This is a genomic window from Paracoccus marinus, from assembly GCF_007018965.1.
Taxonomy (GTDB): Bacteria; Pseudomonadota; Alphaproteobacteria; order Rhodobacterales; family Rhodobacteraceae; genus Paracoccus; species Paracoccus marinus.
Window position 1 is genome coordinate 167,864 of sequence record NZ_VJYZ01000005.1, and the last position, 55,005, is coordinate 222,868.

The window sequence follows — 55,005 nt, forward strand, 5'->3', positions numbered from 1 at the left end:
CGCGCAGGATGCCTTCAAGCTTCGCCTCGACGCCGACCTTGCCCAGCTGGAACTCGGGCAGCATCAGGACGGGGTCGGGGTTCTCGATCTTGGACAGGTCATAATCCGACACCGGGCCGACATAGCCCAGCACATGGGCGAAGTCGCCGCCGCGCGGATAGCCGCGCGACAGGCCGGATTCGGGCGTGACGCCCGGCAGCGCGGGCGCGTTGACGGCGATCGAAGCGAACTCGTCCCAGCTCAGCCGGTCCGCGACGCTGACGGGGGTGATCGCGCTGCGGCGGTCGATTTCGGCCATCAGCGCGGCGACCGAGCTGTCGGTCATGGGGATCAGGTGGCGCAGGCGCGCCATCACGGTGCTGACATCGCCCGCTTCCTCGCGGGTGATGGTCACGCGGTAATTCTGCTCGTTTCCGGCCAGCAGCACGCCGTGGCGGTCGTGGATCAGCCCGCGCGCGGGCGGCAACAGCCGCAGCTTGATCGAGTTTCCGTCGCTCAGCAGCCGGAACTCGTCCGCGCGGTCCAGCTGCATTGACTTGAGCCGCCAGCCCAGCGTGCCCACGACGGCGGCCTGGATCGCGCCCAGCATCAGCCCCCGCCGGCTGACCGACCGGGCGCTTTCGACGACATCCTTGGGTGATTTCCGCATCTATCGCCGTCCCGGACCCGTTCAGAACCTTGAATCCTGCAACTCGCCCGGCCGGGCCGGGCGCAGGCCCAGAAGCCAGCGCGCCGCGACCATGACCAGCGGGTAGGCGGCGACGGTTGCGATGACGTGCAGCAGCGCCTGTCCAAGCGGCGGGCGCGGCGCGGCCGCGTCGGTCACGAAGAACGCCGCCTGCACCAGCCTGTCGGCCATCATCATCCCCAGCACCAGCATTCCGACCCTGAGCCATTCAAGCAGAAACGGCTGCTCGCGCCAACGCTGTTCGCGCAGCCGCGCGGCCTCGGACCCCACCACCACCACGGCGGCCCAAAGCCCCGGCGGCCTGAGCATCAGCAGCCCCTCGATCAGGAACACGGCGGCGATCACCAGCACCGGCACCTGCTCGGGGCGGCGCAGGACCCATGCGATGGTCAGGCACAGCAGCACGTCCGGTCCCGGCATCGCGACCCGGCCCGGCGACAGCGGCAGCAGCCGCACGAACAGGATCGCAAAGGCCACGACGACATAGACGGTCATCCCGGTCATCTGCCGGCGGCGGGCGGGGTCGATCATCGCGGCCTCAATCCGTCGCGGCGGGCGCGCGGTCCGCGTTCGGGGCAGGAGCCTCGGGAACCGGGACGGCGGGAGCGGGCAGGTCAACGGCCAGCGCGGGCCGGGGCGGCATCGGCGGGCCGATGAAGTCGTCGGGCGGCGGCGGGATCAGCGTGCCCGCATCCGACAGCTGTTCGGCGGGATGACTTCGCAGCACGCGCAGGAACTCGAGCCGGCCGTAGTCGGCGGCCATCCGCACCCGCATCCGCCCGTCCGACGCCAGCACCGCCTGCCCGACGACCAGCCCGGACGGGAACACGCCCCCGTCGCCGGACGAGATCACCCGGTCGCCCGGCCGCACATCGTCCGCGCTTTCGATGAAGTCGAGGACCGGCAGCGCGGTGTTGTCGCCCGCCAGAAGCGCGTGCTGGCCCGAGGGCTGGACCGTGACCGGCAGGCGCGAACTGGGGTCGGTCAGCAGCATGACGCGGCTGGTGGTCGGGCCCACGCCCGCGATCCGCCCGACGAGTCCAAGCCCGTCCATCGTGGCCCAGCCGTCCAATACTCCGTCGCGCGCGCCGACGTTCAGAAGCACCGACTGCCGGAACGCGCTGCCGCTGTCGGTCATCACCACGCCCGACACGCTGGTCAGCGCCGGGTCGATCCGCACGTTGTTCTGCGCCAGCAGCTTGGCGTTTTCCTGTTCCAGCTGGACCGCGGCTTCTTTCCAGGCCGACATGCGCTGCAATTCGCGCCGCAATTCCTGGTTCTGCTCGTAGATGCGGGCGTAGGACTGGAAGCCGCCGATCATCTGGCTGACCTTGGTCACCGGCCGCATCGCCCAGCCGAAGCCCGGCACGGTGCGGTCGATGAACATCGCCCGCATGCGTTCGGCCCGCGGCCCGTCGATGCGCCAGAACAGGAACAGCGCGAACAGGGTGAGGATCAGGACGGCGATCAGGACCCGGCGCGCCGGGGCCACGAAATCATAGCCCTTGCGCGCCATGAGACCGGCCTCAGCTGTCGTAGTCGATCACGTGGCGCAGCTGCTTTTCATATTCCAGCGCCTTGCCGGTCCCAAGCGCCACGCAGTTCATCGGCTGGTCCGCGATCGAGATCGAAAGCCCGGTCTGCTCGCGCAGCGCAAGGTCCATCTCGCCCAGCATCGCGCCGCCGCCCGACAGCATGACGCCACGGTCGACGATGTCGGCGGCAAGGTCCGGGGGCGTCGCTTCCAGCGCGATCATCACCGCCTCGCAGATCTGCTGCACCGGCTCGACCAGCGCCTCGGCGACCATGGCCTGGGTGATCTCGATTTCCTTCGGCACGCCGTTCAGAAGGTCGCGGCCGCGCACCAGCATCGTGGCGCCCCGCCCGTCGTCGGGCATCCGCGCGGTGCCGATCGACATCTTCACCTTCTCGGCAGTCTGTTCGCCGATCAGCAGGTTGTGGTGGCGGCGCAGGTAGCTGACGATCGCGTCGTCCATCCGGTCACCGCCGATCCGCACGCTGCGGGCATAGACCACGTCGCCGAGCGACAGCACCGCGACCTCGGTCGTGCCGCCGCCGATATCGACGACCATGCTGCCGGTGGGTTCGGTGATCGGCATCCCCGACCCGATCGCGGCGGCGATCGGCTCGGCGATCAGCGCGGCCTTGCGGGCCCCGGCCGACAGGACCGACTGCCGGATCGCCCGCTTTTCGACCGGGGTCGCGCCGTGCGGCACGCACACGATGACCTTGGGCTTGGAAAAGGTCGTGCGCCTGAACACCTTGCGGATGAAATGCTTGATCATCTCTTCGGCGCTGTCGAAATCCGCGATGACGCCGTCGCGCATGGGCCGGATCGCCTCGATCGAGCCGGGGGTGCGGCCCAGCATCAGCTTGGCGTCCTCGCCCACGGCCAGCACCTGCTTCTTGCCGTCCTTGACGTGGTAGGCGACCACCGACGGCTCGTTCAGGATGATGCCCTTGCCCTTGACATAGATCAGCGTGTTCGCCGTGCCGAGGTCGATCGCGATGTCCGTTGCGAACAGCCCGCCAAATGCCATGTCAAACCCTCTCGCGCCCGTAGCTCGTTTTGTTCTGGTTATGGCCTGCGGCGTTCACCGTCAGGCGCCGCCCCCTATAGGCGTTGCGGCCGCGCGGCGAAAGCCTGTTTGCGCGGTGGCGGGATGGTTCCGCCGACGGCTGCGCGCCCACTCGCGATGTGGCGCGTCCGCAACAGGGCGGGACCAGGGGCCCGCCCTGCGCCGGCGTTACGAATACATCGTGACCGAACGAACGTCGTTGTCGGGGGCGGTCTTCTGGCGCCGCACCCGCAAGCGGTTCAGCGCGCCGACATAGGCCTTGACGCTGGCCAGCACCGTGTCGGTGTCGGCGGACTGGCCGGTGGTGATCCGGCCGTTCTCCTCAAGTCGCACGCTGACGGTCGCCTGCGCGTCGATGCCTTCGGTCACGGCGTGAACCTGGTACAGCTGCAGCGTGGCGTCGTGTTCGAACACCGCGTTCACGCAGGCGAAGGCCGCGTCCACCGGGCCGTCGCCCTGCCGTTCCACCGTCCGCTCGTCGTCGCCCACGACCATCGTGAGCGTGGCGGTCGCGGGCTCGCCGCCGCCGCACACCACACGCAGGTGCCGGACCTGAAGAAAGTCGCTGTCGGTGTTGGCCGCGCTGTCGTGCATCAGCGCGACGAGGTCGTCGTCGTAAACCTCCTTCTTGCGGTCGGCGAGCGCCTTGAACCGAACGAAGATGTCCTTGAGCTGGTTGTCACCCACCTCGAACCCGAGATCGCCCAGCTTCGCGCGCAGCGCCGCGCGGCCCGAATGCTTGCCCATCGCGATGTTGGCCTCGTTCAGGCCGATGTCGGCGGGGCGCATGATCTCGAACGTCTCGACGTTCTTGAGGACGCCGTCCTGGTGGATGCCCGATTCGTGCAGGAACGCGTTCTTGCCCACGATCGCCTTGTTGAACTGGACCGGAAAGCCCGACACGGTGCTGACGCGGCGCGAGATGCCCATGATCTTTGTCGTGTCGATGCGGGTCGTGAACGGCATGATGTCGTGGCGCACCTTGAGCGCCATCACGACCTCCTCCAGCGCGGTGTTGCCCGCGCGTTCGCCCAGGCCGTTGATCGTGCACTCGACCTGCCGCGCGCCCGCCTCGACAGCGGCGAGGCTGTTGGCCGTCGCCATCCCGAGGTCGTTGTGGCAATGGGTCGCGAACACGATCCCGTCTGCGCCCGGCACGCGGTCCAGCAGCATGCGGATCAGCGCGGCGGATTCGCGCGGCGCGGTGTAGCCCACGGTGTCGGGGATGTTGATCGTGGTGGCGCCCGCCCTGATCGCGATTTCCACGACTCGGCACAGATAGTCGTGTTCGGTCCGCGTGGCGTCCATCGGCGACCACTGCACATCCTCGCACAGGTTGCGGGCATGGGTCACCGTCTGGTGGATGCGGTCCGCCATCTGGTCCATGTCGAGGTTCGGGATCGCCCGGTGCAGCGGCGAGGTGCCGATGAAAGTGTGAATGCGCGCGCGCCTGGCGTGCCGCACGGCGTCCCACGCGCGGTCGATGTCGGGGATCTGGGCGCGGGCGAGGCCGCAGATCACCGCGTTCTGCGCGACCTTCGCGATCTCGCTGACGGCGGCGAAGTCGCCTTCGGATGCAATCGGGAAGCCCGCCTCGATGATGTCGACGCCCATCTCGTCCAGCATCTGGGCGATTTCCAGCTTTTCGGCGTGGGACATCGTGGCGCCGGGCGATTGCTCGCCGTCGCGCAGGGTGGTGTCGAAGATCAGGACGCGGTTGCGGTCGGACGTGGTGTTCGTAGTCGCGTTGTTTGGGGACGTGCTCATCAAAGTGCTGCCTTGCTGCTGCGGCATTCGGGCCGGGTTCGTGTCGGGGAAGCCGGGCGCTGACCTGCTGAGCGGCGGCCCGGGGACCCGCTCAGCGCAGCGTAAGAAGCAGCAGACCGCGGAGATGAACGGCCAGCCGCGCGCGGGCTTGCGCGTTGGGGGCGGTCGGGATCGGGCGGGTCCGGGTCATGGCCGCACTATAACGCAGCGTCAAAGGATGGGAAGAGGGTGCGCGCCGCCCGGCTCAGCGCGGAAACTCGATCTTCGGGCACTTGTCCTGCACGACGGTCTTGCCCGCCGCCTCGGCCTTGGCCGCCGCGCCGGGGTGCATGACGCCGATCTGCATCCAGACGGTCTTGAGGTTCGGCAGCACCTCGAGCGCCTCGTCCACGATTGCGGGAACCGCGTCCGACTGGCGGAAGATGTCGATCATGTCCACCGCGTCCCGTTCGGGGATGTCCGACAGCGAGGCATGGACCGTCTCGCCCAGGATCTGCCTGCCGGCATGGCCCGGGTTCACCGGCACGATCCGGTGCCCGCGCGCCTGAAGGAAGCGGGCGACGCCGAAGCTCGGCCGTTCGGGCTTGGGCGAAAGCCCCACGACCGCGATGACCCGGGTTTCGGCGGCGATGCGGTCGATGTCGGTCTGGGTCGTCATGGGGCACCCTTCTGAATGGCGGCGGATGAAAAAAGCCCGGCACTGACGAGCAGGCCGGGCGTTAGTCGCGGAACGAGGGACAGTGATCCGAACAAGACCGTTCCGTGGTCATGTTCACGAGATAAATGCGCCCGGGCGCCCTTTGGTTCCAGACCTGTCACCGCGATGTGACGGGGCGTGAAAATCGCGCGAGGGGGCTTTACGAGAACTCAGCGGCGTGCGTTGCGGGCGGCGGCCAGCACGCCGTCGGGATCGGCCAGCAGCTCGTCCCGCAGCGCCTCGGACGAGGACAGATAGACCCGTCCGCCGATCATCACCGCAAGTTCGGGACGACCCTGCACCCGCGATCCGGCGGCCAGCGCCGCAGGGCACAGCCCGTCGAAGCCGGGCGCATAGCGGCGGGGATCGGCCTCGAACGCGGCGCGGTTGATGTCGGACACGAACAGCCACGCATGGCCGTGCCAGGCCGTCATCATGTCGGGACGGCCGGGCACTGAGCGGCCGGTGACGTACAGCTCCACCGTATCCATGCCGCCCACGGCCACGTCCTGCGCGGATGCCGGTGCGGAACCAAGCGCGCCCACGGCAAGCGCGGCCGCGATGGCGAGCGGCACGATGCGGGGCAGGGATCTGGAAAGAAGCGTGGCGGGTGCGGTCATGGCCCGGATGTGCCACCGGGCCCCGGAAATCTCAACCACGGCGGCGCCCTACACGCGCGCATGTGAACGGGATCGCGGCAGGCGCGCCTACCCGGCCTGCCGGACGGCATACAGCGCGACCGCCGCCGCGTTCGACACGTTCAGCGACCCGAAGTCCGCCGCGAACGGGATCCGGGCCACGTGGTCGCAGGTCTCGATCGTCTTGTCGCGCAGGCCCGGCCCCTCGGCGCCAAGGACGATGCAGACCGGCCGGGTGCCCAGCGTCGCCAGCAACTCGGGCAGCGCCTGCTCGCCCGTGCCGTCAAGCGCGATCAGGACGTAGCCCAGCCCCTTCAGCTGGACGAGGGTGTCGGCCAGGTTGGTGATCCGCAGATAGGGCTGGCGCTCCAGCGCGCCCGAGGCGGTCTTGGCCAGCGCGCCGGTTTCGGGCGCGGCGTGGCGGGCCGGGGCGATCACGGCCTGCGCGCCGAATACCTCGGCCGACCGCAGGATCGCACCCACGTTATGCGGGTCGGTCACCCGGTCCAGCGCCACCACCAGCGGCCGCAGGCCGGGCGGGGCCGCAAGCACCACGTCCTCGACCTTGCCCCAGCCGAGCGGCTTGACCTCGAGCGCGGCGCCCTGGTGAACGCTTTCGCCCGCCAGCGGCACGACCTTGTCGAAGCTGCGCGCGTCCACGATCTCGGGTTCCATGCCGGATGTGCCCACGATGCTGCCGAGCCGGTCGGCGGCGTTGCGGGTCAGGACCAGCCGCAGCCGCTCACGCGCGGGGTTCGCCAGCGCGTCGCGCACGGCATGAAGACCGAACAGCCACACCGTCTCGGCCGCCGACGCGCGGCGGGCGCGCTCCTTGTCGATGACCCAGGTCGGCTTCTTGGTGCGCGACCGGTCGGGCGCGTCGCCGCGCGGTCGGGTCGCGTCGCGCGGGCGGGCGGGGCGGTTCGGGGTGTCGTTATCCTGCATGCGGCCTTCCTGCGCGCGCACGGGGTCGGACGCAAGGGGCACGCACGGACCGCCGCGCGCGAGGCGGGGCTGGGCGCGGCAGCGGGCGAGCAGACGGAACGCGGAAATCCTGCTTGACCGGCCCCGGCCGCGCGGCTAATCACCCCCGGCGTCGGGCGACGTGCTGCAAGGTGCGGCAGCGGACTGTAACTCCGCCGGGGAGACCCATGCCTGGTTCGATTCCAGGGTCGCCCACCATCCTTCGTGTTGGTGCCGAGTCGGAAACCCACCTCGTGCGCGGCCCCGCGCCGATGCCAGAGGTTCAGATGACCGATCGCGACAAACCTCTCGACCCTGCGCGCAAGCCATCTTCGACGACCCTACCCGCTGACGCGGCAAGCGAGGACAAGGCCGCCGTCCGTGCCGCCCGGCAAGCCGCGAACAAGGCCGAGCGCGCGGCGCGCCAGGCCGAGAACAAGGCCGCGCGTGCCGAGACCGCGGAGGGCGGGCGGCGGGCCGCGACGGCGCGAAAGGGAAACGGGCCCGCCCGCCGACCTGCAAAGTCCGACAAACCCGCGCAAGCAAGGAAAGCCGCCCCCGGCGCGACCCCCTTCAACATCCTCGCCATCGGCCAGTCCGGTCGGCTGGAACGCGAAGCCGCGCTGCTGGCCGCGAGCCTGCGCCGCAATGCGCCGGGCTTCACCGGCCGGCTGATCGTGGCGGAACCGCAACCGACCGGCGCGTGGGAAACCCGCGACGTCCGAATGTCACCCGTAGGCCGCGAGGCGCTGACCGCGCTCGGCGCCGAGATCGTGCCGCTGCACGCGCGCGAGTTCGGGCGCGCCTATCCGCAAGGCAACAAGATCGAGGCGCTGGCGCTTCTGCCCGCGGGCGAGCCGTTCCTGTTTCTGGACAGCGACACCCTGGTCACCGGCGCGCTCGACCAGGTGCCGTTCGATTTCTCCCGTCCCACCGCGTCGATGCGCCGCGAGGGGACCTGGCCCGAACCGCCCCTGTATGGCCCCGGCTACGGGGCGATCTGGCAGTCGCTCTACGAACGCTTCGGCCTCGACTTCCCGTCCTCGCTCGACCCCGTCCAGCCCGACGAGCATTGGGAACGCTATCTCTACTTCAACGCCGGCTGGTTCTGCGGCGCCGATCCGGCTGCCTTTGGCCGGCGCTACCTCGACTGGTCGCGCGAGGTCAGGAACGATCCCGGCGAGGCGCTGGCGACGCAGGAGCTTGACCCGTGGCTCGACCAGGTGGTGCTGCCGCTGATCATCCACAGCCTGGGCGGCGGCCGTCCCGGGCCGGACCTCGCCGGCATGGACGGCGACGTGACCTGGCATTACCGCAAGCTGCCGCTGCTTTACGCCTCGGGCCCCGACCGCGCGGTCGAGACGGTCGAGGCGCTGGCGTCGATGCCGGAACTGAACGCGGTGATGGACGGCTGGGACGCCTGGCAGCAGCTGGTGGTCGCGGGGAACGGCCGCAGGCTGGCGCGGCCGCTGTTCGACCGCGCGCGGCTGCCGCGGCGCGAGCAGGCGATCCGGCAGACCCTCAAGGCGAACGCCTTGTGGCTTGACTGATCGCGCGCCGCTTGCCGGACGGTCCCGCGATCCCGTAAACGGACCCTGACCCGAAGGGAGCCCCGATGCGCCGCGCCACGATCACCCGCAAGACGAACGAGACCGACATAGCCGTCACGCTGGACCTCGACGGGACGGGGGCGGCCACGATCCGCACCGGCATCGGCTTCTTCGACCACATGCTGGACCAGCTTTCGCGCCACGCGCTGATCGACATGCAGATTTCGGCTGCGGGCGACCTGCATATCGACGACCATCACACGGTCGAGGATTGCGGCATCGCGCTGGGGAAGGCGCTGGCGCAAGCATTGGGCGACAAGGCGGGCATCCGGCGCTACGGCAGCTTTCACCTGGCGATGGACGATGCGCTGGTGCGGGTCGCGCTCGACCTGTCGGGGCGGCCCTACCTGTGCTGGAACCTGCCGTTCGCGGCACCCAAGATCGGCAGCTTCGACACCGAGCTGGTGCGCGAGTTCTTCCAGGCGGTGTCGGTACACGCGGGCATCACCCTGCACGTGGACCTGATCAGGGGCGAGAACGCCCACCACATCGCCGAGGCCGTGTTCAAGGCGCTGGCCCGCGCGCTGCGCGAGGCGGTCGAGCCCGACCCGCGGATGGAGGGGCGGCTGCCGTCCACCAAGGGCGCGCTCTGATGCGGCTGGTGCTGATCGACTACGGCAGCGGCAACCTTCATTCGGCGGAAAAGGCGTTTGCGCTGATGGGGCGCTATGCGGGCGTGGCGTCGGTCGAGGTGACGGCCGACCCGGATGCGGTCGCGCGCGCCGACCGGATCGTGCTGCCCGGCGACGGCGCGTTTCCGGCATGCCGCGCGGCGTTCGACGCCCGGGACGGCCTGCGGGAGGCGCTGGACGAGGCGGTCGGGCGGCGCGGGGTGCCGTTCATGGGGATCTGCGTCGGCATGCAGATGCTGGCGGACCGTGGCCACGAACACACGGTCACGCCGGGCCTCGGCTGGATCGGCGGAGAGATCCAGGCGATCGCGCCCGAAGACGCGTCGCTGAAGGTGCCGCACATGGGCTGGAACGACCTGACGCTGCGGCAGGCCCACCCGGTCCTCGATGGTCTGGCGACCGGCGATCACGCCTATTTCGTGCATGGCTGGCAGTTCGTGCCGTCGGACCCGGCGACACTGCTGGCGTCGGTCGATTACGGCGGGACGGTGACGGCGGTGGTCGGGCGCGACAACATCGTGGGCACCCAGTTCCATCCCGAGAAGTCGCAGCAGGTCGGGCTGCGGATCATCCGAAACTTCCTGGACTGGCGGCCCTGAGGGGGTTTCGCCGAACCTGCGGCGGCTTCCGGCTTCCCACGATCTACGCAGACGACCGGCCCCTTTCGGGACCGGCCGCCATCTGGTGAAGGTTCAGCACGGGTTCGCCGGCTTGCCGGTCCTGCGCCGATGCGCGGCCCGCCCGGGCTTAGCCAAGCTTCAAGAACCTGCCGCATTCGCCGGCGGCGCGACCTCAGGCCGCGCGACCGGTGCGCCGCGCTTCGGGCACAGCGTTCCGCGCGTGGACGGGCAGGTCGCTGGTGCGGAAGGCATCCATCATCTGGCCCAGATCCTCGACCTGCGACGACAGCGCGCCGGCCGCCGCCGCGTATTGTTCCGACATCGACAGGTTCGCCTGGTTCACCCGGTCCAGCTGCGACAGCGCCTCGGACACCTCGCGCACGCCATGCGACTGTTCGGTGGTCGCATGCGCGATGCCGGTGATGTTCTGCACGACGCCGCCCACCGCCAGCTGGATCTGGTCGAGCGAGGTGCCCGCGTCGCGCACCAGCTTCACCCCCGCCTTCACCTCGGTTTCGCTTTTCCCGATCAGGTCGGCGATGTTCTGGGATGCCTTGGCCGATTGCTGGGCGAGGTTGCGGACCTCGTTCGCGACCACGGCGAAGCCGCGCCCGACCTCGCCCGCGCGCGCCGCCTCGACCGCGGCGTTGATCGACAGAAGGTTGGTCTGGAACGCGAAGCCTTCGATCACGCGGGTGAATTCGCCCATGCGCTTGGTGTGCTCGTCGATCCGTTCGATCGCGGCGATGGCCTGCGCCACCACGTCGGCCCCCTTCAGGACGACCTGCAGCGCGTCGCGGGCGGCGGCGTCCGCCTCGCGCGCGGACTGGCTTGTCATCGAGATGTTGCCCGAGATCTGGTCCACTGCCGCCGCAGTCTGTTCCATCGACGCGGCCTGCCCCTCGCCCCGGCGCGCCAGCTCGCCCGCGGCCAGTGCGATCGCCTCGGCCTCGGTGTTCATGGCGTTGGTGCGGCTGCGGACCTCGGTCACCAGCTCGCGCAGCGCCGACATCATGGTGTTGAAATTGGCGCGCACCTGCACGAACTCGCCGCCCGCGTTCTGGCCCAGGTTGTAGGTCAGGTCGCCGCTGGCCAGCGCGGCCAGCCCCTCGACCAGGTCGTCCACCGCCACCCGGCGGGCCGTCACGTCGAGCGCCAGCTTGATCACCGACACCACGCGGCCCTTGTCGTCGGTCACCGGCGCGTAGCTGCCGTTGATCCAGACCGGCGATCCGTCGTGGCGGGCGCGCTTGAATTCGCCCGTGCGGCTGTTGCCGAGCGCCAGCTGGGCCCAGAACTCCATCGACTGTTCCAGGTTCATCTCGGTCGCGGGGATGAACATGCGGTGGTGGCGCCCCGCGCATTCCTCGAGCCGGTAGCCCAGCAGCGACAGGAAGTTGTCGTTGGCGTGCAGGATCTCGCCGCGCGGGGTGAACTCGATCAGCGCCTGCGCGCGGTCGAGCGCGTTCAGCTTCGCTCGCGCCACCTGCGCCTCGGACCGCGACGCGGTGATGTCGATGCCGCACATGACGATCTGCGTCACCGCGCCGTCGGCGCCCCGGACGGGCGTGTGCATGGCGCTGATCCAGAACGGGCTGCCGTTCCGGGCGACGCGGCGGTATTCGCCCACCATCGTCTCGCCCGAGCGCAGCCGTTCCCAGAAGTCGGCGATCCCGCCCGCCGCCGCGTCGTCGGGGTCAAGCAGGACCGAATGCGGACGCCCGACCAGTTCCTCGCGGGCAAAGCCGCACAGCGCGAGCGCGCGGGGGTTCGCGGCGAGGATCCGGCCCTCGGCCGAATAGATCACCACGCATTGCGAGGCGTCGATGGCGGCCAGCGTCTGGCTGGCGTCGGTATGGGTGAAGGTGGTTCCGGTCATGCGACGCCCCTTGTGCTGCCGATGTGCTGCATTGCCCGACAATTATGCGCGGCGGGCTTAAGGGCGGGTTAGCGGCGGGCTGCAGGCGGCGACCGGGGCGCGGAAACTGCCTAAAATGCGACCGACCGGCTGTTCAGCCGTCCTTCGGCGGATCGCCGAAGCGGCCCAGCATCCGGTCGCGGATCTGGTCGCGGGTGACGCGGTAGGCGGCCAGCTTCGCCTGCCGCCCCTCGGCCGCGCCAGACGGGTCGGTGATCGGCCAGTATTCGACCGCCACGTGGGCGTTCGTGGTCAGGTCCAGCGCCTGCTGCTCGCTTGCGGGGCTCAGCGCGACGATCAGGTCGAACTGGCCCAGGTCGTCGCCGAACTCGCGCATGTCCGAAAAGCTGCGCGAGCGGTGGCGCGACAGCTCCACCCCCAGTTCGTTGCAGACCGCGACCGCGAAGCCGTCGATCTCCATGTCGTTGCGGACCCCCGCCGACTGGACATAGGCGCGCCTGCCGTAGAACTTCTTCATCAACCCCTCGGCCATCGGCGAACGGATGGCGTTGTGATCGCAGCAGAACAGCACCGAGCTGGGAAAGCTGCCCGGCATGTCAGTCGGGGATCAGCGCGCAGACGAGCGTGAACAGCCGCCGCGCCGTGTCGATGTCGATGTTGGCCTTGCCGTCCAGGCGTTCCATCAGCGTGCGCGCCCCTTCGTTGTGGATGCCGCGCCGGGCCATGTCGATCGCCTCGATCTGGGCGGTGGGCAGCTTGCGGACCGCCTCGAAGTAGCTGGAACAGATCTGCGAGTAATCCTTTACCGCCTGCCGGAACGGCCCCATCGCCAGGTGGAACTCGGCCACCGGGTCGCCGCCCTGCGTCGCGATGTCGAAGACGAGCCGCCGGTCGCGCACGGCAAGACTGAGCGCGTAGGGGCCGGGCCGCGCCGCCACCCCCTCGCGTCCCGGCAGGGTGAAGCTGTTGTCCTCGAGCAGGTCGAAGATCGCGACGCGGCGTTCCTGTTCCATCTCGATCGTCGCGGTGGGCAGGGCGCTGTCGTCAAGGTCGATGCGGATCAGCCGCGTCATGGGGTCTGCCCTTCGTTGAGGCTGTCGAGCCGGGCCTGGATGGACCCTGCATGCGCCCCCAGCCCCTCGGCCAGCGCCAGCGTAACGGCGGCGGGGCCGATCGCGGCGAGCGCGCCGGGGGTCAGGCGCGACAGCGTGGTGCGCTTCATGAAGTCGATGACCGACAGGCCCGACGAGAAGCGGGCCGAACGTGCCGTCGGCAGCACGTGGTTGGGGCCGCTGACGTAGTCGCCCGCGGCTTCGGGCGTCCAGCCGCCCATGAAGATGGCCCCGGCGTGGCGGCAGCGCGCGGCCAGCGCCTCGGGGTCGGTCACGCACAGCTCCAGATGCTCGGGGGCGATCCGGTCGCTGAGCGCCGCCGCCTCGGCGAGGTCGCGGGTGACGATGATGGCGCCGTGGTCGCGCCAGCTTGCGCCCGCGATGGCCGCGCGGGGCAGGGTGGGCACCAGCCTGTCGACGGCGCGCGACACGGCGCGGGCAAGGTCCGCGCCCGGCGTGACCAGGATCGACTGCGCGTCGGCGTCGTGTTCGGCCTGGGCCAGCAGGTCGAGCGCCAGCCAGTCGGGGTTCTGCGGCCCCTCGGCAATCACCAGCACCTCGGACGGGCCCGCGATCATGTCGATGCCCACGCGGCCAAAAACGCGGGCCTTGGCGGCGGCGACATAGGCGTTGCCGGGCCCGGTGATCTTGTCCACCGGCGCGATGCTGGCGGTGCCCCAGGCCATCGCGGCGATCGCCTGCGCGCCGCCGATCCGGTAAACCTCGTCCACGCCGGCGATCTTGCAGGCGCGCATGACCAGCGGGTTCACCATGCCGCCCGGCGTGGGCACGCAGACGACGAGCCGCGCGACCCCCGCGACCCGCGCAGGGATCGCGTTCATCAGGACCGACGAGGGATAGCTCGCCTGCCCGCCCGGCACGTAAAGCCCGGCGGCCGAGACCGGGGTCCAGCGCCAGCCGAGTTCGGCGCCTGCGGCATCGGTCCAGCGTTCGTCGCGGGGCAGCTGGCGTTCGTGATAGGCGCGGATGCGTTCGGCCGCGAGGTCCAGCGCCGCCGCATCGGCGGGCGAAACCCGGGCCGCCGCCGCGTCGATATCGTCCGTCGAAAAGCGCAGCTCGCCCGGCGAAAGCGTCACCCGGTCGAAGCGCGCGGTCAGGTCAACCAGCGCCGCGTCGCCGCGTGCGCGCACGTCGTCGATGATGTCCGAAACCGCCGCGCCCACGTCGGCCGCATCCTCGCGCTTGGCCGCCAGCAGCGCCGCGAAGCGCCGCTCGAAATCGGTGTCGGTCGTCGAGAATATCACCGGCATTCGGTGCGGCCTTTCCTGCGTTGCGCCCCTGTTAGCCGCTGGCCGGCCGGCCCTCAAGCGGGGCCGGGCTTGGAACCTTCGCGGACGCTTGCGGGTTGTAAGGACGAGCAACAACCGAAAGGAGTGCCGCCATGAACTGGGATGTCATCAAGGGCAAGTGGGACCAGGTCAAGGGTTCGGTCAAGGAACAGTGGGGCGATCTCACCGACGACGAGATCGCGCAGACCGAAGGCGATGCCGACAAGCTGTCGGGCAAGCTTCAGGAAAAATACGGCTGGGCCAAGACCGAGGCCGACGAGAAGATGAACGAGTTCGTTCGCAAGCACGGCTGACCGGGCTACACGATTCCCAAGCGAAAGGGCGCCACTTCGGCGCCCTTTCTGCGTTTTGCGATGCCGTCATCTGTCCGGCCCGGGTCACGCCGCGTTGCGGCGGTTCCAGCGCAGCGACGACCACAGAGACAGGCCGATCACGAAGGCACCGCCCAAGCCCGTCACGACCTCGGGAATGTGCCACATGCTTTGCGCGAACATGACGACCGACAGGATCAGGATCGACCAGAACGCGCCGTGTTCGAGATAACGGAACTCGGCCAGCGTCCCGCGCTCGACCAGCATCACGGTCATCGAGCGGACATACATCGCGCCGATCCCCAGCCCGATCGCGATCAGGAACAGGTTCTGCGTCAGCGCGAACGCACCGATCACCCCGTCAAAGCTGAACGACGCGTCCAGCACCTCGAGATACAGGAACGCACCGAGTCCCGCCTTGCCGGCGGTGGCGGCGGTCGCCTGTCCCCAGCGGTCGAGGATGTGGCCGAGCGCGTCCACCGCGAGATAGGTCACGATCCCCCAGATCGCCGCGAACATGAAGCGGCGCTCTTCCTCGACCGGCAGCAGGATCGTGAACAGCAGGACGAACAGCAGGACGAACCCGACCTCCATCCCGCGCACGGCGCCGACCTTGCGCAGCTGGCGCTCGATCCCGGCGATCCAGTCCACCTCTTTCGACTGGTCAAAGAAGTAGTTCAGCCCGACCAGCATCAGGAACGATCCGCCGAAGGCGGCGATGGGCAGGTGCGCCTCGCCGATCAGTTCGGCGTAGCGTGCGGGATCGGTCGCGGCGAGCTGGATCGCGGCCCACGGCCCGATCTTGGCGGCGATCACCACGATCATCAGCGGGAACACGATCCGCATCCCGAACACGGCGATGACGATGCCCCAGGTCAGGAAGCGGTGCTGCCATTCGGGGGTCATCGTCTTGAGCTTGTTGGCGTTGACGATGGCGTTGTCGAACGACAGCGAGATTTCCAGCACCGCCAGCACCGCGCCGATCAGGAAGAACGACAGCGTCCCGCTGATCGTGCCCGAGAACTCCCACCCCAGGAAGGCGGCGAGCACAAGGCCCACGACCGTCACGATCAAGGGCCACTTCATGTATCGCAAGGTGGACTGCATGCCGGATCGCTTTCGTTCAGGTCGCTGGATGTGTCGGGGTGCAGATAGGCTCCGCGCGGGCTGACGGCAACCCGAAGGCTGGCCGGCGGCTTGGCCAGCGGTCAGGCCCGCAGGTGAACGGCCGGGCCGTCACAGCCACTTCATCAGCCGCGCGAGGATCCAGGTGCCCGCGGCCGAGGCGACCATCAGCCCGAGCGCCCAGACGAAGCCGTATCTCCAGTGAAGTTCCGGCATGTGGTCGAAGTTCATGCCGTAGATGCTCGCGATCAGCGTCGGCGGCAGGAACAACGCGGTCACCACCGACAGGATCCGCATCGTGCTGTTCTGAGCCAGGTTGATCATGCCCATCGTGGCGTCCACGATCAGCTGGACCCGCGTCGACAGGAAGTCGGCATGCACCTCGAGCGACTGGATGTCGCGCATGATCGCCTTGGAGTTCTGGCGCAGCGGCGTGCCCTTGTGGCCCGGATGCCCGGCCATCATCAGGTTGTGGAACGCAAGCACCCGGCCAAGGCTCAGAAGCCCCAGCCGCACCCGCGACATCACCTCGGCCTGCGCGCCGGTGCGCTGGAGCGCGCGTTCAAGCTGCGCGGACCGGCGCTGGCTGGTCGGGCTGAACACGTCGGCCGACACCTCCTCCAAAGCGTATCCCGCGCCCTCGGACATGTCGGCGAGATAGGCCACGATGTCGTCCACCAGCCCCAGGAACACCCCATCCGGGCAATCGGGGTCGGTCGGCGCCAGACCTGCGCGCGGCGGGTAGGTGTAGAACGGGCGCGGCGCGTGATGGCGCACGGTGACAAGGCGGTCGGGCGTAAGGATAAAGGTGACCGGCATCGCCGTCGACTTGCCGTCGGGCAGTTGCCCCGGCAGCACCGCGGTCATGTACGAGACGTCGCCCTGCCGGTAGATCCGGTTGGACATCTCGATCTCTTCCATGTCCGCGAGGGTCGGGACCTTGACGTCCAGCGCCTCAACGAGCGCCACCTGGGAATCGAGCGGGCGGTACAGGTCGATCCAGATCGCGCGGTCCAGCGGCTCGTTCACGGCAAGGGGGCCGAGGCTCGAGCCGAAGGTCTTGTGCGCGTAAAGCATCTGGGTCCGTGATCCTGAAGCTGCGATAAAGGTTTGCGGACCCGCCGCCGGGGTCCGGGCGCAGCGAACGACCTTGTGCGACGGCCGTCAAGCGCGACGGCGATCGGACGGGCCTTAGGCCGCTGTCCCGCGCCGGCCGGTGCGCCGCAATTGGGGGCGTCAGTGCGCCTCGGCGCGTTTGCCGGTCACGGCGCCGATCAGCGGGCCGATCACGTATTTCGCGACCGGGATCAGCGCCAGACCCAGCACCACCCCCGCCACGCCGTCGAAAAACGCCGTGACGCCCCAGCGCACGATGCCCGCCAGCTTGCCCGGCACGGCGTGGGACGCTTCTTCGGCCCAATGGTGGATCTGGTCGTACATGCCGCCGTATCCGAGGTCCGCGAGCCCATGCAGGACGATGTTGCCGCCCACCCACAGCATCGCCGCGGTGCCGACCACCGTCAGCGTGGACATGAAACCGGGCATGATCTTCACGATCCGCTTGCCCGCACGGCTCAGAAGTCCGGTGCGGGTCCGGGCCAGGGACAGCCCGTAGTCGTCGGCCTTCACGATCAGCGCCACGGCCCCGTAGACCGCCACGGTGATCCCCACCGCGACCGCGGCAAGCACCAGCGCCTCCATCCAGATGGGCTGGTGGGCGGGAATGGTGGCCAGCGCGATGGTCATGATTTCGGCCGACAGGATGAAGTCCGTCTTGATCGCGCCCTTGACCTTTGCTTCCTCGAGATGGGCCGGATCGCCCCCGGATTCCGCCTCGTCGTCGGCCGCATGGTCGCCGGGCGAAATGGCGTGCCACAGCTTCTCGGCACCCTCGAAGCACAGATAGGCCCCGCCGAGCATCAGCAGCGGCGAGATGGCCCAAGGGGCGAACACGCTCAGCAGCAGGGCCACGGGCAGCAGGATGACGATCTTGTTGAAGATCGACCCGCGCGCGATCTTAAGGACGATCGGCACCTCGCGGTCGGCATCGAAGCCGTGGACGTATTTGGGCGTGACGGCGGCGTCGTCGATGACCGCGCCCGCCGCCTTGAGCCCCGCCTTGGCCGACATGCCCGCCACATCGTCGATCGACGAGGCCGCAACCTTGGCGATCCCCGCCACGTCGTCGAGCAGCGCAATCAGTCCGGCCATGTCGTCGGTCCCCGTCGTTTCGCGGCGCGGCGCGCGCAGCCTGTGTTCAACCCGCGTGTTTCATGTCGTCTTTCACGTCCGCGGGGCAACGCGCAAGCGGTCCGATCGTTCAACCCGTACCTTTTCGCACCCACAAACGGGATCGGACCCGCACCACCGGTGCGGGTCCGCCCAAGGGCAAGGCCGGCCCCCACCACAAAGGCCGGCCCGCCCAACTCGGATCGCGTGGCTTACATCTTGGGCATAAGCACCGTGTCGATGACGTGGATCACGCCGTTCGACTGTTCGACGTCCGGGATCGTGACCGTGGCCATGGTGCCGTTCTCGTCGGTCAGCATCAGCTCGTTGTTGGCGCCGATCGACGCGGTAAGCGTGCAGCCGCCCACGGTCTTGACCGGGTGCTTGCCGCCGTCGTCCATGATCATCTTGCCGATCGCGGGCGAATGGGCGTCCACGGCCACGACGTGGCAGGTCAGGATCTGCGCCAGCTTGTCCTTGTTTTCAGGCTTCAGCAGGTCGTCCACGGCCGCCTTCGGCAGCTTGGCGAACGCGGCGTTGGTCGGGGCAAAGACGGTGAACGGGCCTTCGCCGCTCAGCGTCTCGGCAAGGCCCGCGGCCTGCACGGCGGCGACCAGCGTCGTGTGGTCGGCCGAGTTCATGGCGTTCTCGACGATGTTCTTGTCGGCGAACATCTCGGCGCCGCCGACCATGGTGTTCTGCGCCGTGACCGGCGTGGCGAGGGCCAGGAAACCGGCGGCAAGGGCAGCTTTGCTCAGGAAAGTCATGTCATGCTCCTCCAGGATGCGGGCCGCTGTTGCGCCCGATGCCCCAAGACACGGAGGAAACCGGCGAGAGTTTCAGCCCCGCCGGAAAAACGACATCACAGGGTCGTGAGGGGTGCGGTCGCCAGCACCGGTCCGGTCGGCTGGCCGGTGGGCGAGCCGCCGCGCGGTTCGGACGACAGCGCGATCGTCACCCCCTGGGCGTCGGCGGCGTGGGCGGCGACGTCGCGCGGCAGCGGCAGCGTGACGGTTCCGTCATGCGGGGCGAGCCCCAGCGAGACCGGGGCCGCGTCGGGCGATATCCACCACACCTCAAGGTCGCCGTCGGCAGGCGCCGGCCCTTCGGCAAGCGTCACTTCGACGGCGCCCGCGTCGGTGTCAAATGCCGTCGTGATCCTCAGGCCGCGATCGGGCACCGACAGTTCCGCGATCCGGTCCGCCTGCTGGGTCATGAGCGCCGGGGCGATCACAAGCGCCGCCACCGCAACCGCAGCTGCCGTCAGCGCGGCCGCCAGCCAGCCGCGCAATCCAAGCCCGCGGCGGGCGGGCGCAGCGAACAGCCGGGCGTCCAGCCGTTTCTTGACGGTGTAGTGCGGCGGCACCTGCGGCAGGTCGGCGGCGAGCCGAGCCAGCCGTTCCTGCCAGGCGCGGACCTCGGCGGCAAAGACGGGCTCGGCCCGCATCCGCACGGCGGCCGCCGCCGACTCTTGGGCATCGAGCAGCCCCAGCGCGTATTCGACCGCCTGCGCGCCCGCCTCGTCAAAGGCGGGATCGTCGGGTTCGGTCGCGGGACCTGGCGTGGTGTCGTCGCTCATCTGTCCACGCAGTCCTTCAGCCGCATCAGGCTGCGCCGCAGCCACGTCCGGACGGTGTTCAGCGGCACGCCCTGCGCCTGCGCCATGTCGGCGTAGCTCATCCCTTCCAGGTAGACGCCGCGCACGGCCGTCGCCCGGTCCTCATCCAGCTCGTCCAGGCATTCCAGCAGGTGCTGCTGCTGTTCGGCGCGGATCGCGTGCGTCTCGCCGTCGGGCACCGGGGTGGGCAGGTCCACGGCATCCTCGGGCACCGCCGCGACCCCCTTGCGGGCACGCAGCCGGTCGATGGCGCGGTTGCGGGCGACCGTGATCAGCCACGTCATGGGCGACAGGCCGTTGACGGTATAGCGGCCGGCCGCGCGCCAGATGCTGACATAGACGTCCTGCAGCGCCTCTTCGGCCTCGACCCGGTCCTTCAGGACCGACAGGCAGATCGCGTAAAGCCGCCCCGAGGTGGCGGCGTACAGCGCGTCGAAGGCGGCGCGGTCACCCAGCGCCACCTGCGCGATCATGGTCTCGACGTGCGATCGGCGCGCCTGCGTCGTCGTGGTCATGTCCATCCCCGCGGCGGGCGACCCTTGCATGCGGGTCCCGAATACTTCATCAAACCCCGGTTAACGGAACATGGGACGTGCGGCAATGCTGGATCAGAACGCGAAACCGACCGAGGACATCAACGTTCGCGACGTGTTCGGCATTGACAGCGAGATGAAGGTGCGCGGCTTTGCCGAGCGGACCGAGCGCGTGCCGGACATCGACCCGACCTACAAGTTCGATCCCGACACCACGCTCGCCATCCTGGCGGGCTTCGCCTATAACCGCCGGGTGATGATCCAGGGCTATCACGGCACGGGCAAGTCCACCCATATCGAGCAGGTTGCCGCGCGCCTGAACTGGCCCGCCGTCCGCGTGAACCTCGACAGCCACGTGAGCCGGATCGACCTGATCGGCAAGGACGCGATCAAGCTGGTCGAGGGCAAGCAGGTCACAGTGTTCCACGAGGGCATTCTGCCCTGGGCGCTGCGCAACCCGACCGCGATCGTCTTCGACGAATACGACGCGGGTCGCGCCGACGTGATGTTCGTAATCCAGCGCGTGCTTGAGGCCGAGGGCAAGCTGACCCTTCTGGACCAGAACGAGGTCATCGCGCCCAACCCCTATTTCCGCTTGTTCGCGACCGCGAACACGGTGGGCCTTGGCGACACGACAGGGCTTTACCACGGCACCCAGCAGATCAACCAGGGTCAGATGGACCGCTGGAACCTGGTGGCGACGCTGAACTACCTCAGCCACGATGCAGAAACCGCGATCGTGCTGGCGAAGGTGCCGCAGATGAACACCGACAAGGGCCGCAAGATCGTGGCACAGATGGTGACGCTGGCCGACCTGACGCGGACGGCCTTCATGCAAGGCGACCTGTCCACGGTGATGAGCCCGCGGACGGTGATCTCGTGGGCGCAGAACAGCCGCATCTTCGACAACGTGGGCTACGCGTTCCGGCTGACCTTCCTGAACAAGTGCGACGAGCTGGAGCGGCAGACGGTGGCCGAGTTCTACCAGCGCCTGTTCGACGAGGAACTGCCGGAAAGCGCGGTGGCGAAGGCGGGGTGATCCGATGACGGTGCCGCTTCCCGAACCCGAGATGCGGCACCCGGAGCGGTTGGCCGAGGTCATTGCGCTCGTGACCGAGATCGTCGACCTTCTGGACGTGCCCGCAGATGCGAGCGTGCAGATCGCGCGGCTGAACGCGCTGACGGACCGGGACGACCTGACCGAAGAGGACCTTGTCGAGCTTTATGCCGCGGAAGATGGCGAGGACTTCGCCGCCCGCATCCTGATGCCCACGAACATCCCCACCGGGCTCGACCGGGCGCAGCTTGTCCATGTGGCGCAGCGCATCATCGAGGAGGTGGCGGAAGATCAGGCCAAGCTGCACTACTGGCTCAAGGTGTGGCACCGAAACGAGCCCTCGGGGAAGAGTTCGGACCTGTTCTTCTGGAAACAAGATTGGGCGGAACGTGTCGGCGAGCCACTCGACACCTTTGAGCCGACAGCGGAAGATATCGTCAAAGAGGCTTTCCGGATTGCAGCGGAATTGAAGGGCGGCAGCTAGACGCCCCTGATCCGCCGTCTTCGCTCACACCCGCCTGTCCAGCGCCAGCAGCCGCATCAGGGCCGCGTTCCGCTGCCGCGCCAGTTCCTCGACGTCGCGCCCGCCGGTCTCCTCTGCCACGCCCTCGACCAGCACCCGTGCCGTCTCGTCGTCCAGCGTCGCGTCGCCCAGGTCCGCCCACCAGCTTTCCACCGCGGGGCCCAGGTTCTTCACGAACCCCTCCATCCCGCCCGCGCCGCCGCCCAGGTGGAACGTCAAATGCGGGCCCATCAGCGCCCAGCGGATACCGACGGCCCCGGTCAGCGCGCGGTCGATGTCGGCGACCGAGGCCACGCCCTCGCGCGCCAGAAACACCGCCTCGCGCCACAGCGCCGCCTGCAGGCGGTTCGCGACATGGCCGGTGATCTCGCGGTTCAGGCGGATCGGCTGCTTGCCCAGCCGCTCGTAGAACGCGACCGCCGCAAGAATCGCGTCGTCGGACGTGCGCTCGCCGCCCACGATTTCGACCAGCGGGATCAGGTGGGGCGGGTTGAACGGGTGGCCGACGACCAGCCGGCCGGGATGCGTCATGTCCTGCTGCATGGCGGTGGGTTTCAGGCCCGAGGTCGAGGACAGGATCAGCGCATCGGGCGCGAGGGTGGTTTCGAGCCGGGCGAGCAGGTCGCGCTTGACCTCGATCCGCTCGGGCGCGTTTTCCTGCACCGCCTGCGCGCCGCGCGCGGCCTCTGCCGGATCGGCGTGGAAGGTCAGCCGTTCCAGCGCGCTTTCGACCGGCCCCTTTGCGACGCCCAGCGCGGCAAGGTCGCCCCAGTTCGCGGCCACCTGCGCGCGCAGCCGGGCCTCGGCGCCCTCTGCCGGGTCGCTGGCGGCCACGTCGTGCCCGGCGGCGAGGAACAGCGCGGCCCAGCTGGCGCCGATGGTGCCGGTGCCGATCACCGCGATCCGGGCGTCGTCGTCGATCCGCATGTCCGTTCCTTTCGTTGACCGTCTCAGCGCGAGGCGAAGTCCATCAAGGCGCGGAACAACTCGGGCGGCAAGGCCTGCGGATCGGTGATCGTGATCGTCGTGCCCGGCGGCAGGGCGGCGGGGTCGGTAGGGGCGGCGGGCTGCGGCGTTGCGGGACCGCCCGCGCCCCGCGCGGTGCGGGCGTCAAGCGACTGGATCGTCGCGGATAGCGACGGCATCCGGGCATCCGGCGCAACCGTTGTTCCGCCTGCGACCACCGCGCCCTGTTCGTCCAGCGCCTTTTCCTGCGCGGCGGCGATGCGCGTGTCCAGCTCGGCCGAGGATTGCCGCTGCAGCTGACGCAACTGTTCGTTCAACTGCGCCTGCACCTGTTCCTGCATCCGCGCGGTCGATTGCGCGAGCTGCGATCCGATCGCATCGACCCCGTCGGCGTAGCCCTTGCGGTAGGCGTCCTTGACGCCCGCGACGCAGACCGGTGCCGCCGCGTCCAGCACCGGGCCGGACGCCGCCGGTTGCGCCGCGGCCGGCGCTACTGCGGCAATGAGGATTGACAGGGTCATCGCGCGGGCAGGGATCATCGGCGTCTCCGGGGCTGGCGTGCCGTCCAACGGCCGGGGGACGGCGGGGTTCCGCCCCCGCAGCCACTCGACTTCGTCGCGCGCATGCGGGACAAGGATGCATGCCAGCCGCCCGCGCGCCCCTTTGCCCCAGAGGCCGACCCGCACGCCGACCCGCACGCCGCCTGCCCGGAACCATCACGACCGCCGCATGAAAAAGACCGACAACCCCGCCGATCCGTTCAAGAAGGCCCTGTCCGAGGCGACGCGCGCCCTGGCCGAGCAGCACGAGCTGAACGTCACCTTCACCGCCGACCCCTCGGGCGTGGCGGGCGACACGATGCGCCTGCCGCAGGTCAGCCGCCGCATGACCCGCGACGAGGTGCTGATGGCGCGGGGCACCGCCGATGCGCTGGCGATGAAGGTCCGCCATCACGACCCGGCGACGCATCTGCGCTACACCCCCGCGGGCCCTGTCGCGCGCGAACTGTACGAGGCGATGGAAACCGCCCGCTGCGAGGCGCTTGGCGCCCGCGACATGCCGGGCGCGCTGTCCAACATCGACGCCAGGATCGGGGCCGAGGCCGAGCGCAAGGGCTACGGGCAGATCCGGCAGGCCTCGGACGCGCCGTTGTCGGTTGCGGCCGGGCTGCTGGTCCGGCAGGCGGCGACCGGCCGCCGGTTGCCGGCGGCGGCGCAGCACGTGGCCGACCTGTGGCGCCCCTTCGTCGAGGAACAGGCGGGCGGCAACCTTGACCGCGCGGCGACCGCGCTGGCCGACCAGGCGGCGTTTGCCCGCATCGCCCGGCAGATGATCGCCGACCTCGGCTATGCCGACCAGCTGGGCGACGACCCCGACGACGCGCAGGACGAAGGCGACGAGAGCGCCGAGCAGGAGGACGACGAGTCCGGCCAGAACCCGCCCCAGCAGGAAGAGGAAGGCGAGGACGCCGAGGCGAGCCCCGAGCGCACGCAGGAACAGACGCAGGAAGAACGTCAGGCCCAGGTCAGCATGGACGACCAGGCCGACGACGAACTGTCCGAAGAGTCCGAGATGTCGGACAGCGAGATGCCGCCCGAGCTGCCGCCGCAGGTCAGCGAGGCGAGCAGCGAGTACCGCGTCTACACGCAGCTTCACGACGAGGAAATCGCGGCCGAGGATCTTGCCGACGCGGCCGAGCTGGAGCGCCTGCGCGCCTATCTCGACAAGCAGCTCGACCCACTCCGCGGCGCGGTCTCGCGGCTTGCCAACAAGCTGCAGCGCCGGCTTCAGGCGCAGCAGAACCGCAGCTGGGAGTTCGACAAGGAAGAGGGCGTGCTGGACGCGGGCCGCCTTGCCCGCGTGGTCGCGAACCGGACGACGCCGCTCAGCTTCAAGGTCGAGAAGGACACCGAGTTCCGCGACACCGTGGTCACGCTGCTGATCGACAACTCGGGCTCGATGCGCGGGCGGCCGATCTCCATCGCCGCGATCTGCGCCGACGTTCTGGCGCGGACGCTGGAACGCTGCTCGGTCAAGGTCGAGATCCTGGGCTTCACGACCCGCGCGTGGAAGGGCGGGCAGTCGCGCGAGGAATGGCTGAAGGCGGGCAGGCCGGCCGCGCCGGGGCGCCTGAACGACCTGCGGCACATCATCTACAAGAACGCCGACGCGCCGTGGCGGCGGGTGCGCCCCAACCTCGGCCTGATGATGAAGGAAGGGCTGCTCAAGGAAAACATCGACGGCGAGGCGCTGGAATGGGCGCATCGGCGGATGGTCCGGCGGTCCGAGGCGCGCAAGATCCTGATGGTCATTTCCGACGGCGCGCCGGTCGATGACAGCACGCTGTCGGTGAACCCGGCGAACTATCTTGAAAAGCACCTGCGCGACGTGATCGCGATGGTGGAACGCCGCCGCCAGGTCGAGCTGATCGCGATCGGCATCGGCCATGACGTGACCCGCTATTACGAGCGCGCGGTCACGATCACCGACGCCGAGCAGCTTGCCGGCGCGATCACCGAACAGCTTGCGGCGCTGTTCGAAAGCGATCCGAGGAAGCGCGCGCGCGCCTTCGGCAACCAGGCCCGCAGGGCGGCACGATAGAACTTGGGGCGCGGATGATGATCACACGGCGCGGCGTGGTTTCCGGGGGCGTGACCTCGGGCCTGATGATTTTGGCGACGGGCGGGTGCAACCTGACGCGCGCCCGCGCGTCCGACCCGCCGCCGCCCGACACGCCGACCGGCGATCCCCTGGGCGAGATCCCGGGATATGGCCCGCTGATCCGCAGCTTCGGCGACACGGCGCAGCCGATGCCGCGCGACGAGCCGTTGACCCGCGCCGTCTACGACCGCGCGGCGTCGCGCCAGCGGCTCGACCTTCTGGCGATTTCCGGCGGCGGCGACGACGGCGCCTATGGCGCGGGGTTCCTGAACGGCTGGTCGAAACTGGGCACCCGGCCCGAGTTCGACGCCGTGACCGGCATCTCGACCGGGGCGCTGATCGCGCCGATGGCGTTCCTCGGCAGCGCCTATGACGGCTACCTGCGCGATTTCTACACCCGGACCGAGGCCGAGGACATCTACCGTCTCAAGATCGCGAGCCTGCTGACCGGCGGGATCGCCGCCGCCGATCCAGGTCCGCTGGCCCGGCGGATCGAGCAGGTGATATCGCCCGAACTGGTGGCGCGGATCGCCGAGGAACGGCGCAAGGGGCGGCTGCTGCTGATCGGAACCACCAACCTCGACGCGCAGCGGCTCGTCATCTGGGACATCGGGCGGATCGCGGCGTCGGGCAGGCCCGACCGCGTGGCGCTGATCCGGCGCGTGATCCTCGCCTCGGCCGCGATCCCCGGCGTGTTCCCCCCGGTCACCTTCGACGCGGTGCGGAACGGGACGGGGTTCAAGGAAATACACGTCGATGGCGGCGTGACGCGCGGCGTCTTCGCCTATCCGGGCAATCTGGATGTGCCGCCGCGGGCGGGGGCGCGCAACATGTGGGTGATCCGCAACGCCAAGCTGGGGCCCGAGTGGGAGGCGACGAGTTCGACCGCCATCGGGATCGCGCGGCGCTCGCTCAGCACCGTGCTGAAGGCGCAGTCGCGCGGCGATATCGCCGAGATCCAGGCGGTCGCGCAGGCGGGTGACTTCGACCTGCACCTGACCGCCGTGCCGCCGAACTTTCCGCTGCGCTACGAACGCCCGTTCGAGCCGCGCTACATGCGGACACTGTTTGCGACCGGCGAGGCGGCGGGCCTTTCGGGCCGCGCCTGGGGGACGATGGCCGAACTGACGGGGGTGGGGGAATGACCGGAAACGAAGCGGCCGCGCCGGGCTGGCAGGACTTTACCGCCACAGGCGACCCGGCCACGGCCGCCCCGCGGATCGCGGCGCTGCGGGCGGTGATGGCCGAACAGGACCTTGATGCCGTGATCGTGCCCCGCGCCGACGCGTTCCAGGGCGAATACGTGACCGACCGCGACGCCCGGCTGCGCTGGCTCACCGGGTTTTCGGGCAGCGCGGGCTTCGCCATCGTCACCGCCGACCGCGCCGGGCTGTTCATCGACGGCCGTTACCGGGTGCAGGTCCGGGCCGAGACCGACGCCGCTGTCCTCACCCCGGTGCCCTGGCCCGAGACCGCGCCGGCGGACTGGCTGCTCGAGGCGCTGCCGGGCGGCGGCCGGGTCGGGTTCGACCCGTGGCTTCACACCCGAAGCGAAATCGAGGGGCTGCAGAAACGTCTGTCCACCGCCTCGATCGCTCTTGTCCCGATCGAGAACCCGGTGGACGCGATCTGGCACGATCGGCCCGAGCCGTCGGGCGGCCCGGTCCGCATCCACCCCTCCGACCTTGCCGGCGCCACGCCGCAGGAACGCCGCGCGCGGATCGCGGCCGAGCTTGTGGGGCAAGGCCAGCGCGCCGCCGTGCTGACCCAGCCGGATTCCATCGCCTGGCTGCTCAACATCCGCGGCGCGGACGTGCCGCGCTACCCCGCCGTGCAGGCCTTTGCGATCCTGGGCGACGACGGCCATGTCGCGCTGTTCGCCGATCCCGCGCGCTTCGACCCCGACCTGCGCGCGCATCTGGGCAACGAGGTGTCCGTCCTGCCGATGGGCGGGCTTGCCCCGGCGCTGCTGGGGCTTGAGGGGCCGGTCCGCATCGACCCGCAGACCGCGCCCGACAAGCTGTTCCGGCTGATCGAGGGGGCGGGCATCGGGATCGCCGCCGCCGACGATCCGGTCGCTCTGCCCAAGGCCGTCAAGACCGCGGCCGAACTGTCGGGGATGCGGGCCGCGCATCTGCGCGATGCCGCGGCCGTCGTGCGCTGCCTCGCCTGGATCGACGCGCAGGAGCCGGGCAGCTTTTCCGAGATCGACGTGGTGCGCCAGCTGGAACGCTGCCGCGAAGGGGCGGGGGCGCGCGATCTCAGCTTCGACACGATCTGCGGGTCCGGCCCGAACGGCGCCATCGTCCATTACCACGTCACCGAAAAGACCAACCGCACCGTCGCGCCGGGCGAGCTGCTGCTGCTCGATTCGGGCGGGCAGTATGCCGACGGCACCACCGACGTCACCCGCACGATGCCCGTCGGACCGGTGGCGCGCGACGCCCGCGACCCCTATACCCGCGTGCTGGCCGGGATGATCGCGCTGAGCCGCCTGCGCTTTCCGAAAGGGTTCTCCGGGCGCGACATCGACCCGGTCGCCCGCGCGCCGCTGTGGCAGGCGGGGCTGGACTACGACCACGGGACCGGCCACGGGGTCGGGGCGGCGCTTGGCGTCCATGAGGGGCCTGCGCGGATCGCGCGGCGGTCCGAGGTGCCGATCGCGGCAGGCATGATCTTCTCGAACGAGCCCGGCTACTACCGCGAGGGCGCGTTCGGCATCCGCATCGAGAACCTGATCGCCGTCGAGGATGCCGAAAGCCCTGACGGGCGCGCGATGCTCGGGTTCGAGACGCTGACGCTGGTCCCCATCGACACCCGGCTCGTCGATCTGGACGCGGGCATCCTGTCGGCCGGCGACATCGCCTGGCTCGACGCCTATCACGCCCGTGTCAGGGCCGAACTGTCGCCGCTGCTCGACGGCGGCGATCTTGACTGGCTCGTGTCCGCGACCCGGCCGCTTGCGGCCCGCGCGCCCGCCTGAACCCGGAACTGTCCCGCCATGCCGATCCCTGCCGCCGCCCTTGACGCGCTTCGCGACGTTCTCGGCCCCCGCCTGTCCACCACCGATGCCGACCGCGACGCGCATGCGGGGTCCGAAACCTTCCACCGCGCGCCGCCGCCCGACGCGGTCGCCTGGCCGCTCAGCACCGCCGAGGTGTCGGCCGTCCTGAAGATCTGCAACGAACATCTGGTCCCCGTCGTGGGCTGGGGGGCCGGCACGTCGCTGGAGGGGCACGCGCTGGCGGTCCGCGGCGGCCTGACGCTGGACCTGACCCGGATGAACCGGGTGATCGAGGTGCGTGCGGGCGACATGTTGGCGATCGTCGAGCCTGGCGTCACGCGCGAGGACCTGAACCGCGAGCTTCGCGCGACCGGGCTGATGTTCCCGATCGACCCCGGCGCCAACGCGACCCTGGGCGGCATGGCCGCGACCCGCGCCAGCGGCACCACCGCCGTCCGCTACGGCACGATGCGTCCGAACGTCCTTGCGCTCGAGGTCGTGCTGGCCGACGGCCGCGTGATCCGCACCGGCAGCCGCGCGGCCAAGGCCAGCAACGGCTACGACCTGACCGGCCTCATCGTCGGCTCCGAGGGTACGCTCGGCATCATCACCGAGCTGACGCTGAAGCTGCACGGCCAGCCCGAGGACGTGGCGGCGGGCGTCTGCGCCTTTGCCACGCTCGAGGATGCGGTGGGCTGCGTGGCGATGACCATGCAGGCCGGCATCCCGATGGCCCGAATCGAGTTCATGGACCCGATGGCGATGAAGGCCGTGAACCTTCATCTGGGCAGCGACTATCCGCTGCTGCCGCACCTGATGATCGAGTTCGCGGGCAGCCCCGACGCGGTGCGCGCCAACGCCGCAGCCTTCGGCGAGCTTGCGGCCGAGTTCGCGGGGCAGGGCTTCGCCTGGGCCACCTCGCTCGACGAACGCAACCGGCTTTGGGCCGCGCGTCACGCGAGCTACTGGGCCACGCTGAAGCTGCGGCCCGGCGCCACCGGCGTCGTGACCGACGCCTGCGTGCCGATGACCGAACTGCCGGGGCAGGTGGCCGCGGCCGACGCCGACATGAAGGCCGCGGGCATCATGGGCGACATCGTCGGCCATGTGGGCGACGGCAATTTCCACACCCTGATGCTGGTCGATCCGGGCAACGCAGACGAGATCGCGCAGGCCAAGGCGCTGGCCCGGCGGATGGCGGAACGCGCGCTCGCCGTCGGCGGCACGATCAGCGGCGAACACGGCATCGGCCTGGGCAAGCGCGGCTTGATGGAGGCGGAGCATGGCGATGCCTGGCAGGTCATGGGCGCGATCAAGCGGGCGCTCGACCCCAACGGCATCCTGAACCCCGGCAAGATCGTCCCCGACGCCTGAGCGGGCACCGCCGTCCGTCGCCGCCGGCCTGACGGTTTAGTGATCGCCCGCGTCATCGGTCCCTCATGACGGGACGGCGGCCCTGTGAAACAAAGCTCACAAACAAGCGACCACGAATGAACGAGGGGCGGGGCAGTGAAAAACATCCTGAAGATTGCGGCGATCTTGTCTTTGGCGGTGCTGACGGCGTGCGGCGGCGGGGGCGGCGGCTCGCGCGGCGGCGCGGGTTACGTCGGCGGCACGGTCCCGCAGCTTGGCGACACCGCGCCCCATGTCTGGACCAGCGGCCACCCCTACAACCACGAGGTCCACGGGGTCGACGTCTCGCGTTATCAGGGCGGCGTGGACTGGAACCGGGCGCGCCAGGCGGGCATCAGCTTCGCCTTCATCAAGGCGACCGAGGGCGGCGATCACGCCGATCCGATGTTCCGTACCTACTGGGAACAGACCCGCGCGGCGGGCATCCCGCGCAGCGGCTATCACTTCTATTACTTCTGCCGGTCGGGGGCGGAACAGGCGGCGTGGTACATTGCGAACGTTCCGCGGGAACGCGGCGCGCTTCCGCCCGTTGTGGATCTTGAGTGGGTCCACACGTCGCGGACCTGCCGCTACAAGCCGTCACAAGCCGAGATCCATCGTGAAGTCGGAATCTTCATGTCCGTCCTGCAACAGTATTACGGCCAGCGGCCGGTCGTCTACACGACGGTCGACTTCTACCGCGAGGCCAACCTGCGCGCGCTGCCGGCGGAATACTGGCTGCGTTCCGTCGCCGATCACCCGCGCCGTACCTATCCGGGCCAGCGCTGGACGTTCTGGCAGTACACGGGCACGGGCACCGCGCCCGGCTTTGGCGGCAATGTCGATCTCAACGCATTCGCCGGGAACCGCAGACAATGGCAGCAGTGGGTGAACAGCCGCGTGGTTCGCTAATCGCGAAACCGCATGCGAGGCTGATATGGGAGTTCGTGGCGCTGTTCGTTGCGGCGCCGATTGCGATCGCGGTGTTCGTGAACCCCGTCTACATGTTCGCAACGCTGTCGGCCTTCTGCCTGCTGTCGGTGTTCCTGATCCGGCTGACCGGGGACTATCACTGGAAAAGCCTCGTCTCGGGCTGGGGCGAGGTGCGCTGGGGCCGGATGGCGGTGTTCTGCGTGTTCGTGGCGGTTGCGGCATTTCTCGTCATGGCCGCGACGAAGCCCGGCTTCATGCCCAACGTCTCGCCCGAGCGGCTGAGGCTCCTGGCGCTGCTCTGGGTGCTTTACCCGCTCCTGTCGGCTTTGCCGCAGGAGGTGATCTTCCGCGTCCTCTTCTTTCACCGCTACGGCGCCCTGTTCGGGTCCGAGCGGAGCGCACGGCTGACCAACGCCGCGATCTTCTCGCTCGCGCACATGATGTACTGGTCGCCGGTGGTGGCGGTGATGACCTTCGTGGGCGGCTGGATCTTCGCCGACGTCTACATGAAGCGCGGCTTCCCGGCGGCGTGGCTGATCCACGGGCTGGCGGGCAACATCCTGTTCACCATGGGGATGGGCGAGTTCTTCTGGTCGGGCAACGTGGTCCGGCCGTTCTAGCCGACCAGCCGCATCGTCAGCAGGTAAAGACCGAAGGTCAGCGCGCAGCCCGCGCCGAGGCTGGGCCAGAAACCGACGCCCGCGCGCAGCAGGACCGGGATCAGCAGGAACATGGGCAGGGATGGCAGCACATACCACAGCGTCGCCTGCGCGTGATCGGCCAGCCGTGCCGGGTCGCGGGTGTCGTGCCACAGCCAGATCATGCCCAGCACCGACACCAGCGGCAGGGATGCGACCAGCGCCCCCGCTGACGCGTTGTGCCGCGCCGTCTCGGAAGCGAGCGCGATGAGAACCCCGGAAATGGCAGCCTTCAGCAGCAGATAGAGCATGGCGTCTCTTGCGTTTTGCTGTGGCGCCGCCTTGACTTCACGCCTTCAAACCCGTGTATGCACGCCCGGATAAGGATGCACCGGCCGAGGCCGGAAAGGAAGCCCGATGAACGCCTATCGCTCTCATACTTGCGGCCAGCTGACTGCCCAGGACGCGGGCAACGAGATCCGCCTGTCGGGCTGGGTGCATCGCGTCCGCGATCACGGCGGCGTACTGTTCATCGACCTGCGCGACCACTACGGCATCACTCAGGTCATCGCCGACAGCGACTCGCCCGCCTTCGCGGCGCTGGAACGGCTGCGGGCCGAGACCGTGATCCGCATCGACGGGCGCGTGAAGCTGCGCGACGCGAGCCTCGTGAACCCGAAGCTGCCGACGGGCGAAATCGAGGTGTACGCGACCGCGGTCGAGGTGCTGGGCCCCGCGGACGAACTGCCGCTGCCGGTGTTCGGCGACCAGGACTACCCCGAGGAAACGCGCCTCGCCTATCGCTTCCTCGACCTGCGGCGCGAAAGCCTGCACAACAACATGATGCTGCGGTCGAAGGTGATCCGGTCGATCCGCAACCGCATGTGGGATTCCGGATTTACCGAGTTCCAGACCCCGATCATCACCGCGTCCTCGCCCGAAGGAGCGCGCGACTTCCTCGTGCCGTCGCGGCTGCACCCGGGCAAGTTCTACGCGCTGCCGCAGGCGCCCCAGCAGTTCAAGCAGCTGATCATGGTCGCGGGCTTCGACCGCTATTTCCAGATCGCGCCCTGCTTCCGCGACGAGGACCCGCGCGCCGACCGTTCGCCAACCGACTTCTACCAGCTCGACGTCGAGATGTCGTTCGTGGAGCAGAAGGACGTGTTCGCCGCCGTCCAGCCGGTGATCCAGGGCCTGTTCGAGGAATTCGGCGGCGGCCGTCGCGTCGATGCCGACTGGCCGCTGATCCCCTATGTCGAGAGCCTGCGGAAATACGGCACCGACAAGCCCGACCTGCGCAACCCGATCGAGATGCAGGACGTAAGCAACCATTTCCGCGGTTCGGGCTTCGGCATCTTCGCCAAGCTGCTGGAACAGGACGGGACCGAGGTCCGCGCGATCCCCGCGCCGACCGGCGGGTCGCGCAAGTTCGCCGACCGGATGAACGCGTTCGCGCAAGGGCAGGGGCTGCCGGGAATGGGGTACATCTTCTGGCGCAAGGACGAGGGCGGCGCGACCGAAGCCGCCGGTCCGATCGCCAAGGCGCTGGGGCCGGACAAGACCGAAGCCATCCGCACCCAGCTTGGTCTGGGCGAGGGAGATGCCGCGTTCTTCCTTGGCGGCAAGCCTTCGGATTTCGAGGCTGTCGCCGGCCGCGCGCGGACCGAGATCGGGCGCGAGTTGAAACTGATCGACGAAAAGCAGTTCAAGTTCGCCTGGATCGTCGATTTCCCGATGTACGAACGCACCGACGACGGCAAGATCGACTTTTCCCATAACCCGTTCTCGATGCCGCAGGGCGGGCTCGAGGCGCTGAACGGCGACCCGCTCAAGGTCCACGCCTATCAGTACGACCTCGCCTGCAACGGGTACGAGCTGATCTCGGGCGGGATCCGCAACCATACGCCCGAGATCATGTTCAAGGCGTTCGAAATCGCGGGCTATCCGGCGTCCGAGGTGGAAAAGCGCTTCGGCGGCATGGTCAAGGCGTTCCGCTATGGCGCCCCCCCTCACGGTGGTTGCGCGGCGGGGATCGACCGGATCGTGATGCTGCTGGCCGACGAGCAGAACATTCGCGAGGTCATCATGTTCCCGATGAACCAGCGCGCCGAGGACACGATGATGGGCGCGCCGAGCGAACCCACCAACGAACAGATGCGCGACCTGCGCCTGCGGGCGCTGCCGAAGGACGCCTGAGGCGCGCGCGGTGGGCCTGGAAGGTTGACAGGGGTCGGATGACCGACGATCCGCACTTGAAGATCGGCACGGGGGACCGCCCGCTGGGGCGCGAGGTCGCGGATTTCACGCCGCCGCCCGCCCCGGGCCCCGACCGGATCCAGGGGCGGTTTGTCACCCTGGAACGGCTGGACCCGGACCGGCACGCGGCCGATCTGTTCGCCGCCAATGCGGGTCGTGCCGAGATCTGGGACTATCTCGGCTACGGCCCGTTCGAGGGTCCGGCCGGCTACCGCGACTGGCAGGCAAGCGTGGCGGGGTCGGCCGATCCGTTCTTCTATGCGCTGCGTTCGCATGGCACCGGCACCATCGGCGGCGTCGCGTCCTTCCTGCGCATCGACCGCGCCAACGGCGTGATCGAGATCGGGCATATCCAGATCGCCCCAGTCCTGCAGCAAACCTCGGCCGCGTCCGAGGCGATCATGCTGATGATCCGCTGGGCGTTCGAGGCGGGCTACCGCCGCGTCGAGTGGAAGTGCAACGACCTGAACGCGCCGTCGATGCGGGCCGCCGACCGCTTCGGGTTCATCTACGAGGGCACGTTCCGCAACCACATGGTCACCAAGGGCCGCAACCGCGACACGGCATGGTGGGCGATGACCGATGACGACTGGCCCGCCATCGCGGCGGCGCACGACGCCTGGCTCGACCCCGGCAACTTCGACGCGGCGGGACGTCAGCGCCGGTCCTTGCAGGCGATCCGGCAAGACCTGGCGGATCGCTGAAGGGCCAGGCCGCGCCCCGTCACGCCCCCGCCGCCGCCAGCCGGTCCTGCACCAGCCCGCTGATACGCGCTAGGTCGGCCGCCAGCGCCCGCCCGGCGGAATGATCGCGCGCGAGCGCCGTTGCCGCATCCTCGAGCCGGGGATCGTGCGACGACCGGGCCACGCCGGCAAGGAAGCGGGCGATATAGTCGATGCAGTCGGTGCTTTCGGCCGCCGCCAGCACCTCGGCCACGTGGACGAGGTCGTCGCGCAGCGCGCCGCTGTCGGGAACGATGGTGTCGTCGACCACCAGCCGCAGGCCGGTCGGCCGCGCGTCGGCGGGCAGGTTCGACAGGATCGCGTGCTGGAACACGGCCAGGCTTTCCACGGGCTTGGCCAGGAACGCGTCGGCCCCGGCCGTCAGCGCCACCGTTTCGTTGTCGGGATCGCCCGACATGCCCAGCAGCACCGGAACGCGGGGCGTTGCCTCGGCGATGGTGCGGATCAGTTCCGCGCCGTTCCCGTCGGGTAGGCCCAGGTCCACGATCACCACCGCCGGGCGATAGGTCGCCATATGCCGGGCGGCCGCCCGCAGGCTGTCGGCGCGGCGGATGCGCGCGCCCGAGCGCAGGCACAAAAGCCGCACGGCTTCGGACGCGATGCGCGAATCCTCGACCACCAGCACCGTCAGCCCCGTCAGCGGTCGCCCCGGCAGTGCCGCGCGCCACAGGGGCGCGGTGTCGTCGCGGGTGATCGGATTCTTGCAGTCGTGCATCGGCGCGTTCCCCAAAGATCGGCCTCGAATCGGCCCTGTCCAGACCCTACGGCCGGTCTGCCTAATGCGCGGTTAACGCCGCCCCGCACGTGGCCTGCGACAATCCGGGGGCTTTCGCCCGACCCGGATCGGACGTAGAAACCCGCGATTGCAGCGGGAGCGTTCCATGATCGGCCGCCTGAACCACATAGCCATTGCCGTCCCCGACCTTGCCGCCGCCGCCGCCCGTTACCGCGACACGCTCGGCGCGGTCGTGCGGCCGCCGCAGGACGAGCCCAACCACGGCGTGACCGTCGTGTTCGTCGAGCTGGACAACACCAAGGTCGAACTGCTGCACCCCCTGGGCAATGACAGCCCGATTCGCGCATTTCTTGACCGCAACCCGTCGGGCGGCATCCACCACTTGTGCTACGAGGTCGACGACATCCTCGCCGCTCGCGACCGCCTCACTGCGCAGGGCGCGCGCGTGCTGGGCGACGGGACGCCGAAGATCGGGGCGCACGGCAAGCCGGTCCTGTTCCTTCACCCCAAGGATTTCGACGGCTGCCTTGTCGAACTGGAGCAGGTCTGATGTCCATCACCGGCGGGATCGTCCTTTACGCCACGCTGTGGTTCCTGTGCCTGTTCCTGATGCTGCCGATCGGGCATCGCAGCCAGGACGATGCGGGCGACATCGTGCCCGGCACCCATGCGGGCGCGCCGGCCGAGCCGCGGCTGAAGCTGAAGGCGATCTGGGCCACGATGCTGGCGACGGCGCTTTTCGCGGTGCTGGCGTGGGTCATCATGGCCGACATCGTGACCCGCGCCGACGTGACCTCGTTCAACCCCTTGGGGGTCTGACCGCCGCCTCGTTCCGCGTCACGATCTGGTAGAGGTGGGTGAATGACGCCGCCGCCAGCACCGGGACGACGATGTTGAGGACCGGGACGGTCAGCAGCGCCGCGACCGCGATCCCCAGCAGCATCACCGCGCCGCGTTCGCGCCTGCGGATCTCGTGCGCGCGCGCGGTCGGGACGTGGCGGCGCCCGGCCATGGCGAAGAACTCGCGCCCCAGAAGCCAGCCGTTCGCAAGGTAGAATGCGATCGGCGCCAGCGGCCCGAGAAACGGCGACAGGACCAAGAGCGCGACCGCGATCCCCAGCGCGGCGGCCACCACGGCGAGGGACTCGAGCAAACCGTCGAGAAAATCGGTCGAGCGGCCGCGCCTTTCGCGGTAGTGCGCGGCTTCGACCCGCGCCGCCACCCGCTCGGTGAACAGCCCGGCGAACCCGGCCGCGACCGGCGTCATCAGGAAGAACCCCATGACCGGGAACAGGGCAAGCGATCCCCAGGACAGCGCCGATCCGAGTTGGATCGCGCCGATCCAGGGCAGGGTGATGTGATCCGGGCCGAAAGCCGCAAGCGCCCAGAAGATCGCGGCCTGCGACAGCACGAACAGCAGGATCGTCAGGGCGACACCCAGCAGGACGACGCTGAAGATGCGCGGCCGAAGCAGGTCGCCGAGGCCGCGGATCAGCGCGACGGGAAAGGCGGCGAGCCCGGTCATGGCAGGTAGGTCGAAATGGCGGCCACATCGGGGCGGGGGCGGTCGGGGACCGCGGTCTCGCCCCTTGTGCCGATATGGATCAGCCCGGCGACGCGCTCGTGCGCGGCCACACCGAGATGCGCCTGCGCGAAGGCCGCGTCGGTCGCCCGGCCGCTCAGCCACGATGCGCCCCAGCCGGCCGCGAGCGCCGCGTTCACCAGCGACAGGCACACCGCGCCGGCCGACAGGAACTGTTCCCATTCGGGCACCTTGGGATCGTCCACGGGCGCCGAGACGACGGCCACGATCACGGGCGAGGCAAAGGCGTCGCGCGCCTTTTGCACCGCCGCCTCGTCGCCGCCCGCAGCGGCCACGTAGTCCGCAAGCAGGGGTGCGAGGCGGTCGAGCGCCGCGCGTTCCAGCACCACCAGCCGCCACGGGGTCAGCTTGCCGTGGTCGGGAACCCGGGTCGCAAGCGTCAGCAGGTCGGCCAGCTCGGCGCGCGAGGGGGCGGGGCCGCGCAGCGTCTTTGGCGGGTGCGACCGCCGGCGGCGCAGGAAATCGCTGGCTTCGGTGGTCATGCGCGCCTCGGATCAGGGGAATGGCGGGTCAGATAGGTAGCAGCCGGGCCGGGCGTCACCGGCCCGGCCCGGGTAGTGGGACTTCAGGTCCGCAGGATCGAGCGGCCGGCGTATTCGGCAGTCTCGCCCAGCATCTCCTCGATGCGGATCAGCTGGTTGTACTTGGCCAGCCGGTCGGAACGGGACAGGCTGCCGGTCTTGATCTGGCCGCAGTTGGTGGCGACGGCGAGGTCGGCGATGGTCGCGTCCTCGGTCTCGCCCGAGCGGTGCGACATCACGCTGGTGAAGCCCGCGCGGTCGGCCATGCGGACGGCGTCCAGCGCCTCGGACAGGGTGCCGATCTGGTTGACCTTCACGAGCAGGCTGTTGGCGCAGCCGCGCTTGATCCCTTCTTCCAGACGCAGCGGGTTCGTTACGAACAGGTCGTCACCCACCAGCTGGACCGACTTGCCCAGCCGGTCGGTCAGCAGCTTCCAGCCTTCCCAGTCGTCCTCGGAACAGCCGTCCTCGATCGACAGGATCGGATAGTCGGCGCAGAGCGCGGCAAGGTAGTCCACGTTCTCGGCCGCGCTGAGCGACAGCCCCTCGCCCGAAATCTCGTACTTGCCGTTCTTGAAGTATTCGGTCGCGGCACAGTCGAGCGCCAGCATGATGTCTTCACCGGGCTTGTAGCCCGCCTTTTCGATCGCCCGCAGGATGAAGTCGAGCGCGTCGCGGGTGGACGAGATGTCGGGCGCGAACCCGCCCTCGTCGCCGATGGCCGTGGACAGGCCCGCCGCCGACAGTTCCTTCTTCAGCGTGTGGAAGATCTCGGACCCCATCCGCACGCCGTCGCGCAGCGTGTCGGCCGACACCGGCATGATCATGAATTCCTGGATGTCGATCGGGTTGTCGGCATGTTCGCCGCCGTTGATGATGTTCATCATCGGGACCGGCAGGACGCGCGCGCCGGTGCCGCCGACGTAGCGGTAAAGGGGCTGCATCGTCGCCTCGGCGGCGGCCTTCGCGACGGCCAGCGACACGCCGAGGATGGCGTTCGCGCCAAGCCGGGACTTGTTGGGGGTGCCGTCCAGCTCGATCATCATGCGGTCGATCGCCAGCTGCTCGGTCGCGTCCTCGCCCACCAGGTTCTCCGACAGCTCGCCGTTGACGGCGGCGACCGCTTCCAGCACGCCCTTGCCGAGATAGCGCGCCTTGTCCCCGTCGCGCTTTTCGACCGCCTCGTGCGCGCCGGTCGAGGCGCCCGACGGAACCGCCGCGCGGCCCATGGTGCCGTCTTCCAGCGTCACGTCGACCTCGACGGTCGGGTTGCCGCGGCTGTCGAGGATTTCGCGGGCATAGATGTCGATGATGGCGGTCATGGGCGCGCTCCTGTGGGGGTTCGCCGGTGTCTTAACCCCCCGGCCGGATGGGGGAAAGCTTGGTGGCGCTAACCGGCGAAAGGTTCAAGGTCGGCCCAGATCGGCAGGTGGTCCGAGGCGCGGCGGGCAAGGGGCGTGTCGTGGACCGCCGATTGCAGCACCCGAAGCCGGGGCGAGATCGCAATCCGGTCGTAGCGCAGCTGCGGGAAGGGCGCGGGCCAGCTTGGCCCCGGCGCGATCACGTCCAGCGGTTGCAGTGATTCCAGCCCCCGGTCGTCGCGCCATTCGTTGAAGTCGCCGGTCAGCACCAGCGCCTCGGACCCGATCCGGGCGGCCTTGGCGACCAGCCGCGCCAGCTGCGCCCGGCGCGACGACCGCGCGAGGCCAAGGTGGATCGCCACCACCGTCACCTCGGGCAGCATCAGGGCCAGCGCACCGCGCGGCTCGATCCCCGGCAGGGGAAGGCGGCGCAGCCGCGCCTGCGCGGCGAGGTCGGGGCGCAGCAGCAGGGTCTGGCCGTGCCAGCCCAGCGACAGGCTGCTGGTGCCCAGATGCGGCGCGGGGACGAGGCCGGTCATGTCCTCGATCAGCGCGCGGGGCAGGGCCTCGGGCCGCGCGCCGAACCGGAAATCCACCTCTTGCAGGGCAACCACGTCGGCCTCCATGTCGGCGATGACGGCAAGGTTGCGTTCCGGCGCGTGCGGTCCGGTCATGCCGCGACACTTGTGCAGGTTGTAGCTCGCCAGCCGGAACTTCATGGCGCCCTGCGCCCCGTCGTAGCCTGGTGCATCGCCGGGTCTCTCGTCTGGCCCATCGCCCCGCCCCGCTCAGGTGCCGCAGAAGGTGACCCGCACCTCTTCCCCCTCGCGGGGCGGTAGCGACAGGTCGGCCCATTCAGGCCGATCCTCGAACGGAAGCCTCAGCGCCTCGCCCAGGGCCGCGAAGGGCTCGAAGTCGCCGTGAACGCCCGCCTCGATCACCTGCTGGATACGGTGGTTGCGCGGGATCCGAACGGGGTTGACGCGCAGGGCGAGTGCACAGTCGGGGTCGCGCGCCTGCCAGTCGGCCCGCCACGCCTCGAACGGGGCGGGATCCGCGAACTCGGCCGCCGCGTCGCCCGTGGCGAGGCCGCGGAAGACGCGGGTGAAATCGGCCTTTTGCGCGGCCATGAGGTCGAGCAGCCGCTCGACCAGGGCGCGGTCGCTCGGCTCCGGGGCCGCCAACCCCAGCTTTGCAGCAAAGCGGCGCAGCCAGGCGGCCTGGTAAAGCTCGGGGAAGCCGTGGACGATCTCGGTCGCTTCGGCGACAGCCGTCTGTTCGTCGCCCATGATCGGGATCAGGCAGCTTGCCAGCTGCGCGAGGTTCCAGACCGCCACGCGCGGCTGTTCCGACCAAGCATAGCGCCCGCCCCGGTCGATCGACGAAAACACCGTGTCGGGGTGGTAGGCGTCCATGAACGCGCAGGGGCCATAGTCGATCGTTTCCCCCGACACGGCCATGTTGTCGGTGTTCATGACGCCGTGGACGAACCCCAGCGCCATCCAGTGCGCCACCGTCTCGGCCTGCCGTGAGACGACCGCGCGCAGCATCCCCATCGCGTCGCCCGCGTCGGGGTAGTGGCGGGCGATGACGTGGTCGGTCAGCGCCTGCAGCCGTTCGTTGTCGCCCCGGATCGCGAAGAACTCGAACGTGCCGACGCGGATGTGGCTTGATGCGACGCGGGTCAGGACGGCGCCGGGAAGCGGGCTTTCCCGGACCACCTGCTCGCCCGTGGTGACGGCGGCCAGTGCCCGGGTCGTGGGGACGCCCGCCGCATGCATGAATTCGCTTACGAGGTATTCGCGCAGCACCGGACCCAGCCACGCGCGCCCGTCGCCTCGGCGCGAAAACGGGGTGGGTCCCGATCCCTTCAGCTGGATGTCGAAGCGGGCGCCGTCGGGTGCCACGACCTCGCCCAGCAGCACGGCGCGGCCGTCGCCCAGCTGCGGCGAAAGCCCCCCGAACTGGTGCCCGGCATAGGCCTGCGCGATCGGATCGGCACCCGGCGGCACCAGGTTCCCGGCGAGCGCCGCCACCCCTGCGGGGCTTTTCAGCCATTCCGGGTCCAGGCCCAGCCGCGTCGCCAGCTCGCCGTTGACGGCGATAGGGCCAGGATCTGCCACCGGGACGGGCGGGGTGCGGGCAAAGAAGCCCGCGCCGAGGCGAGCATAGCTGTTGTCGAATGTCGGTGCTGTCATGAGACCTATCTGGGTTCGGCCATGCCGGATTTGAAGCCGGCGGCACGAAATCGGCCCGCCGTCGCCGGCGGGCCGTCAAATGTGCGTCGGGATCAGCGGTGGTAGCGCAGACCGCCCCACAGCTTGTTCTCGTCGCGGTGGCGGCCGCCGCGAACCGCGCCGATATAGGCCGCGGCACCGGCCACCAGCGACGACGCCGCCAGCAGGAACGCCGACAGGATCGCACCGCGCCGTGCAGTCTCGGCCGCGTCGATCGCCTGCTGGGCGACCTGCTGGGCCTTCGCCTCGGCTTCCTGGCGCAGGGTTTCGGCCCGCTGGCGGGCTTCTTCCAGCGTGCGCTCGGCCTCGGCCCGGATCTCGCGCGCCTGGGCGACGGCCGCATCGACGCGGGCGTTCACCTCGGCTTCGGTCAGGCCGGTCCGCGCGGCGGCGGCGCTGACGAGATACTGGCGGTCCGTCTCGCTGATCTCGCCGGTGCGGATCAGGGACATCAGGATGCCGCTGACCTCACGCCGCAGCGCCGCTTCCGAATAGCCGGCGGCCGGGGTGTTCTGCCGCAGCAGCCCGTCGGTCAGATAGTCGAGCGGGTTCGACGCAAGCCCCTCGGGCAGCGCATCGCCCAGCGTGCCTTCGGCCGCCTGGCCCACGCCCGCGGCCGCGCCGCCGACCGCCTGGCCCGCGCCCGACACGACGCCGCCCGCAAGCTGGCCCGCGCCCTGCGCGATGCCGCCCACGGCCGATCCGGCGGCATCGACCGCCGTACCCGCCGCCGATCCGACGGCCTTTGCGCCGCCGCCGATCGCGTTCGCGGCGATGAAGCCCGTAAGGATCATCCCCAGCGCCCAGACGACGAGCCCGTGAATGCCGTCGCGGGCGGTGACTTCGTCACGGCTGGACGCATCGACGCGCTTGCGAAGCCGGCCCGCGATGTAGCCGCCCAGCATGTAGATCGCGACCATGGAGATCACGGTGAAAAGCGCCGTCAGCGCCAGACCCCAGCCGCTGACCATGTTGCCGTCCGGCTCGGCCGAGATCGCGCCCAGACCCAGCGCCGCGGCGAAGGTCGTCAGCACGATCGACGTGCCGGCGGCGATCGCCGCGCCGGCAAGGATCGCGCCCCAGTCGACGTAGCCGCGCCCGGCGTCGCCCGCAGCCGGCGCGCCCACGGAACCGGGCATGTTGCCGCCCTGTGTCGTCCCGCGCTCCATCAACGAAGCCCCAGCAGCGACAGGATGAAAAGAACGACGACGACGAGGCCGACGAGATAAATGATCGAGTTCATGAGATGGTCCCCCAGTGGTGGCGGCCCGTCGTTGCGACGCGGCCTTGCGCGATAAACGCCGCGAGGCGCGCGCAGTTCCGGGGCGACCGCGATCCTACCACGCTCAATCAAATGATAAGACACGGCAAAACCGGCATCCCGCCACCCGTGTGGCCCGCGCCCGACACGGTTGCGTCCGCCGTCCTTGCGTATTACCCATGTCCCTTGCTGCAAGAGGACGGCCATGAAGTTTCTCGACCTTGCCAAGGTCTATATCCGCTCGGGCGGCGGGGGCGCCGGCTGCGTGTCGTTCCGGCGTGAGAAGTTCATCGAATATGGCGGGCCCGATGGCGGCGACGGCGGACGCGGGGGCGACGTCTGGGCCGAGGCCGTGGACGGCCTGAATACGCTGATCGATTTCCGCTACCAGCAGCACTTCTTCGCGAAGTCGGGCCAGCACGGCATGGGCGCGCAGCGCACCGGCGCGTCGGGCGACGACATCCTGCTGAAGGTGCCGGCCGGGACCGAGATCCTTGACGAGGACCAGGAAACCGTCATCGCCGACCTGACCCGCGCGGGCGAGCGGGTGCTGCTTGCCAAGGGCGGCAACGGCGGCTGGGGGAACCTTCACTTCAAGACCTCGACCAACCGTTCGCCCCGGCGCGCGAACGCGGGGATCGAGGGCATCGAACGCACGTTGTGGCTGCGGCTGAAGCTGATTGCGGATGCGGGCCTCGTCGGGCTTCCCAATGCGGGCAAGTCCACGTTCCTGTCGGCGGTGTCGAACGCCCGGCCGAAGATCGCGGATTATCCCTTCACCACGCTGGTGCCGAACCTTGGCGTCGTGGGCGTGGACAGCCACGAGTTCGTCATGGCCGACATTCCGGGCCTGATTGAGGGCGCGAGCGAGGGCAGGGGCTTGGGCGACCAGTTCCTCGGCCACGTGGAACGCTCGAACGTGCTGTTGCACCTCGTCGACGGCACGTCCGAGGACGTGGCGGGCGACGCGCGCACCATCCTGACCGAGCTCGAGGCGTATTCGCAGGTGCTGGCCGACAAGCACCGGATCACCGTTCTGAACAAGATCGACGCGCTGGACGACGACACGGTGGCCGAACGCCGCGCCGCGCTTGAGGCCGAGACCGGCGGCCCCGTCCTGACCATGTCCGGCGTCTCGCGCGAGGGCGTGACCGAGGTGCTGCGCGCATTGTGGTCGCAGATCGAACCCACCCGCCAGGCCGTCGCCGCGGCCGACGATGTCGGGACATGGCAGCCCTAGGCGATATTCACCCCGGCGCGGGCGCGGTGCCCGAGGCGGCACCGGCATCGCCCGGCCTGCCCGACATCGCGCGGGCGCGCCGGCTCGTCATCAAGATCGGCAGCGCGCTTCTGGTGGACGAAGGCGGGCTGCGGACCGGCTGGCTGCGGGCGCTGTGCGACGACGTTGCCGAATGGCGCAGGCGCGGGGTGGACGTGATCCTGGTCTCGTCGGGGTCTATCGCGCTGGGGCGGCGAGTGCTGGACCTGCGCGCCGCTGCGCTGACGCTGGAACAGGCGCAGGCCGCCGCCGCCGTCGGCCAGATCCGCCTTGCCCGCGCCTACGAGGAAATGCTGGCCCCCAGCGGCGTCACCACCGGGCAGGTGCTGGTCACGCTGGAGGATTCGCAGGATCGCCGCCGCTATCTCAACAGCCGCGCGACCATGCAGACACTGCTCGCGCTCGGCGTGGTGCCGATCGTGAACGAAAACGACACGGTGGCCACCGACGAGATCCGGTTCGGCGACAACGACCGTCTGGCCGCGCAGATCGCGGTGACCTGCGGCGCGGACCAGCTGCTGCTGCTGTCGGATGTGGACGGGCTTTACACCGCGAACCCCAAGACCGACCCGGACGCCCGCCACATCCCGGTGGTCGAGCGCCTGACGCCCGAGATCGAGGCGATGGGCGGCGACCCGGTCAGCGGGCTGAGCAAGGGCGGGATGAAGACCAAGCTGATGGCCGCGCGCACCGCCGTCGCGGGCGGCTGCGCGATGGCGATCGCCGAGGGATCGGTGCTGCGCCCGCTTTCGGCGGTGGCGTCGGGGGCCCGGGTGACGTGGTTCCTGCCCGAGGGCGATCCCCACGCCGCCCGCAAGCGCTGGATCGCGGCGATGAAGCCGCGGGGCGAACTGGTCGTGGACGCGGGCGCCGCGCGGGCGCTGGCTGACGGGCGCTCGCTGCTGCCCGCCGGGGTCGCGGCGGTCGCCGGCAACTTCCTGCGCGGCGATCCGGTCGCCATCGTCGATGCCGGGGGCGTGCGGCTGGCGCAGGGAATCGCGCGCTACGACGCGCCCGAGGCGCGCCGGATCGCCGGGCTACGAAGCGACGAGATCGCGGCGGTGCTGGGATACGAGCCGAGGGCCGCGCTGGTCCATCGCGACGACATGGCCGTGGGACGCTAGCGGCGGCCGACGCGCAGGCGACCCGCGGAACGTGGCGGATCAGGTCCGTTCGCCGCTGGCCTTGCGGATCGCGCGGCGGCGCTGGCGCACCTCGCGCAGGTGCGACATGTGCGCGGCGCCCGGTCCGGGCGGCGGCAGGTCCAGCACCGCGCGGCGCAGGACCGCAATCCCTTCCTCGGACGATTTCGGAAGCGTCGCGGCGGGGATCGGCTTGCCGACCGTGATCCGGTAGGTGTGTCCGGCCTTGTTCAGCACCTCGTTGAACAGCGTCACGTCGCGCAGCGTCGGGTGGATCGCGTCGAGCAGGTAGAACAGCGCCGAGTTCCGGGCCCGGATGTGCAGCGGGATCACGGGCGCGTCGAACTTGCGCGCGATCATCACCGCGCTGGCCATCCACGGCCGCTCGTGCAGCGTCATCCCGTGGCGCTTGGCCAGACGGCCGGACGGAAAGATCAGCCCGATCCGGCCCTGACCCAGCGCGGCGCGGGTGTAATCCATCGTCGCCTTGGTCTTGGCGTGGCTGCGCTTTTCCATCCGCCACTCGACCGGGGCGATCAGCTCGTCGGTCTGCGGCAGCACCCGGATCATGTCGTGGTTGGCGTAGATGAACAGATCGTCGCGCACCGCCGACACGACCGCATGCAGCACGATGCCGTCGGCGATCCCGGTCGGATGGTTCGACACGATCAGCGCAGGGCCGGTCGCCGGTATGTTTTCCAACCCGTCGATTCGCAGGTCGCGCACGATCAGCGCCGAGATGCGGCGCATGATCTCTTCGGCGGGAAGGTCGCGGAACTCGGTCGCAAGCTCCATCGTGCGCGGATAGCGCAGCAGCCGCATCATCGCCCATTTCGCGAGCGTGTGATGGGGCTGACCCGAAAACAGCCACGGCGCACGCTCCTCGATCAGGGGATCGAGGCGCTGTTCCATGTCCAGCCGGGCGGCCAGCCGCGACGGCTGGCCTGCGGGCACGTGATGGTCCTGAGGCGATCGCTTCATCATGTTCCGGCGAGTATTGCCGCGCGCAGGCGCGCCTGCAAGGATCGTCAGCCCCCCGCCGCCAACAGGCGGGTGACCATCTCGGATGTGTTGCGCGACAGCCGCGGCAGGTCGGCGATCCGCTGCAGCGCCGTCCGCGCGTGGCCGCGCCGGGCGTCGTCGTAGCGGGTCCACGTCTCGAACGCTGACACCATTCGGGCGGTCGTCTGCGGGTTGACCGGGTCAAGCCGGATCAGCCAGTCCGCGACGAAATCGTAGCCCGAACCGTCGGCCGCGTGGAACGCGGCGTGGTTCGCGGTCAGTCCGGCGATCAGCGAGCGGAAGCGGTTGGGGTTCTTCCAGTCGAAGTCGGGCCGGTCCGACAGCGCCCGCGCCACCGCGACCGCGCGGGCGGGTGCGGCAGCCATCGGCTGGACCGCGAAGAACTTGTCCATGACGAGGCGGTTGTCCGCGAACCGCGCCTCCATCTGCGCCAGAGCCTCCGCCCCCCGGTCCACCCGCACCAGCGCGGCGAGCGCGCCCATCCGTTCGGTCATGTTGCCGGCCTGATCCCACAACGCTTGGGCGCGGTCGCCGCCGTCGAGCCGGGTGAGCAGCGACAGCGCCTCGAGCCGCAGCGCGCGGCGCCCCGACGGGCCCGCGTCGGGCGAGTAGGGTCCGGGTTCGTCCATCGCGGCGTAGATGTCGGCCAGCGCCGCCTCGTGCGCGCGGGCAAGGTCGGATGCGAGGCTTTCGCGCGCGGCGTGGATCGCATCGGGGTCGGGGACGATGCCGCGGTCGTGCAGCCGGGTCGCGATCTCGTCCTCGGGTGGCAGGCGCAGGACCAGCGCGGCAAAGGCAGGATCGGCGCCCGCGTCGGCCAAGAACCCGCCGATCGCGCCGATATAGGCCGTGCCCGCGTCCGCGTCGCCGCCCGTGCGGGCCATCAGCGCATCCAGCGCAAGGCCGCGCCCGGCTTCCCAGCGGGCGAAGGGGTCGGTGTCGTGCGCCAGAAGCGTCGCGCGCGCGGTCTCGTCCAGGTCATGGCGCAGCACGACGGGGGCGGAAAACCCGCGCAGCGCCGACACGACCGGGCGCGCGCCCAAGCCCTCGAACTGCCAGGTTCCGGTGGGTGCGTCGAGTTCCAGCACCTCGGTCGGGCGCTGTTCGCAGCCGTTCGGGCCGATCAGGCCGATCGCCACCGGGATCACCCGCGCGGGCTTGTCGGGCTGGCCCGGGGTCGCCCTGGTGTCCTGCGACAGGGTGATCGTCAGCGTGCCGCCCGCCTCGGTTTCGTCCCAGGCCTCGCGCAGCGTCACCTCGGGCGTGCCGGCGTCTGTGTACCAGCGGGCGAACTGGGTCAGGTCGCGCCCCGTGGCGTCCTCGAACACCTTCAGCCAGTCCTCGATCGTGCAGGCCTGCCCGTCGTGGCGGTCGAAATACAGGTCCAGCGCCGCGCGGTAATTGCCGTCGCCGACCAGGCGCTTCAGCATCCCGATCACCTCGGCGCCCTTTTCGTAAACGGTCGCGGTGTAGAAGTTGTTGATTTCCTCATACCGGTCGGGGCGCGGCGGATGGGCCAGCGGGCCCGCATCCTCGCGGAACTGCCGCGCGCGCAGCGTCACCACGTCCTCGATCCGCTGCACCGCGGCCGAGCGCATGTCGGACGTGAACTGCTGGTCGCGGAACACCGTCAGCCCCTCCTTAAGGCACAGCTGGAACCAGTCGCGGCAGGTGATCCGGTTGCCGGTCCAGTTGTGGAAGTATTCGTGCGCGATCACCGCCTCGATCCGCTCGTAGTCGGTGTCGGTCGCCGTGTCGGGCGAGGCGAGGACCAGCTTGGAGTTGAAGATGTTCAGCCCCTTGTTCTCCATCGCGCCCATGTTGAAGTCGTCCACCGCGACGATGTTGAACACGTCCAAGTCGTATTCGCGGCCATAGACGCGCTCGTCCCACAGCATCGACTTCTTCAGCGCCTCCATCGCGAAGCCCGCGCGCGGCAGGTCGCCCGGGCGGACCCAGACGTTCAGCGCGACGTCCCGGCCGGTCATCGTGGTGAAGCGGTCGGGCAACGCCTCGAGCTCGCCCGCGACCAGCGCGAACAGATAGGCGGGCTTCGGCCAGGGGTCGTGCCATTCGGCAAGCCCGGGCTCAACCGCTACGGGGTTGCCGTTCGACAGCAGCACCGGCATCGAGGACGCAATCTGGACGCGGAACGGCGCCATCACGTCGGGCCGGTCGGGATACCAGGTGATGTGGCGGAACCCCTCGGCCTCGCACTGGGTGCAGAAGATGCCCCCGGACAGATACAGCCCCTCAAGCGCGGTGTTCCGCTCGGGGTCGATCTCGACGACTGTGGACAGGGTGAAGGGGCCTTCGGGCAGGGCGGCGGCGGAAATCGTCAGCGTCTCGTCGCTCATGTGCAGCATCGCGGGATCGGGTTCTGCCCCGTCTATCCGCAGCGACAGGGTCCGCAGCCCGGCCCCGTCCAGCACCAGATCGGCGCCGGGGACGAGGGCGCGGAAGTCCAGTTCCGCCTCGACCCGCGTCGCGACCGGGGCAAGGTCGAACCGCAGCCGCGTCTCGGTCAGCGCGAACGGAAAGGGCTGGTAGTTGGCCAGTAGGCGGGTTGTTGCCATTGCATTCACACCGGAAAAAATTGTTGCAGACGCGGAACTTGTCTTCCGAGCAAGTGTTAAGCGCAGGATAGCCGGGTCGCAAGCCGGTGCCCGGTCGTCCGCGTCCACGCACCATCCTGTCGACCTCAGGCACATCGCAAATACATTTCGAGGAGAGCTGTCATGGCCAACTATGATCCGAACGATCCGCGTCGCACCGATGCCACCGACCCGCACCGCCCGGTCGATCCGAGCGGCCGCAACACCGTCGTGACCGAAACCTATGTTGAGCCGGTCGAAAAGAAAGCCTCGCCGCTGCCGCTGATCATCGGCATCCTGCTGGCCCTCGCGCTGGCTTGGTGGCTGCTGTCGCGCTTCATGGGCGACGACGAAGTCGTCGTGACCGAACCGGCCGAGACGACCACCTCGTCCACTGGCACCGCGACCACCGGCACCGACGCGACGACTACCACGACCGCGCCGGCGACCGACACCACGTCGACCACCACCACGGACACGGCGACCACGCCGGCGACCGATACGGCGACCCCGCCCGTGACCGACACGGCCCCGGCGACCACCCCGGCGACCACGACCCCGCCGGCGACCGACGCCCCGGCGACCGGCACGGATACCTCGACCACGACCGTTCCCGTCGCGCCCGCCACCAACTGATCGGCGGACCGACCCCACGGGGTGACGGACTGAACAACGACCGCAGCGCCCCCGGCGCTGCGGTTTTTCGTTGTCGGCCCGGAACATCCGGCAACGCAGCGTCGCATGGCCGCGCGTTGCCGGTTGCGGACCGGGGCGCTTGTGCAACATTGTTGCGCTGAATACAGATCGTCTGTGTTTAAAAGGCGGAGGGAATACCGGTGAAGATTGGCGCCTTGAAGGAAACGGCCCAGGGGGAAGCGCGCGTCGCCGTCACCCCCGCATCGGCCGCGCACCTGCAGAAGCTCGGGCACGAGGTTCTGGTCCAGTCGCAGGCCGGCGCCGCCGCCGGTTTCTCGGACGCGCAGTACGAGCGCGCGGGCGTCGCCGTCCTGCCCGACGCCGCCGCGCTGACGGGCGCCGCCGATTTCGTGGTCAAGGTCCGCCCCCCGTCCGAGGACGAGCTTGACCGGATGCAGTCGGGCCAAAGCCTGATCTCGTTCTTCTATCCCGGCCAGAACCAGGACCTGCTGGAACGCGCCCGCGACCGCGGCGTCAGCGTCATCGCGATGGACATGGTGCCGCGGATCAGCCGCGCGCAAAAGATGGACGCGCTGTCGTCGATGGCCAACATCGCGGGCTACCGCGCCGTGATCGAGGCCGCGAACAACTTCGGCCGCTTCTTCACCGGCCAGGTGACCGCCGCGGGCAAGGTCCCGCCCGCCAAGGTGCTGGTCGTCGGCGCGGGCGTCGCGGGGCTCGCGGCCATCGGCGCGGCGACCAGCCTCGGCGCGCAGGTCCATGCCTTCGACGTGCGCCCCGAAGTGGCCGAGCAGATCGAATCGATGGGGGCCGAGTTCGTCTATCTCGACTTCCAGGACGCGCAGGACGGGTCCGCCACCGGCGGCTACGCCAAGCCCTCCAGCCCCGAATTCGCGGCCAAGCAGCTCGACAAGTTCCGCGAGCTCGCGCCAGACATGGATATCGTCATCACCACTGCGCTGATCCCCGGCCGGCCCGCGCCGAAGCTGTGGACCGCCGACATGGTCTCCGCGATGAAGCCGGGCAGCGTGATCGTGGACCTTGCCGCCGAGCGCGGCGGCAACTGCGACCTGACCGTGCCCGACCAGCGCATCGTTTCGGACAACGGCGTCATCGTCATCGGCTATACCGACTTCCCCTCGCGCATGGCCGCGCAGTCGTCCGAGCTTTACGGCAACAACGTCCGCCACATGATTGCGGACCTGACGCCCGGCAAGCACGGCGAGATCGTCCACAACATGGACGACGACGTGATCCGGGGCGCGACCGCGACCCACGGCGGCGACATCACCTACCCGCCGCCGGCGCCCAAGGTGCAGGCGATCGCGGCGGCAAAACCGCGCGAACGCGCCCGCGAACTTACGCCCGAGGAACGCCGCGCGACCGAGGTCGCGGCCTTCCGCCAGCAGACCCGGTCGCAGGTGACCATGCTTGCCGTGGGCGCGGTAGTGATGCTGCTGATCGGCCTCGTCGCGCCGGCGTCGTTCCTGTCGCACTTCATCGTCTTCGTGCTGGCCTGCTTCATCGGCTTCACCGTGATCTGGAACGTGGCCCACTCGCTTCACACGCCGCTGATGGCGATCACCAACGCGATCTCGTCGATCGTGATCGTGGGCGCGCTGATGCAGATCGGGTCGGGCTCGCCCTGGGTCACGCTGCTGGCGGCGCTCGCGGTCCTGATGACCGCGATCAACATCTTCGGCGGCTTCCTGGTCACGCGCCGGATGCTCGCCATGTTCCAGAAGTCGTAAGGGGGCGTCGATGGCAACCACCGTGATCACCACCGCGCCCGGCGCAGCCGACCCCCTCGTCAGCCATGCCGCACCCGGCATCGTCGAGGCGCTGCCCGCCTATGGCTTCACCACCGCCGCCTATGTGGTGGCGGCGGTCCTGTTCATCCTGTCCTTGGGCGGGTTGTCGGGCCAGGAAAGCGCCAAGCGCGCGATCTGGTACGGCATCGCCGGCATGGCGCTTGCCGTCGTGGCCACGCTCATTGGCCCCGGCTCGGGCAACTGGCTGATCTCGCTTGCCATGATCGCGATCGGCGGCGCGGGGGGCTACGTGCTGGCGACGCGGGTCCAGATGACCGACATGCCGCAGCTTGTCGCGGCGATGCACAGCCTGGTCGGGCTTGCCGCCGTGTTCATCGGCCTGAACGCGCAGATCGAACTTGGCCGCGTCGTCCGCGCGCGCCTGAACGGCGTGGCGGATGCGTTCCACGGCTTCGCCGCCGTGCTGGCGCACAAGACCCCGGCCGAGCTTGCGATGCTCAAGGTCGAGGTCGCGCTAGGCGTCTTCATCGGCGCGGTCACCTTCACCGGCTCGATCGTGGCCTATGGCAAGCTGTCGGGCAAGATCGACGGCAAGCCGAAGAAGGTGCGCGGCGGGCACATGACCAACCTCGGCGCGGCGCTGGCGGCGCTGCTGTTCACGGTGCTTTACGTCACCGGCATCGGGCCCGCGCTTCTGTGGTTGATCCTGATCCTGCTGATCGCGGGCTTCATCGGCTGGTCGCTCATCATGGGTATCGGCGGGGCCGACATGCCGGTCGTGGTGTCGATGCTGAACAGCTATTCGGGCTGGGCGGCGGCGATGATCGGCTTCACGCTGTCGAACGACCTGCTGATCGTGACCGGCGCGCTGGTCGGATCCTCGGGCGCGATCCTGAGCTACATCATGTGCAAGGCGATGAACCGGTCGTTCGTGTCCGTGATCCTGGGCGGCTTCGGCGGCGAGACGGGCCCGGCGATGGAGATCGAGGGCGAGCAGATCGCGATCGACGCCGACGGCGTGGCGCAGGCCCTGAACGAGGCCGACAGCGTTGTGATCGTTCCGGGCTACGGCATGGCGGTGGCGCAGGCGCAGCAATCGGTCAGCGAGCTGACGCGCAAGCTGCGCGCCGCCGGCAAGTCGGTGCGCTTTGCCATCCACCCCGTCGCGGGGCGGCTGCCCGGCCACATGAACGTGCTCTTGGCCGAGGCCAAGGTGCCCTACGACATCGTGCTCGAGATGGACGAGATCAACGACGACTTCCCCGACACCGACGTGGTGATCGTCATCGGCTCGAACGACATCGTGAACCCGGCCGCGCAGGACGATCCGAACAGCCCCATCGCCGGCATGCCGGTGCTCGAGGTCTGGAAGGCCAAGAACGTGTTCGTCAGCAAGCGCGGGCAGGGGACCGGCTATTCCGGGATCGAGAACCCGCTGTTCTTCAAGGATAACACGCGGATGTTCTATGGCGATGCGAAAAAGTCGGTGGATGCGCTGCTGCCGCTGATCGACTAGTCCGCGAGTTCCTACCGGCGGGCGAGCAGGGGCGGCACGGCCGCCCCTGTCCGTTCAGACGCTGCCTTCGCGCTCGATCACCAGTACGCGGGCGGCGCCGACCGGATGGGCGACATGCTCGTCGCCATCCGCGGCGTGAAAGACGTCGCCCACGCCCAGTTGATGCACCACCTCGCCTTCGGCAGTCCGGGCGTGCATCTCGACCCGGCCGTCCAGCACGACGAACACCTCGGGTCCGTCGTTCACGTGCCACTTGTAGGGCTGATCCGTCCAGTGCAGGCGCACCGTGGTGGCGCCCTCGATCCGTTCGATCCCCATCGCCTCCCAGGCGCGGGTTCCGGTGAAGTCGCGGGGTGATATCTTTCGCATGACGTGCTCCCTTGTCATCGGAGGCAATCTAGCCTTTGCCACGCAGGCCGGCATCTTGCGGACCGACGCGAGTTGCCTGCCAATCGCAGGATCGACATGGACCTTGACCGGACGAACAAGCGCATCCTCGCCATGCTCGAGGCGAATGGCCGTCTGAGCGCGGCCGCGATCGGGCGCGAGATCGGCCTGTCGCGCACGGCCGTGCAGGACCGGATCGCGGGCATGGAACAGCGCGGCACGATCAGCGGCTATCACGCCGCGATCGAGGACGGGCCGGGGCTGGTCCGCGCGGTCCTGTTCGTGGGAATCGCCGAGCGGCCCTGCGACAAGGCGCTGCGCTGGCTCGCCTCGCTCGAAGGCGTGACCGCCGTCCTGTCCTTGTCGGGAGAGGTCGATGCCGTGGTCTCGGCGGTTCTGCCGGGGGTAGAGGCGCTGTCGGCGCTGAACGACCGCGTCGCGCAGTCGCCGATGATCTCGGCCGTGCGCAGCCAGGTCGTGCTGCGGCGATACGGGGCAGGCGGCGGCTAGGCGCGCCGGCCGGTCATACGTCAGGGGTTGATCTGGATCGGCGTCCCGTCGCGGATCATCGCATAGATGTCCTCGATCTCGGCGTCCGTGACCGCAATGCAACCGGCCGTCCAGTCGCGGCGCATGGGCGCCAGCGCCTGCCCCTCGGGGCCCTGGCCGTGGATGAAGATGTCGCCGCCCGCGTTCTGGCCCTGCGACAGGGCAAAGGCCGCGTCCTGCACGTTCGGGTAGGACACGCCGAGCGACAGGTGATAGCGGCTGTCGGGGTTGCGGCGGTCGATGTAGTACAATCCCTCGGGCGTCTTGCCGTCGCCCGAGAACTGCTTGTGCCCGACCGGCTCGTTGCCCAGCCCGATGTTGTAGGCGGCGATCACCGACGGGCCGCTGAAGAAAAACATCTGCCGGGCGTTCTTGTTCACGACGATCTGCGTGACGGGCGGGCCGTTGTAGGTCTTGATCTTGCTCGGTCCGCACGATGCCACGACCGCCAGTAGAAGCGCGCCCGCGATAAGCCTGAACGTCCTGAACATGATGCCGCTGTCCCCGTTTTTCCTAGCTTGTGCAGCCCGGACCGGCCCGGCGCAACCGCCTCGTTTTCACGAAAGGATGAGCAGGGTGGCCACTGGCGCGCTGCGCGCGGCCGTGGCACGGTCGCCGTCACCCCGATGATGGAAGATGCCGATGAAGACGATCCTTGCCCTTGCCGCGATCCTGGCCCTGTCCGCCTGCGGCGTGCCGTTCGTGCCGCTGATCTGAGGACTTGGGCGATGACGCGCCGTCTGCAGATGTATGGCCTGTCCCAATGCTCGACCTGCGCGAAGGCGCGGGACGATCTGGCACAGGCGGGCTGGACCGTCGATTTCCGCGACGTGCGGGACGAGCCGCTGGCGCCCGGCGAACTTGACGCGCTGCTGGCACGCTTCGGCGAACGGCTGGTGAACCGCGCCAGCCTGACCTGGCGCGCGATGTCGGATGAGGAACGCGCGGGCACCCCGGCCGCGATGATCGCGGCGAAGCCCGCGCTGATGAAGCGACCCGCGATCGTGACGGGCGAGCATGCCCTGCTCGGCTGGACCGCGAACGTGAAGCGTGCGCTGGACGTTCCCGCCTGAACGCTAGCGCAGCGCGGCGTCGGTGATCGCCGTCGTCCACGCGCCCGCGTCGGTCGCAATCCCCAGCGTCTCCCCCGCTCGCGCCACCGTATCCGGGCCCATCGCGCCGCTGCCCAGCAGCGGCAGCACCGCATCGAGCCGCTGGCGCTGGTCCGTAACGCGGCCCCCGTCCAGCGTCGCCAGCAGCGTCGCCGTCGCGTCTGGCTGCGCCGCCGCCTCGCGCCAGCCCCGCATCGAGGCGCGGACGAACCGTTCCAGCCGGTCACGCGCCGCCGGATCGTTCAAGGTGGGCGCAAGTACGTAGATCCCGTCATCGGGCAGGTCCACCCCGCCCGCGGCCAGCCTGAACCGGACGATCGGACCCGCCGGCGTCGGGTCGGCGGCATGCATTGCCACGCAGGTCGCGCGACCGCTTTCAAGCTGCGAAAGCCCATCGCCCCGCGCGATCAGCGTGACGCCCGCCGCGCCCCCGTCCGCCGCGCCCCCGTCCGCAGCGATCCCCCGGCGCGACAGCCATGCCCGCAGCACAAGATCGTCGCCGGTCGGATCGACCGCGATGGTCTGCCCCGACAGGTCCGACGCAGGACCTTCGATCCCGGCCGCGCGCAGGCAGGCCAGACCCAGCGAGCCCGCGCCGAAGGGCTGCGCGACGTTCACCACCGGCAGGCCCGCGCCGCGCGCGGCCAGCGCGTGCGGCAGGCCCATGACCGCGACATCGGCCGTGCCGCGCGCAAGGGCGGCATCGGGCGGGCTGTCGGACTGGCCGGGCAGCAGCTCGACCTCCAACCC

Annotated in this window: 57 protein-coding genes and 1 tRNA gene (2 of these 58 only partly in view); 24 read left to right on the top strand and 34 right to left on the bottom strand. The window is 69.5% G+C overall.

The window, feature by feature from the left end:
- The 8 genes from mrdA to rlmB form a co-directional block, all read right to left on the bottom strand.
- Window positions 1-649, bottom strand: partial view of a penicillin-binding protein 2 gene (gene mrdA, locus FNF32_RS03410; protein ID WP_143796477.1) — the 5' end (the start) only. Its footprint begins 1,295 nt before the window's first position; 649 of the gene's 1,944 nt are visible here — the first part of the coding sequence; the start codon lies at window positions 647-649; its stop codon lies beyond the left edge, outside the window.
- 21 nt (window positions 650-670) lie between these two features.
- Window positions 671-1,219: a rod shape-determining protein MreD gene (locus FNF32_RS03415; RefSeq protein WP_131673397.1), complete on the bottom strand. Its 549-nt coding sequence runs from the start codon at window positions 1,217-1,219 to the stop codon at window positions 671-673.
- Between the two features lie 7 nt (window positions 1,220-1,226).
- Window positions 1,227-2,204 carry a rod shape-determining protein MreC gene (mreC, locus tag FNF32_RS03420; protein WP_131673396.1) on the bottom strand — a complete coding sequence of 326 codons (978 nt, stop codon included), beginning with the start codon at window positions 2,202-2,204 and terminating at the stop codon, window positions 1,227-1,229.
- 10 nt (window positions 2,205-2,214) lie between these two features.
- Window positions 2,215-3,249, bottom strand: a complete 1,035-nt coding sequence (locus FNF32_RS03425) for a rod shape-determining protein (RefSeq protein ID WP_131673395.1) — start codon at window positions 3,247-3,249, stop codon at window positions 2,215-2,217.
- A 207-nt stretch (window positions 3,250-3,456) separates the two neighbouring features.
- On the bottom strand, window positions 3,457-5,055 hold the full coding sequence (locus FNF32_RS03430; protein WP_131673394.1) for a 2-isopropylmalate synthase: 1,599 nt from the start codon (window positions 5,053-5,055) through the stop codon (window positions 3,457-3,459).
- 244 nt (window positions 5,056-5,299) lie between these two features.
- The gene (locus tag FNF32_RS03435; protein ID WP_131673393.1) at window positions 5,300-5,713 is read right to left on the bottom strand and encodes a CoA-binding protein; all 414 of its coding nucleotides are present in this window, start codon (window positions 5,711-5,713) and stop codon (window positions 5,300-5,302) included.
- Between the two features lie 209 nt (window positions 5,714-5,922).
- Window positions 5,923-6,372, bottom strand: coding sequence for a YHS domain-containing (seleno)protein (locus FNF32_RS03440; protein WP_143796478.1), 450 nt, complete (start codon window positions 6,370-6,372; stop codon window positions 5,923-5,925).
- Window positions 6,373-6,459: 87 nt separating this feature from the next.
- Entirely contained in the window at window positions 6,460-7,335 is an 876-nt protein-coding gene (rlmB, locus tag FNF32_RS03445) for a 23S rRNA (guanosine(2251)-2'-O)-methyltransferase RlmB (RefSeq protein ID WP_131673391.1), read from the bottom strand.
- A 153-nt stretch (window positions 7,336-7,488) separates the two neighbouring features.
- On the opposite strand from rlmB, the gene FNF32_RS03450 reads away from it, so the two are divergent.
- From FNF32_RS03450 to hisH, 4 genes are all read left to right on the top strand, one after another.
- A tRNA-Tyr gene (locus FNF32_RS03450) sits at window positions 7,489-7,572 on the top strand.
- A gap of 68 nt (window positions 7,573-7,640) precedes the next feature.
- Window positions 7,641-8,903: a hypothetical protein gene (locus FNF32_RS03455; protein ID WP_246087663.1), complete on the top strand. Its 1,263-nt coding sequence runs from the start codon at window positions 7,641-7,643 to the stop codon at window positions 8,901-8,903.
- Between the two features lie 65 nt (window positions 8,904-8,968).
- Window positions 8,969-9,556 (top strand): imidazoleglycerol-phosphate dehydratase HisB, encoded by a 588-nt coding sequence (hisB, locus tag FNF32_RS03460; RefSeq protein ID WP_131673390.1) that lies wholly within the window; start codon window positions 8,969-8,971, stop codon window positions 9,554-9,556.
- Window positions 9,556-10,194, top strand: coding sequence for an imidazole glycerol phosphate synthase subunit HisH (gene hisH, locus FNF32_RS03465; protein WP_131673389.1), 639 nt, complete (start codon window positions 9,556-9,558; stop codon window positions 10,192-10,194). The genes hisB and hisH overlap by 1 nt, the downstream gene beginning before the upstream one ends.
- A 193-nt stretch (window positions 10,195-10,387) precedes the next feature.
- Here the strand turns inward: hisH and FNF32_RS03470 are convergent, their stop codons facing one another.
- From FNF32_RS03470 to hisD, 4 genes are all read right to left on the bottom strand, one after another.
- A complete protein-coding gene (locus tag FNF32_RS03470; RefSeq protein ID WP_131673388.1) occupies window positions 10,388-12,094 on the bottom strand; it encodes a methyl-accepting chemotaxis protein in 1,707 nt (568 codons plus the stop codon).
- 133 nt (window positions 12,095-12,227) lie between these two features.
- Window positions 12,228-12,689 (bottom strand): arsenate-mycothiol transferase ArsC, encoded by a 462-nt coding sequence (locus tag FNF32_RS03475; protein ID WP_131673387.1) that lies wholly within the window; start codon window positions 12,687-12,689, stop codon window positions 12,228-12,230.
- 1 nt (window position 12,690) lies between these two features.
- A complete protein-coding gene (locus FNF32_RS03480) occupies window positions 12,691-13,167 on the bottom strand; it encodes a UPF0262 family protein (RefSeq protein ID WP_131673386.1) in 477 nt (158 codons plus the stop codon).
- On the bottom strand, window positions 13,164-14,477 hold the full coding sequence (hisD, locus tag FNF32_RS03485; protein ID WP_131673385.1) for a histidinol dehydrogenase: 1,314 nt from the start codon (window positions 14,475-14,477) through the stop codon (window positions 13,164-13,166). The genes FNF32_RS03480 and hisD overlap by 4 nt, the downstream gene beginning before the upstream one ends.
- A gap of 131 nt (window positions 14,478-14,608) precedes the next feature.
- On the opposite strand from hisD, the gene FNF32_RS03490 reads away from it, so the two are divergent.
- A complete protein-coding gene (locus FNF32_RS03490) occupies window positions 14,609-14,809 on the top strand; it encodes a CsbD family protein (RefSeq protein WP_131673384.1) in 201 nt (66 codons plus the stop codon).
- An 84-nt stretch (window positions 14,810-14,893) separates the two neighbouring features.
- Here FNF32_RS03490 and FNF32_RS03495 read toward each other — a convergent pair whose 3' ends face one another.
- From FNF32_RS03495 to FNF32_RS03520, 6 genes are all read right to left on the bottom strand, one after another.
- Complete coding sequence (locus FNF32_RS03495; protein ID WP_131673383.1) at window positions 14,894-15,934, bottom strand: DUF475 domain-containing protein; 1,041 nt, start codon at window positions 15,932-15,934, stop codon at window positions 14,894-14,896.
- Between the two features lie 129 nt (window positions 15,935-16,063).
- Window positions 16,064-17,029 (bottom strand): magnesium transporter CorA family protein, encoded by a 966-nt coding sequence (locus FNF32_RS03500; RefSeq protein WP_131673382.1) that lies wholly within the window; start codon window positions 17,027-17,029, stop codon window positions 16,064-16,066.
- Window positions 17,030-17,188: 159 nt separating this feature from the next.
- Window positions 17,189-18,163: a DUF808 domain-containing protein gene (locus FNF32_RS03505; RefSeq protein ID WP_131673381.1), complete on the bottom strand. Its 975-nt coding sequence runs from the start codon at window positions 18,161-18,163 to the stop codon at window positions 17,189-17,191.
- A gap of 230 nt (window positions 18,164-18,393) precedes the next feature.
- Entirely contained in the window at window positions 18,394-18,948 is a 555-nt protein-coding gene (locus FNF32_RS03510; protein ID WP_131673380.1) for a fasciclin domain-containing protein, read from the bottom strand.
- Between the two features lie 95 nt (window positions 18,949-19,043).
- Window positions 19,044-19,760: an anti-sigma factor gene (locus FNF32_RS03515; RefSeq protein WP_131673379.1), complete on the bottom strand. Its 717-nt coding sequence runs from the start codon at window positions 19,758-19,760 to the stop codon at window positions 19,044-19,046.
- Complete coding sequence (locus tag FNF32_RS03520; protein WP_131673409.1) at window positions 19,757-20,314, bottom strand: sigma-70 family RNA polymerase sigma factor; 558 nt, start codon at window positions 20,312-20,314, stop codon at window positions 19,757-19,759. The genes FNF32_RS03515 and FNF32_RS03520 overlap by 4 nt, the downstream gene beginning before the upstream one ends.
- Before the next feature lie 85 nt (window positions 20,315-20,399).
- Here FNF32_RS03520 and cobS point away from each other — a divergent pair, with 85 nt between their 5' ends.
- Entirely contained in the window at window positions 20,400-21,371 is a 972-nt protein-coding gene (gene cobS, locus FNF32_RS03525) for a cobaltochelatase subunit CobS (RefSeq protein ID WP_131673378.1), read from the top strand.
- A 4-nt stretch (window positions 21,372-21,375) separates the two neighbouring features.
- Window positions 21,376-21,873, top strand: coding sequence for a hypothetical protein (locus FNF32_RS03530; RefSeq protein ID WP_131673377.1), 498 nt, complete (start codon window positions 21,376-21,378; stop codon window positions 21,871-21,873).
- Between the two features lie 24 nt (window positions 21,874-21,897).
- Here FNF32_RS03530 and FNF32_RS03535 read toward each other — a convergent pair whose 3' ends face one another.
- Complete coding sequence (locus FNF32_RS03535) at window positions 21,898-22,839, bottom strand: 3-hydroxyacyl-CoA dehydrogenase NAD-binding domain-containing protein (RefSeq protein ID WP_131673376.1); 942 nt, start codon at window positions 22,837-22,839, stop codon at window positions 21,898-21,900.
- A gap of 23 nt (window positions 22,840-22,862) precedes the next feature.
- Complete coding sequence (locus tag FNF32_RS03540; protein WP_143796479.1) at window positions 22,863-23,399, bottom strand: hypothetical protein; 537 nt, start codon at window positions 23,397-23,399, stop codon at window positions 22,863-22,865.
- Window positions 23,400-23,607: 208 nt separating this feature from the next.
- Between FNF32_RS03540 and cobT the strand changes: the two genes are divergently transcribed.
- The 6 genes from cobT (at window position 23,608) to FNF32_RS03570 (ending at window position 31,488) form a co-directional block, all read left to right on the top strand.
- On the top strand, window positions 23,608-25,479 hold the full coding sequence (cobT, locus tag FNF32_RS03545) for a cobaltochelatase subunit CobT (RefSeq protein ID WP_131673374.1): 1,872 nt from the start codon (window positions 23,608-23,610) through the stop codon (window positions 25,477-25,479).
- Between the two features lie 14 nt (window positions 25,480-25,493).
- Window positions 25,494-26,684, top strand: coding sequence for a patatin-like phospholipase family protein (locus FNF32_RS03550; RefSeq protein ID WP_131673373.1), 1,191 nt, complete (start codon window positions 25,494-25,496; stop codon window positions 26,682-26,684).
- Window positions 26,681-28,522 (top strand): aminopeptidase P family protein, encoded by a 1,842-nt coding sequence (locus FNF32_RS03555; protein ID WP_131673372.1) that lies wholly within the window; start codon window positions 26,681-26,683, stop codon window positions 28,520-28,522. Before FNF32_RS03550 ends, FNF32_RS03555 begins: the two co-directional genes overlap by 4 nt.
- An 18-nt stretch (window positions 28,523-28,540) precedes the next feature.
- Complete coding sequence (locus tag FNF32_RS03560) at window positions 28,541-29,917, top strand: FAD-binding oxidoreductase (RefSeq protein WP_131673371.1); 1,377 nt, start codon at window positions 28,541-28,543, stop codon at window positions 29,915-29,917.
- A 135-nt stretch (window positions 29,918-30,052) separates the two neighbouring features.
- Window positions 30,053-30,847 (top strand): glycoside hydrolase family 25 protein, encoded by a 795-nt coding sequence (locus FNF32_RS03565; RefSeq protein WP_246087665.1) that lies wholly within the window; start codon window positions 30,053-30,055, stop codon window positions 30,845-30,847.
- Between the two features lie 35 nt (window positions 30,848-30,882).
- Window positions 30,883-31,488, top strand: coding sequence for a CPBP family intramembrane glutamic endopeptidase (locus tag FNF32_RS03570; protein WP_185961834.1), 606 nt, complete (start codon window positions 30,883-30,885; stop codon window positions 31,486-31,488).
- On the opposite strand, the gene FNF32_RS03575 is transcribed toward FNF32_RS03570, so the two are convergent.
- Window positions 31,485-31,817: a DUF3147 family protein gene (locus FNF32_RS03575; RefSeq protein ID WP_131673369.1), complete on the bottom strand. Its 333-nt coding sequence runs from the start codon at window positions 31,815-31,817 to the stop codon at window positions 31,485-31,487. The genes FNF32_RS03570 and FNF32_RS03575 overlap by 4 nt on opposite strands.
- Window positions 31,818-31,923: 106 nt before the next feature.
- On the opposite strand from FNF32_RS03575, the gene aspS reads away from it, so the two are divergent.
- Together aspS and FNF32_RS03585 are read left to right on the top strand one after the other, a co-directional pair.
- A complete protein-coding gene (aspS, locus tag FNF32_RS03580) occupies window positions 31,924-33,702 on the top strand; it encodes an aspartate--tRNA ligase (RefSeq protein WP_131673368.1) in 1,779 nt (592 codons plus the stop codon).
- 38 nt (window positions 33,703-33,740) lie between these two features.
- Complete coding sequence (locus tag FNF32_RS03585; RefSeq protein ID WP_131673367.1) at window positions 33,741-34,466, top strand: GNAT family N-acetyltransferase; 726 nt, start codon at window positions 33,741-33,743, stop codon at window positions 34,464-34,466.
- A 19-nt stretch (window positions 34,467-34,485) separates the two neighbouring features.
- Here FNF32_RS03585 and FNF32_RS03590 read toward each other — a convergent pair whose 3' ends face one another.
- Entirely contained in the window at window positions 34,486-35,220 is a 735-nt protein-coding gene (locus tag FNF32_RS03590; RefSeq protein ID WP_131673366.1) for a response regulator, read from the bottom strand.
- A 166-nt stretch (window positions 35,221-35,386) separates the two neighbouring features.
- On the opposite strand from FNF32_RS03590, the gene mce reads away from it, so the two are divergent.
- Together mce and FNF32_RS03600 are read left to right on the top strand one after the other, a co-directional pair.
- The gene (gene mce, locus FNF32_RS03595; RefSeq protein WP_131673365.1) at window positions 35,387-35,791 is read left to right on the top strand and encodes a methylmalonyl-CoA epimerase; all 405 of its coding nucleotides are present in this window, start codon (window positions 35,387-35,389) and stop codon (window positions 35,789-35,791) included.
- Window positions 35,791-36,060, top strand: coding sequence for a DUF1467 family protein (locus tag FNF32_RS03600; protein ID WP_131673364.1), 270 nt, complete (start codon window positions 35,791-35,793; stop codon window positions 36,058-36,060). The genes mce and FNF32_RS03600 overlap by 1 nt, the downstream gene beginning before the upstream one ends.
- Here the strand turns inward: FNF32_RS03600 and FNF32_RS03605 are convergent.
- From FNF32_RS03605 to FNF32_RS03635, 7 genes are all read right to left on the bottom strand, one after another.
- The gene (locus FNF32_RS03605) at window positions 36,041-36,766 is read right to left on the bottom strand and encodes an EI24 domain-containing protein (RefSeq protein WP_131673363.1); all 726 of its coding nucleotides are present in this window, start codon (window positions 36,764-36,766) and stop codon (window positions 36,041-36,043) included. The two genes, FNF32_RS03600 and FNF32_RS03605, sit on opposite strands and share 20 nt — an antisense overlap.
- Window positions 36,763-37,326, bottom strand: coding sequence for a nitroreductase family protein (locus FNF32_RS03610; RefSeq protein WP_131673362.1), 564 nt, complete (start codon window positions 37,324-37,326; stop codon window positions 36,763-36,765). The genes FNF32_RS03605 and FNF32_RS03610 overlap by 4 nt, the downstream gene beginning before the upstream one ends.
- 83 nt (window positions 37,327-37,409) lie before the next feature.
- Window positions 37,410-38,687: a phosphopyruvate hydratase gene (eno, locus tag FNF32_RS03615; protein WP_131673361.1), complete on the bottom strand. Its 1,278-nt coding sequence runs from the start codon at window positions 38,685-38,687 to the stop codon at window positions 37,410-37,412.
- Window positions 38,688-38,755: 68 nt separating this feature from the next.
- On the bottom strand, window positions 38,756-39,445 hold the full coding sequence (locus FNF32_RS03620) for an endonuclease/exonuclease/phosphatase family protein (protein WP_131673360.1): 690 nt from the start codon (window positions 39,443-39,445) through the stop codon (window positions 38,756-38,758).
- 69 nt (window positions 39,446-39,514) lie between these two features.
- Window positions 39,515-40,924 carry a protein adenylyltransferase SelO gene (locus FNF32_RS03625; RefSeq protein WP_131673359.1) on the bottom strand — a complete coding sequence of 470 codons (1,410 nt, stop codon included), beginning with the start codon at window positions 40,922-40,924 and terminating at the stop codon, window positions 39,515-39,517.
- A 92-nt stretch (window positions 40,925-41,016) separates the two neighbouring features.
- Window positions 41,017-42,102 (bottom strand): hypothetical protein, encoded by a 1,086-nt coding sequence (locus FNF32_RS03630; protein WP_131673358.1) that lies wholly within the window; start codon window positions 42,100-42,102, stop codon window positions 41,017-41,019.
- Window positions 42,103-42,131: 29 nt separating this feature from the next.
- Window positions 42,132-42,431, bottom strand: a complete 300-nt coding sequence (locus FNF32_RS03635) for a hypothetical protein (protein WP_131673357.1) — start codon at window positions 42,429-42,431, stop codon at window positions 42,132-42,134.
- Between FNF32_RS03635 and obgE the strand changes: the two genes are divergently transcribed.
- Together obgE and proB are read left to right on the top strand one after the other, a co-directional pair.
- Window positions 42,430-43,464, top strand: a complete 1,035-nt coding sequence (gene obgE / locus FNF32_RS03640; RefSeq protein ID WP_131673356.1) for a GTPase ObgE — start codon at window positions 42,430-42,432, stop codon at window positions 43,462-43,464. The genes FNF32_RS03635 and obgE overlap by 2 nt on opposite strands.
- Entirely contained in the window at window positions 43,452-44,627 is a 1,176-nt protein-coding gene (gene proB, locus FNF32_RS03645; RefSeq protein ID WP_131673355.1) for a glutamate 5-kinase, read from the top strand. Before obgE ends, proB begins: the two co-directional genes overlap by 13 nt.
- A gap of 39 nt (window positions 44,628-44,666) precedes the next feature.
- Here proB and FNF32_RS03650 read toward each other — a convergent pair whose 3' ends face one another.
- Together FNF32_RS03650 and pepN are read right to left on the bottom strand one after the other, a co-directional pair.
- On the bottom strand, window positions 44,667-45,557 hold the full coding sequence (locus FNF32_RS03650) for a lysophospholipid acyltransferase family protein (RefSeq protein ID WP_131673407.1): 891 nt from the start codon (window positions 45,555-45,557) through the stop codon (window positions 44,667-44,669).
- Window positions 45,558-45,673: 116 nt separating this feature from the next.
- Window positions 45,674-48,244 carry an aminopeptidase N gene (gene pepN, locus FNF32_RS03655; RefSeq protein ID WP_143796480.1) on the bottom strand — a complete coding sequence of 857 codons (2,571 nt, stop codon included), beginning with the start codon at window positions 48,242-48,244 and terminating at the stop codon, window positions 45,674-45,676.
- A gap of 162 nt (window positions 48,245-48,406) precedes the next feature.
- Between pepN and FNF32_RS15245 the strand changes: the two genes are divergently transcribed.
- The 3 genes from FNF32_RS15245 (at window position 48,407) to FNF32_RS03670 (ending at window position 52,207) form a co-directional block, all read left to right on the top strand.
- Window positions 48,407-48,898 carry a hypothetical protein gene (locus tag FNF32_RS15245; protein ID WP_185961835.1) on the top strand — a complete coding sequence of 164 codons (492 nt, stop codon included), beginning with the start codon at window positions 48,407-48,409 and terminating at the stop codon, window positions 48,896-48,898.
- Between the two features lie 200 nt (window positions 48,899-49,098).
- Window positions 49,099-50,670, top strand: coding sequence for a Re/Si-specific NAD(P)(+) transhydrogenase subunit alpha (locus FNF32_RS03665; RefSeq protein ID WP_131673353.1), 1,572 nt, complete (start codon window positions 49,099-49,101; stop codon window positions 50,668-50,670).
- A 10-nt stretch (window positions 50,671-50,680) separates the two neighbouring features.
- Entirely contained in the window at window positions 50,681-52,207 is a 1,527-nt protein-coding gene (locus tag FNF32_RS03670; RefSeq protein ID WP_131673352.1) for an NAD(P)(+) transhydrogenase (Re/Si-specific) subunit beta, read from the top strand.
- Window positions 52,208-52,261: 54 nt separating this feature from the next.
- On the opposite strand, the gene FNF32_RS03675 is transcribed toward FNF32_RS03670, so the two are convergent.
- Window positions 52,262-52,576 (bottom strand): cupin, encoded by a 315-nt coding sequence (locus FNF32_RS03675; RefSeq protein ID WP_131673351.1) that lies wholly within the window; start codon window positions 52,574-52,576, stop codon window positions 52,262-52,264.
- A gap of 96 nt (window positions 52,577-52,672) precedes the next feature.
- On the opposite strand from FNF32_RS03675, the gene FNF32_RS03680 reads away from it, so the two are divergent.
- Complete coding sequence (locus tag FNF32_RS03680; protein ID WP_131673350.1) at window positions 52,673-53,104, top strand: Lrp/AsnC family transcriptional regulator; 432 nt, start codon at window positions 52,673-52,675, stop codon at window positions 53,102-53,104.
- Window positions 53,105-53,124: 20 nt separating this feature from the next.
- Here FNF32_RS03680 and FNF32_RS03685 read toward each other — a convergent pair whose 3' ends face one another.
- A complete protein-coding gene (locus FNF32_RS03685; protein ID WP_131673349.1) occupies window positions 53,125-53,634 on the bottom strand; it encodes a L,D-transpeptidase family protein in 510 nt (169 codons plus the stop codon).
- A 237-nt stretch (window positions 53,635-53,871) separates the two neighbouring features.
- Here FNF32_RS03685 and FNF32_RS03690 point away from each other — a divergent pair, with 237 nt between their 5' ends.
- Complete coding sequence (locus FNF32_RS03690; protein WP_246087666.1) at window positions 53,872-54,216, top strand: arsenate reductase family protein; 345 nt, start codon at window positions 53,872-53,874, stop codon at window positions 54,214-54,216.
- 3 nt (window positions 54,217-54,219) lie between these two features.
- Here FNF32_RS03690 and FNF32_RS03695 read toward each other — a convergent pair whose 3' ends face one another.
- Window positions 54,220-55,005, bottom strand: partial view of an ABC transporter substrate-binding protein gene (locus tag FNF32_RS03695; RefSeq protein ID WP_131673348.1) — the 3' portion only. It continues 153 nt past the right edge of the window; only the last 786 of its 939 coding nucleotides appear in the window; the start codon falls outside the window, past its right edge; its stop codon occupies window positions 54,220-54,222.

Coding starts and splice junctions, on each gene's coding strand:
- FNF32_RS03415 (WP_131673397.1), bottom strand. CDS start 1,219: ATGATCGACCCCGCCCGCCGCCGGCAGATGACCGGGATGACCGTCTAT.
- mreC (WP_131673396.1), bottom strand. CDS start 2,204: ATGGCGCGCAAGGGCTATGATTTCGTGGCCCCGGCGCGCCGGGTCCTG.
- FNF32_RS03425 (WP_131673395.1), bottom strand. CDS start 3,249: ATGGCATTTGGCGGGCTGTTCGCAACGGACATCGCGATCGACCTCGGC.
- FNF32_RS03430 (WP_131673394.1), bottom strand. CDS start 5,055: ATGAGCACGTCCCCAAACAACGCGACTACGAACACCACGTCCGACCGC.
- FNF32_RS03435 (WP_131673393.1), bottom strand. CDS start 5,713: ATGACGACCCAGACCGACATCGACCGCATCGCCGCCGAAACCCGGGTC.
- FNF32_RS03440 (WP_143796478.1), bottom strand. CDS start 6,372: ATGACCGCACCCGCCACGCTTCTTTCCAGATCCCTGCCCCGCATCGTG.
- rlmB (WP_131673391.1), bottom strand. CDS start 7,335: ATGCAGGATAACGACACCCCGAACCGCCCCGCCCGCCCGCGCGACGCG.
- FNF32_RS03455 (WP_246087663.1), top strand. CDS start 7,641: ATGACCGATCGCGACAAACCTCTCGACCCTGCGCGCAAGCCATCTTCG.
- hisB (WP_131673390.1), top strand. CDS start 8,969: ATGCGCCGCGCCACGATCACCCGCAAGACGAACGAGACCGACATAGCC.
- hisH (WP_131673389.1), top strand. CDS start 9,556: ATGCGGCTGGTGCTGATCGACTACGGCAGCGGCAACCTTCATTCGGCG.
- FNF32_RS03470 (WP_131673388.1), bottom strand. CDS start 12,094: ATGACCGGAACCACCTTCACCCATACCGACGCCAGCCAGACGCTGGCC.
- FNF32_RS03475 (WP_131673387.1), bottom strand. CDS start 12,689: ATGCCGGGCAGCTTTCCCAGCTCGGTGCTGTTCTGCTGCGATCACAAC.
- FNF32_RS03480 (WP_131673386.1), bottom strand. CDS start 13,167: ATGACGCGGCTGATCCGCATCGACCTTGACGACAGCGCCCTGCCCACC.
- hisD (WP_131673385.1), bottom strand. CDS start 14,477: ATGCCGGTGATATTCTCGACGACCGACACCGATTTCGAGCGGCGCTTC.
- FNF32_RS03490 (WP_131673384.1), top strand. CDS start 14,609: ATGAACTGGGATGTCATCAAGGGCAAGTGGGACCAGGTCAAGGGTTCG.
- FNF32_RS03495 (WP_131673383.1), bottom strand. CDS start 15,934: ATGCAGTCCACCTTGCGATACATGAAGTGGCCCTTGATCGTGACGGTC.
- FNF32_RS03500 (WP_131673382.1), bottom strand. CDS start 17,029: ATGCTTTACGCGCACAAGACCTTCGGCTCGAGCCTCGGCCCCCTTGCC.
- FNF32_RS03505 (WP_131673381.1), bottom strand. CDS start 18,163: ATGGCCGGACTGATTGCGCTGCTCGACGACGTGGCGGGGATCGCCAAG.
- FNF32_RS03510 (WP_131673380.1), bottom strand. CDS start 18,948: ATGACTTTCCTGAGCAAAGCTGCCCTTGCCGCCGGTTTCCTGGCCCTC.
- FNF32_RS03515 (WP_131673379.1), bottom strand. CDS start 19,760: ATGAGCGACGACACCACGCCAGGTCCCGCGACCGAACCCGACGATCCC.
- FNF32_RS03520 (WP_131673409.1), bottom strand. CDS start 20,314: ATGACCACGACGACGCAGGCGCGCCGATCGCACGTCGAGACCATGATC.
- cobS (WP_131673378.1), top strand. CDS start 20,400: ATGCTGGATCAGAACGCGAAACCGACCGAGGACATCAACGTTCGCGAC.
- FNF32_RS03530 (WP_131673377.1), top strand. CDS start 21,376: ATGACGGTGCCGCTTCCCGAACCCGAGATGCGGCACCCGGAGCGGTTG.
- FNF32_RS03535 (WP_131673376.1), bottom strand. CDS start 22,839: ATGCGGATCGACGACGACGCCCGGATCGCGGTGATCGGCACCGGCACC.
- FNF32_RS03540 (WP_143796479.1), bottom strand. CDS start 23,399: ATGACCCTGTCAATCCTCATTGCCGCAGTAGCGCCGGCCGCGGCGCAA.
- cobT (WP_131673374.1), top strand. CDS start 23,608: ATGAAAAAGACCGACAACCCCGCCGATCCGTTCAAGAAGGCCCTGTCC.
- FNF32_RS03550 (WP_131673373.1), top strand. CDS start 25,494: ATGATGATCACACGGCGCGGCGTGGTTTCCGGGGGCGTGACCTCGGGC.
- FNF32_RS03555 (WP_131673372.1), top strand. CDS start 26,681: ATGACCGGAAACGAAGCGGCCGCGCCGGGCTGGCAGGACTTTACCGCC.
- FNF32_RS03560 (WP_131673371.1), top strand. CDS start 28,541: ATGCCGATCCCTGCCGCCGCCCTTGACGCGCTTCGCGACGTTCTCGGC.
- FNF32_RS03575 (WP_131673369.1), bottom strand. CDS start 31,817: ATGCTCTATCTGCTGCTGAAGGCTGCCATTTCCGGGGTTCTCATCGCG.
- aspS (WP_131673368.1), top strand. CDS start 31,924: ATGAACGCCTATCGCTCTCATACTTGCGGCCAGCTGACTGCCCAGGAC.
- FNF32_RS03585 (WP_131673367.1), top strand. CDS start 33,741: ATGACCGACGATCCGCACTTGAAGATCGGCACGGGGGACCGCCCGCTG.
- FNF32_RS03590 (WP_131673366.1), bottom strand. CDS start 35,220: ATGCACGACTGCAAGAATCCGATCACCCGCGACGACACCGCGCCCCTG.
- mce (WP_131673365.1), top strand. CDS start 35,387: ATGATCGGCCGCCTGAACCACATAGCCATTGCCGTCCCCGACCTTGCC.
- FNF32_RS03600 (WP_131673364.1), top strand. CDS start 35,791: ATGTCCATCACCGGCGGGATCGTCCTTTACGCCACGCTGTGGTTCCTG.
- FNF32_RS03605 (WP_131673363.1), bottom strand. CDS start 36,766: ATGACCGGGCTCGCCGCCTTTCCCGTCGCGCTGATCCGCGGCCTCGGC.
- FNF32_RS03610 (WP_131673362.1), bottom strand. CDS start 37,326: ATGACCACCGAAGCCAGCGATTTCCTGCGCCGCCGGCGGTCGCACCCG.
- eno (WP_131673361.1), bottom strand. CDS start 38,687: ATGACCGCCATCATCGACATCTATGCCCGCGAAATCCTCGACAGCCGC.
- FNF32_RS03620 (WP_131673360.1), bottom strand. CDS start 39,445: ATGAAGTTCCGGCTGGCGAGCTACAACCTGCACAAGTGTCGCGGCATG.
- FNF32_RS03625 (WP_131673359.1), bottom strand. CDS start 40,924: ATGACAGCACCGACATTCGACAACAGCTATGCTCGCCTCGGCGCGGGC.
- FNF32_RS03630 (WP_131673358.1), bottom strand. CDS start 42,102: ATGCCCGGTTCCGTGGGCGCGCCGGCTGCGGGCGACGCCGGGCGCGGC.
- obgE (WP_131673356.1), top strand. CDS start 42,430: ATGAAGTTTCTCGACCTTGCCAAGGTCTATATCCGCTCGGGCGGCGGG.
- FNF32_RS03635 (WP_131673357.1), bottom strand. CDS start 42,431: ATGGCCGTCCTCTTGCAGCAAGGGACATGGGTAATACGCAAGGACGGC.
- proB (WP_131673355.1), top strand. CDS start 43,452: ATGGCAGCCCTAGGCGATATTCACCCCGGCGCGGGCGCGGTGCCCGAG.
- FNF32_RS03650 (WP_131673407.1), bottom strand. CDS start 45,557: ATGGAACAGCGCCTCGATCCCCTGATCGAGGAGCGTGCGCCGTGGCTG.
- pepN (WP_143796480.1), bottom strand. CDS start 48,244: ATGGCAACAACCCGCCTACTGGCCAACTACCAGCCCTTTCCGTTCGCG.
- FNF32_RS15245 (WP_185961835.1), top strand. CDS start 48,407: ATGGCCAACTATGATCCGAACGATCCGCGTCGCACCGATGCCACCGAC.
- FNF32_RS03670 (WP_131673352.1), top strand. CDS start 50,681: ATGGCAACCACCGTGATCACCACCGCGCCCGGCGCAGCCGACCCCCTC.
- FNF32_RS03675 (WP_131673351.1), bottom strand. CDS start 52,576: ATGCGAAAGATATCACCCCGCGACTTCACCGGAACCCGCGCCTGGGAG.
- FNF32_RS03680 (WP_131673350.1), top strand. CDS start 52,673: ATGGACCTTGACCGGACGAACAAGCGCATCCTCGCCATGCTCGAGGCG.
- FNF32_RS03685 (WP_131673349.1), bottom strand. CDS start 53,634: ATGTTCAGGACGTTCAGGCTTATCGCGGGCGCGCTTCTACTGGCGGTC.
- FNF32_RS03690 (WP_246087666.1), top strand. CDS start 53,872: ATGACGCGCCGTCTGCAGATGTATGGCCTGTCCCAATGCTCGACCTGC.